The sequence below is a fragment of the Agrobacterium sp. 719_389 genome (assembly GCF_900188475.1).
GTDB classification, from domain to species: domain Bacteria; phylum Pseudomonadota; class Alphaproteobacteria; order Rhizobiales; family Rhizobiaceae; genus Agrobacterium; species Agrobacterium radiobacter.
Genome location: NZ_FYEM01000002.1, coordinates 1 through 57671 on the forward strand (window position 1 = coordinate 1; position 57671 = coordinate 57671).

The window sequence follows — 57671 nt, forward strand, 5'->3', positions numbered from 1 at the left end:
GATATCGCGTTCCTCAGTGACGCGAGCCAGTTCCTTCTTCAGCCGCCTGATCTCCTCGGCCTCGTCGTTACCCTTGGAGTCCGACCCAGCAAACTTCTTCTTCCATTCATACAGCGAATGCTGGCTGACGCCGAGACGCTGCGAAACCTCAGCAACCGGATAGCCCCGCTCCGTGATCTGCCGCACCGCGTCACGCTTAAACTCTTCGCTGAAATTCGATTTGCTCATGATGCTCTTCTTGCCTCAAAATTAGGAAAGAAGGTGTCTACAAATCTAGGGGCTATTCAATTCGATAAGCATACTCAGACGGGCAAGGCGGCCATTCGCCAATTGCTACGTGAAAATCCCGAGGTGCGAGACTGCATTTCGGATTTCGTCCCGGAATTTAGAGCGTTGGCGGTCGCCGAAATGGCAGCCTTCTATGTGGATGCGATCTCGGTGAAGCATCGATTATCTTGGAAGCAGTCCAAATCGCTCCATGCGCTCGGGCTTCGAACCGATATGATGAAAATCGGCACTCCGGAGAAGGGTATAGTTGCAATCGTCGGTGCCGTCAGTAGTTCCATTGACCACCTAAACGACATTCGGTGCCGACTTCGACAACCGTCGCGTCAGCGGCAACTCCACTCTGAAACAACCGCCCGGGGATCCCGATGATCTGGTCAATCTCCGATAACTCTCATTATCGCGGGTCACAGCAAATGAATTTAGATGCCGGCGTGCCAGATTTGCAATCAATTGCACGCGACAAACCCACCATGTTCTCAAGCCAAGTTCGAGAGTTTATAGCCCTTAGCTACGCAGATAATACTCGTCGTGCCTACAGTGGTGATCTTCGAAAGTTCGTGAATTGGGGCGGCGGCTTGCCATGTCGCCCCGAAATCCTTGCTTCGTATATCGCTGCGCACGCAGCCACCCACAAACCTACAACGCTCTGCAGATGGGCATCCTCTATTTCGCGGGCTCATATAGCTGCTGGATATTCTGACCCGACGAAAGTGGAGCCAGTGGTGTCGACGTTAAAAGGGATTTGTCGCACGCTATCCTCCAAAGCTAATCAAGCGCATCCACTGCTACGCGAGGATTTGTTCGCAGCATTGAACGAGATGGGTGACAGCGTCCGGGATCGTCGTGACCGAGCGATCTTACTTATAGGTTTTGCTGGCGGCTTCCGTCGCAGTGAGCTAGTCGCTCTCGATTTTGAAGATCTGCAATCTGCGAAGCGAGGTCTGCTGATCGCCATTCGTAGGAGCAAAACAGATCAATTGGGCAGGGGTCGACAGATAGCTATTCCGTTTGGCAGGACCCGACATTGTCCGGTCGGAGCGCTTGAAGACTGGTTGAAGCTAATCTCGGAAACGACAGGACCTATTTTCCGAGCGATCAACCGCTATGGGCACATCGCAAGATCACGGCTGTCGGCCGAGACAGTGTCGGTCATAGTAAAAGAACGAGTGGCGGCAATTGGGCATGATCCAAGTAATTTCTCTGGCCACAGCTTAAGGGCTGGATTTGCGACGAGTGCGGCTGAGGCGGGCGTGTCTAGCTGGAAAATACGCCAACAAACTGGGCATGCGAGCGACGCCATGCTTGCCCGCTATATACGTTCGGTCGAACTATTCGAGGGGAACGCGAGCGGGGCTATAATCTGAGAACCAGTAGAAATGACAATCTTGCGTCACGGCCTGTACGTTTGGCGCATTGCAATATCTTTTCCAGAATGCAGGCCTCAATGGAACGCTGTATCCCTCCGGTTCCACGTTAGCCGAGGTGGACGGGCTTCAATGAGATCGGCCGAGTGTCAGTATATAGTCAACAACTATCGGTTACTCCTCTTGCGTTCTTGGTAAATGCTGAAATGGTACGATAGGAGATGCCGAGACGTTTGGCCACTTGGGCGCAGTGGTTGGTTTATGTAATCGGATTGCACTAAATGGGGGATGATCCTATCGTCCTTCACATTGGTTTTTATAGCCAGCATCATATAGGCACTTTGTGGTTTCGATGAAAAATACAACAAAAATTCCATTCACAGTTTCAGCTCGAGCGGCTCGCCTTATTGGGCGAGAGAACGTTGCTACGTCGCAGGGCGCGATTACAGAGCTGGTGAAAAACGCTTATGATGCGGATGCCAAGGTTTGCTCTATCCTTTTGGTCCCCTCCAATAGCGCGGTCAAAGAAGAGCTCAGTGCAAAACAATTTGATGCGCTAGTGGCCGTCGCGCCGTGGGTGAGAGAGTATTACAAGATAAAAGATGACATATACACTCTTGCGACGGAAATCGATCCCGAGGTGATTTCGAAGCTGACGGACGCATTCAAAAATATTCCTAGTATATGGATCATTGACAACGGTCATGGGATGTCAGCGACAACGATCCAAGATCAATGGATGGTCATCGGAACCGACACAAAAGAGCAAATCGGTCTTTCTGAGGGCGGAAGAGTTATGACCGGTGCGAAGGGTATCGGGCGGTTTGCCCTAGATCGGCTAGGCCAAGAGTGCGAGCTTTTCTCATCCAAATCTGGTTCTGGCCAGACTGCTCACTGGATCGTCGACTGGGGCGATTTTGAAGGCACTGGAAAGGTGATAAGTGACGTTGAGGCAGTTTTAGAGGTTGAAGATACCTCATTGAAAGAAGTTTACGAAGGCCAGAATATTTCAAATATTCTTCCTGCGGAACTGCCCAGCTATGGTGAAGGACCAAGTGTTCCAATTGCATACGATCGAGGTACAGCAATATGCATTTCGTGGCTACATGACCAATGGGACGAGCGCGATACTCGAAAGCTACGTGACACGCTAGAGGCGTTGCTGCCTCCACGTGACCAAAGTGAATTTAGTATTTTTATTCACGACTTTCGGTCCCCTGAAGCCTCGGGCTTCATTGACAATCTACCACCAGATCAATTCGACTATAGGCTCAAAGCTGTTGTACGGGCGGATGGCACTGTATCTATCAGACTGGATCGACAGGAAATCGATGTTGATGCAATTAGCGATACGGTTTTTGGATTGCCTGCGATGCAGCAAGTCGGTTTCCGAAAAGAGGACTTCGAGAAAGGAAGCCATTCATATGAAACGACACTCCGCTCATTACTAAAGAACGATGCGGATGAAGAGGAAAGCTATCTAGCGATTGGTCCACTCGACTTCACTCTCTACTTTTTCAAGCTGTCCAATCCGACACGTGATACCCTAACTAGGTTCCCCCAAAAGAGTTTTGATGTGACAAAGCGGAGGCGTTGGCTAGCAACGTCCGGGGGCGTCCGCCTCTATCGTGATGATTTTCGTGTCCGTCCTTATGGTGAGCCCAATACTCAGGGGTCAGATTGGCTGCTTCTCGGGCAACGTGTGGCAAGCAATCCCGCCCCAGCAAGCCGAATTGGTTGGCGTGTTCCGCCACAGCAACTTGCTGGAACTATCCATATTTCCAAAGAGGGAAATCCTTTGCTCGCGGATCAGTCAAACCGCGAGGGGATTATGAACGAACGTGCATTCTCATATTTTCGCCGAATAATCCTCGCTCTTATCAACGAGTTTGAACGCGATCGTGCTTATATCTACAGCCAGTTTGACAAGGCTTACGACTTAGACAACCCAGAAGAAAAAGATGTTGAAGAGGGCCGCGAGATTGCCAAAGATTTCTTGCGTGACAAGCCCGCATCTGGGTCATCTGCTCATTTAGGAACTGATAGCCAGACGATCAGCGATCGCGGACGAAAAGTAGCTAAAGCCTATCAATTTGAGCAGCGAAAAAATCTCGCACTGAAGGAGGATATGCAAGTTCTTAGAGGGATGGCTACTCTTGGAACGGTGCTAGTGTCGTTCACCCACGAGCTAAAGCAAATCAAAGCCAACATGGATGCGCGGCAACAGCGAATGGAGGCGTCTCTCAAACGAGTGGTGGATCAAAGTCTTCTATCCGCAGTACCTGATCCGGTAAATCCATACAACATGATCGCAAGGTGGGCGCGAGAAGACGCAAAGGTTAGCCGGTGGGTTGATTTCGCGCTTTCGGCAGCTTCGCCCGCAAAACGTAGACGCCGCGTGATACGAATGGAGGATTACCTAAAGGGCCTCTCGGAATACTGGCACGAATTCCTTTTATCCAAGGCCAGTACACTCCATCTAGACTGCCGTACCTCTGCAGCCATCCTCGCCCATGAGATCGATCTCGATAGTGTTTTTTACAATCTAATTATAAACTCGATGGAAGCGTTCATAAGACCGTCATCGCAAACATCTCGCGAGATTTTTATCACGGTGATTTCCACAGAGAAGGAGGTGGAAATCAACTACAAAGATAGTGGACCAGGATTGTCGGTAGCTCTAAATCTTCCTGAAGATATCTTCACTTTCGGGGTTTCCTCGAAGTCCGCCGATGACGTCGGTGCTCCGATGGGAACTGGTATTGGTATGTGGCTCCTTCAGAATATTATCCACGACTACGGCGGAAGGGTTCTTCTCGATAGCGAACTAGGAAAAGCGGGTTTTTCCTTGTCAATGACTTTGCCGTTGCATCGTGTTGGCTCGGTGGGTCTAAGTTCGTAAAGGGGGATTTTGAGTTGGATTTACCAGTTATAGCCTACGTGGATGAAAGTGCTGACGAACGCGATAATTTTTTTGGGGATGCATATGACAGTGGCTTATTCTCAGAAATCCACTTGTTACATCCAGACGACGAGCTAAATACCTTGATCAGTAGGCTGGTGGATTTGCGCATCGATGCGCTTATCTCCGATTTTAATCTCGGAGATGCGGGGCAGAATGCCTACACTGGTGCCCAAGTAGTGGAGGCGTTTCTTGAGATCCGGGACGATTTTCCTTGCTTCATAAGGACGTCTTGGGACGCAGCAGCGCTTAAGTCGTCCAACGATGTGAACAGAGTTTACTCGAAAAACATCAAGAAAGAGAATGACGTAGGACGCAATCTTTTCGAGCGAATTGCTCTTCAAGTCGAGCATCACCGCGATAGGATCGATGCTTGGCAGAATGAATTTGATGAACTTATAGCAATTGAAGGTAGCGAGAGGAGCGCCTCCCAAGTTGAACGCATTCTTGAACTCGATGGTCTGCTGGAAAGACACGTGGAAAAGAGCGGATCACTCCCTATGTCCACAAAACGTGCAGTTCTGAACAAAGAGGGCCTATTTGCTCGTGAAGACGAGTTAATCCGTCAGGCGGAGCAGCTTATTGCGGCGATGAAAAGTAAAGCTGGAGATTGAGTTGGTTCCTGTTCATGCCAAAAAACCAGTTCGCCGTGCCGTAGTCACAAAAAAAGATAAATATAAGGATTATAGATCTGAGCTACGGCAGGATTTTAATGGTTGTTGTGGCTATTGTGATGACAGCGACGACCGCTTAGATCCGATCCTTTTCCACATCGACCACTTTGCACCTAAAAGCAAATTCGCGGCTTTAGAAACCACGTACTCCAACTTGGTTTACGCGTGCCGGTTTTGTAATATCCGCAAGTCTAATCATTGGGTGGGTGTAGAGGCGAGCATTCACAACGATGGAGAAAAAGGTTTCGTGGATCCCTGCGATCCGGTCTACGATATCCACTTGTCTCGCAATGAAAACGGTCGTATTTCGGGCGAAACTCCGCTGGGTAAATATGTCGCAAAGCGACTGAACCTTGGATTGTTGCGTCACGAGATGCTATGGCGAGCCCGGAGAACTCGAGCCATAAGGGAAAAGATATCTCAATTAATCGATGCTCATAAAGCGTCTGGGAGCCCTGATGATCCCAATATAGAACTGCTGAAGCAGTTTTATGACTTGACGACTTTAATTGAAGGCTACGAGTATAGCGCGCTAAATGCATGACGATAGGACGGGGGTTCGTTTTACTGGTGCTGTCTACACACCTGAAGGTGTTGCGGCTTCGCTAGTTAAACATTTGAGCTCCTCACTGAAGAGACAGCCAGCAAACATCCTCGAACCTAGCGTGGGCGACGGGGAATTCTTGCGTGCCTTGCGCAAGCAGAAGTTTAATGGCCGCGTGACGTTGGTTGATATCGATGATCAAGTGATTGAACGACTACAACAAGACGAACCTGTCGATGGAGGTGAGGCCGATTTTGTCATAAGTGATTTCCTGGCTTACGCCTCGGAATTACTACGATCACAGGCCCAATCTTTTGATCTGATTATCGGAAATCCGCCGTTTATCCGCGCTCACAATTTCTCGTCATCTCTTAAGGCTGCATTGTTAGACCTCGCCGATGTAACAGGTTATGAGCGAGCAGAATTCAAAAACAGCTGGGCGGCTTTTCTCGCGGCATCGTCGCATCTAGTGTCTGGAAGTGGCGTTTTAGCTTTCATTCTTCCATACGAACTCATTACGGTAGCCTATGGCCAGAAGGCGCTGAAGCGGCTGCTTGCCCAGTTTGCGCGAATTGACATTTACATCTCAGACGCCAAAGCTTTTCCTGAGATTGACCAAGATGCGTTGATTGTCATCGCTCAGAAAGATCCTGCCGAAAAGTCAGGCCTGTACATCAACAAAGTGGCTTCATTGCATGCCCTTGGCGAGCAAAATTGTGTACCTGTGGACATCAGTACGGACGGTGATCCATCTCTTGCCTTCAACTCGTTTCTCTTATCACCAGACAGTCTTGACCTGCTGCGAAAGCTTCGCGCCCTGTGCCCAAGGCTCGATAAATATGCAGGTAGCGCTCCAGGTATCGTTTCGGCGGCCAATAACTTTTTTATCCTCACAAAAAATGAGGTTGAGCGCCGGGGATTTGAGGAATTTGTTGTTCCGATCCTAAAAAAGGGAAGCTTCGCGAGCAGCCGGCCAGTGTTTACAGCTGCCGATTTTGACCAACTGCAGGCACGCGAACCCACTTTTCTTCTCAACATCAGCGGCCCAAGAGACGCCCTTCCCGTCAGACTACAGAGCTATATCAAGGAGGGCGAAGCTGCGCTATTTCACGAACGCTACAAGTGTCGGAATAGGCAGAACTGGTACGAAGTACCCATGGTCAAGCGGGAGCTTGGCTTCGTGTTCAAGCGGGCCCATAGTTACGCCCGACTTTGCGTAAACGAAGCAAACGTTTATCTGACTGACACTGCCTACGGCTTGCGAATGAATGAAGGGTTCTCCATTCGCGGGCTGACTTATTCTTTCTACAATAGCATGACAATGCTTTTTGCAGAGATCGACGGTCGCTTTTATGGTGGCGGGGTTTTGGAGCTGTCACCTACCGAATTTCGAGGCCTCCCCATCGTTTATCATGAGCCCTCGGATGAGGAATTCGCGACATTTCTCGCTGTTCATGAGAGAGCGGGCGGCGAGGTCGAGCCCATTTTAGACTTTGGCGATGAGTGGCTGTCTAGGAAGTTACGTTTAAGTTCCAGCGAAGTTAAACTTTTACGACAAAGCTGGTCCGACGTTCGCAAACACCGACTTCGACACAGCGGAAGAAGCAAGAATTAACGGATGGGTGATAGGCGATCCAAAGCTGGCGCTCTCCTATCCGAGCCCTAATGCAGTTTTTGACTAGGTTAGGGCAATTTACGTCGTGGCTTGAGCGCAGCGTCCAGCAGCGTATTGACCCAAACTAAATCGTCATCGGACAGGGCAGCTAATCGGGTGACTATATCGGTTAGCTGCACCCCGAACCGCTCACTAGAATGATCAATGCGAAATAGTTCATAGGCGTCGACAGATAGCGCATGGGCCAACTGTTCAATGGTTCCGAAGCTTGCGCCACTCGAGCCGCCCTCGATCTTGGCAACCATATCCAAGGAGATATTTGCCGCGTCAGCGAGGTTCTCCTGAGTTAGTCCCAGTCTCCTACGATGCGCCTTCACGCATAAGCCAAATGTTCGTCGCAGATCGTCCATGCTGCCTCCGACAGGAGTTAGCCTGAAGTCAAACGCCGTGGTTATGGAGCCAAATTACATTTTTGCAATTAATTGCAATCTGCAGGCAATTTGATAGACGTCTTAGAAGTAATCACATCGCTTGGAGGATTTTCGCGTGGATGGAAAAAAAGCCTTACGAAGCACGCAGCCCGTTGCGGCGAGAACGGGATGCAGATCGTACTTCTGGCTGGGATCTGTTTTTGTGGCGTTGATTGCGATCCTATCATTCTGCACTCAGCCGTCATCGGAGGAACAGAGTGCAAAAAGGAAAGCTGGTTTCCATTGTTTGGATTATTATTATGGTGCGCTTCCTGCGTTAGAGGAGGCCGTGAAGTCGCAGCTACGTGATCCCGATAGCTATGAGCACATTTCCACGCGAGTTACCGCTCTCCGAAGCGATGGGTCGCACGGTATTGTCATGCAATACAGAGCAAGAAATGGCTTTGGAGGGAAAAATATCGAACAAGCGAGGGGGCAATACGCAAACGCCACATGCGAATTGTTGGGTTGGCAGTCACAATAACCATCGAGATAATCTCGTGAAAATGAGCCAAAATAGCATTTTTCGTCCTTCATTGCCATGTTTGGGACTACAAATTTCGCGAGTGCTTCTGGTCAAAATATTGGTACAGAAGTATTGAATTGCATGGGAACAATTTGCCCATTTACGCATGCTTCATTGGTGGAGTGATGGTGGGAACTTCTCCCACCCTCTCCGCCATTATCGCTTCATCAGTACTTTTTGCTAATTTGACACCATTTCGGCATCGTGGTTGCGGCGCCTTATGGTCGTCATGAGTGCCTGTGCCCATGTCAGACCTTGGGTTGCTCGTGGGTGGCGCAATGGATGCCGCCGCCTACTTCACCCAATGGATCTATATTCAACGTGATTATCTCCCGATTCGGATAGAGCTTGCCAAGACCGGTCGCGGCTCGTTCATCGGCTTGCTGGTCGCCGAATTCGGCGGCGATTACGGCGCCGTTGCAGACATAATAATTGACATAGGAAGAGACAAAATCTGCGCTATCCGCGCGGATGTCGTAGGGCTCCGGCAAAATGATCATCTCAAGCTTGCGGTCCTCGGCATCGGTGGCGGCGGCCAGGACATTATGGGTCTCGAAGGCGGCGATCGACCAGGGGTCTTCGGGATCGATTTTTCCCCCCATCTGAATCAGCAATTGCCCCGGTTTGACGAAGCGGGCCAGCGCATCGATGTGATAATCGGTGATGTCCGCACCGATAATTCCCGGCGCCCAGATCATCTTGCGTGCGCCCATCGTGTCCAGCAGCATCTGCTCGACCCGGGCTTTGCTGTCCTGATTGCGGTTGGCGTTGATGAAGCTGCTTTCATGGGCGATCAGCGTGCCGTGACCGTCGGTTTCAACGCCTCCGGCCTCTCCCACCAGTCCTGCATCGAAAATCTGAAGGCCCATGCGTTCGGCTATCCGCGCGGCAATGCGGCCATCGGCGTTATGGGTCTGTTTGTTACCCCAGCCGTTAAAGTTGAACTGCGTGATGGCCAGCCCGCCCTTGCCATCGACAACGAAGGACGGCCCGGAATCGCGGCACCACAAATCATCGGTTGGAATATCCCACAACTCTACGCTGCGCGATACTTTGCGGCGGATCGCGCCATGGTGCTGCGCTGCGGCCAGCATCACCACCGGTTCGAATTCCGCAATGGTGTTGGCGATTTTTGCGATGGTTTTCTGAAGATCATCGAGGAAATCAGGGTCATCATGCACGGCCGTGTTCACCGGCCATTGCATGAAAGTGCGCTCATGCGGTTCGGTTTCTTCAGGATACCAGAAACCGGCGGCACGCGCCGATGAGCCTGTTGCATGGCTCCGGTGTGGCAAGGTTGAAAGACCGGTGGCGGCAGCGGCAAACAGCAGGGTCTGGCGACGGGTCATCATCGTATCACCATGAAAATAAAAAGAAAAATTTCGATCATCTCGCGGTGATACAGGCTAGGTTTACCGACAGGTGCTGTCAACAGGGACGAAATCGCCTGCAATCATTGCCATTTTCAATGTTGTCCTTACGCGGTTCTCGGCCGCTATTGCCTCTGCGAAAGGTTCAACGGATTTGCCCCGTTTTCTCAGAACCCACATTCAGCGAGAAACGCCCTGCTGGCCGCCAGATCATCCAGAATGCCGCCGGCATTGCGTGGATCGCGCTCCTGTTCGATGGTGATATAGCCGCCATAGCCGAGTTCCGTCAAAAGGCTGCGGATGGCCGGATAATCGATTGAGCCGCGACCGATCGGGCACATGACGCCTTTGGCGCAGGCGTCGAAGAAGCGGATACGTTCTCCCATAACCGCATCAAAAACCGTGGCGTCGATATCCTTGAAATGAATATAATCGACACGATCCCAATAGCGGCGAAGCGTGGCGACGGGATCCATGCCGGAATAGGCCATATGGCCGGTATCGAGGCAGAGGCCGGCCATATCTGCGGGAATGTCCTCAACGATCTGCTGCAACTCATCGGCAAATTCGATGTAGCCGCCGGCATGGGGATGGATGGTGGCGCGCACGCCGTATTTTTCACGGGCGAGCGTTGCGATGGCGCGGATGTTTTCCACCATGCCGTTCCAGGCGTTTCCATCGAGGCGCGGCGCGCGGTCGGAATGGCCGGCGGCATAGTCCCGCTCGTCATGTCCCCAGTCCATCACCGTCAGATAGGGGGCGGGAAAACGCTGGCCGGCATGGGTTTCGGGTTTTGGCAGGCGGGTGATCAACGCACAGATCTCGTCGGTCTGGCGCAACAGGTTGTGGCGGTTTTCCGGTGAGACCAGATCGTCGAAGATCGTACCGGCGACGATCTTCAGGTCGCGCTCATTGAGCGCCTGTGAAACCCGCTTGAGATCGAGCGGCAGATACCCGTAGGGGCCGAGTTCCAGACCGCCGAAACCGGCGGCCTTCGCCTCGCCCAGAACCTTTTCCCAATGGGGTAGATGGGGATTTTTGACGTCGTCGACGCCCCAGCAGCAGGGAGCGGTGGTGATGGTGATCTGGTTGGTCATGGCATCCTCGTGGCGCAATTGACGCCGGGCCGCCTTCTGCGGCCCGGAGCAGGTTTCAGCGGCTGATGGTGGCTTGCAGGGCTTCGATGGAGGACTGGATGCCTGCCTCGGTGGACATGGTGAAATCTTCCATTTCGAGGCTCACCCAGCCATTGTAACCGGCCATGCGCACGACGGAGAAGAACTCCTTCCACCATTGCAGGTCGCGGCCGGCGCCTACCGCCACATAGTTCCAGCTGCGATTGGCGACGTCAGTCACCTCCTTCAGCTCCAGCAGACCGTTCACATCCGCCAGGCCGCGTTCGATGCGGGTGTCCTTGCCATGGCAATGGTGGATTGCGCCGCCCAGCGCACGGGCCGATGCGATGGGATCAGCCCCCATCCACATCAGATGCGACGGATCGAGATTCATGCCCACCGTCGGGCCGACTTCGTTGCGCAGGCGGAACAGGGTTTCCGGGTTCCAGACAAGCATGGCCGAAAAATTCTCGAGCGCATATTTTTCGACGCCAGCTTCTTTCGCGAGCTTCACGAGCCCATGCCAGAGGGGGAAAGCGCGATCTTCCCACTGGTAACGGTCGCGCTCTGGCATCTCGTTCGGCCAGCTCTTGGTGTAGACGAGCCAGTTCGGTACGGTATCGCCGGGCGCCGCCTCCGGCAGGCCGGACATGGTGACGATCTTCGTCACGCCGATTTCACCGGCGAGCCGAACGGTGTCCTGCATTTCCTTCAGGTGGCGCTTGCCCATATCGCCGGGATCGAGCGGGTTGGCGGAGCAATTGAGGGCGGCAATTTCGAGGCCGCGGGCCTCGATTTCCTTGAGCTTGGATTTGAGAAGTCCCTTGTTCGCCAGAAGTTCGTCCGCCCGGAAATGCGGGCCACTGGACCAGCCGCCGCCGGTCATCTCGATGCCTTCGACGCCAAGCGCGACGCATTTGTCGAGCATATCGGTGAAGGACAGGTTCACCATGACATCAGTACAAATCGCGAGTTTCATCGTGTTGTCTTTCCGAAAAAATATGGGGACGCGCGTGAGGAGGAGGACGGGAGAGTGGTCCGGCGCGCCCCCGAACTGGTTATGCGAAGTCGACCCAGGCGGCGCCGGCATCGGCCGAGCGGACGCAGTTTTCCAGCCAGCGAACGCCTTCGGTGCCGGCCGTGATGCCGGGATAATGGTGGGCTTTCAGAAAGGCCCTGTCACCGCGATTTGCTGCGTCGATCGCCTGGGCGATCCAGAGGTAGATGTTCGACCAGCTGTCACCGAGGCCTTCGGTATGCAGCGCGCCCATACGATCGATGGCGAGGCTTTCCTGTTCCAGATAAGGCATGCCGTGGTGCAGGACGCGGCCGGGTTCGCCCTGAACCTCGTAGATCAATTGGTCGGGGTGGGAATCGGACCATTCAAGCGAGGCCTTGGAGCCAACGAAGCGGTAACGCTGCGATCCCATATTGCCGGCATTGACGGAGGAGACCCAGAGACGGCCGCGTGCGCCATTGTCATAGTGCATCAGAACGGTGGCGTGGTCTTCCAGCGGCGCGCGGGTGGGGATGAAGGCCTTGCGGTCGCAGAGCAGCCGTTCCACCTTCATATGCGGCAGCACGACTTCTGAGAGATAATAAAGATGCGTGCCGATATCGCCCAGCACGAAGGTCGGGCCGGCGGTACGGGGATTGGTGCGCCATTTGACGGCCTCGCCCGCGCCCACATCGTCACCGGCATTGAAGCCGTGGGTATATTGCAGGTCAACGATACGGATGTCGCCCAGCATTCCCTTTTTGACCATGGCCGCCATCTGGTGGACCAGCGGATGCCCGGTAAAGCCATAGGTGACGCCGACGATCAGCCCCTTCTGTTCGGCCAGCCGCGCGACCTCGTCGCATTCGGCCACGGTGAAGAATAGCGGCTTTTCGCAGATGACATGCAGCCCGGCTTCAAGGCAGGCCTTGGTGATCTCGTAATGGGTGAAATTGGGGGTGGCGATGGAGACGACGTCAACACCGTCTTCGCGCGCCGTCTCGCCGGCAATCAGCGCCTTGTAATCCGCATAGCAGCGTTCCGCCGCCAGGCCGAGATTGACGCCGAAGTCTCTGCCCCTTTCGGCATCGAGGTCGAAGGCGCCCGCGACGAGCTGGTAGTTGCCGTCGCGCAGGGCGCCGGTGCGGTGCTTGTAACCCACCTGTCCCGTGCGTCCGCCGCCCACCATGGCCCAGCGCAGCGGCCTTGAAATCAGTCTTTCTCCGTTGATCATGTCAATCGCCTTTCAAATTGATGTTCCGAATGGTCTGTCGCCGCAGGCAAGGTCTGCCTCGTCATCAGCGCCGGTTTGCCGCGTTATTTCTTGAAATAGAGGTCGATATAGTCCTGCATCTTGGCTCGCATGAACTTGCTCGATTCATCGGCCCTGTCCTCCCAGGCGAAGACGCAGGAGGTCATGATGCCGTCGAAACCGATTTCGGCGAGCGTGCCGAAGAAGTCGTCCCATGGCACTTCGCCCTGGCCGATATTCAAGTGCTGATGCACCCGCGCCTGTGTGCCCGGTGGATTGAGAATGTAGCGCAGCCCGGAACTGGCCTTGTGGTTGAAGGTATCCCCCACATGCACATGCGCCAGCACATCCTTCGCCTCGCGCAGCATCGCTTTGGTGTCGTCGCCGAAATAAAAGGTATGCGGCGCGCAATAGAGGAATTTCACATTCTTCGAATTGACGGTGCGGATGATGTCCAGCGCCGGCTGCAGCGTCTCGCACCAGTCTTCCGGATGCGGCTCGACATGCAGGCTGATGCCTTCGCGCTCGAAGATCGGCACCAGCTCTTCCATCGAGCGCCACCAGGCATCCTCGCAAGCCTCGATCATCGAGCCGGTATGGCAGCAATAACATGACCCCTTGTCGGGATGCGGACCGCGGCCGAATTCGGAGTTCATCGTGTCGACCTCCAGTTCGATGGCGATCTCGATGGCGCGTTTCCAGTGTTTGACCGCCGCCTGCCGTTCGGCCTCGTCATTGGAGGCCCAGCGATACATCGGCAGCAGCGAGGCGATACCGACATCGGCCTCCTTCAAAGCCGTCTTGAAGGACCGGATGCGCTCGGGAAACACACGCGGCGCCTTGAACCATTCGAGGAAATCGGCGCGTGGGCTGAGTTCGATCCAGTCAAAACCAAGTTCCTTTACCTTGGCGGGCAGTTCATCGAGGCTGGTGAAACGGTGCATGTGGGGGTCTAGGGCGATCTTCATCGGTCTTGATCCTTCTCTATGTCCTGCTTGGATGGTTGCTGCGGCGGATGGCCGTCATGGCTCGCCATGTAATTTTCCACCTCCGCGCCGAGATCGGCGAGCGCCTCACCGCCGGCCATCAGATCGGTGATTTCCTCGCGGGATTTTTCGCCCTTGCGGAAGTTGGCGGCGACCGCGCCACGGATGAGTACGGCGAAATGGTCGCCGACGGCGATGGCATGGGTGACCTGATGGGTGATGAAGATCACCGCGATCCCCCGCTTGCGCGCTTCCAGCACGATGCGCAGGACGTGGGATGCCTGTTTCACGCCAAGTGCTGCCGTCGGCTCGTCGAGGATGAGAACGCGCGCGCCAAAATGTACCGCGCGGGCGATGGCGAGCGATTGCCGCTCGCCGCCGGAAAGCCCGCCGATCAGGCGGTCGCCGTCATCGATGCGGGTGATACCGAATTCCTGCACGGCCTTGACGGCGATTTCATTGGCTTTCTTGTGGTCGTAGATCCGGAATGGCCAGAAACCTTTGGTCGGTTCGGCGCCAACGAAGAAGGAGCGGCCGATGCTCATCAACGGAAAGGTTCCGCCGAATTGATGAACGGTGGAAATGCCCATGCGCTGTGCGTCGCGCGGCCCGTCGAAATTGACCGGCTTTCCATCCATCAACAATTCGCCGGAACTGGGCTGGTAAACACCGGCCAGCGTCTTGATCAGCGTAGATTTTCCAGCGCCATTGTCTCCCAGCAGGCAAAGCACCTCACCCGCCCGCACTTTCAGCGAGATATCGTGAAGGACATCGATTGGGCCGAAGGATTTATTGACATTCTTAAGTTCGAGAATGGGTGTCGTCATCGTCCGCCCTCACTTCTTCTTCGGCGAATAGGTCAGCGCCATGACGCGGAAAGTGTTGTTCATGAGCACGGCCAGGAGTAGCATGACGCCGATGATGAGGCTCGACCAGTTGCGGTCGAAGGCGGTGAAATAAATGCCCTGATTGACGATGGCGAAGGTGATGGTGCCGAGAAAAATGCCGATCACCGAACCGAAGCCGCCGGTCAGCAACACCCCGCCCACGACGACCGCGATGATGGAGTTGAAGATGAAGGTCATGCCTGCCGAGACTTGGGCGACATTGAACAATATGGCCTGACAGACGCCGACGAAGGAGGCGCTGACAGAGGAAAGGACGAAAAGCGTCACCGTCAACTTGTCGGTGGGAATACCGGCGTTGCGAGCGCTCACGCGGTCGCCGCCCATGGCGAAGATCCAGTTTCCGAAGGGCGAATAATGGACATAGAAGATATAGATCGCCGTCAGCAGCAGCCACCAGACGATGCTGACCTGAAAACTGCCGCCGATGAACTGCCCGAACAGGAATTTGGCGATGGGGCCGGATTGCGCCGGACTTAGCGCCACACTGGTCGTTCCGGTCAGCAGCACCGAAAAACCGAGGATCAGACCCTGCACGGCAAAGAGCGTACCGAGCGTCACGATCAGGGATGGCACCACGGTTCTTATGACCAGAAAGCCATTGATCAGCCCGACTAGTACACCAAGGCAAAGCGCGCCGATGATACCGAGCCAGATCGGCATGCCGTAATAACCGGAGATAATGGCGACCGTCAGCGCGCCGGCCGGGATCATTGCGCCGATGGAAATATCCAGCTCGCCGGAAATCATCAGCAACCCGACGGGAATGGCGACGATACCGAGATTGGCGGCGACGTTCAGCCAACTTGCGGCGCCGGCGGGTTTCAGAAATTCGATGCTGCCGAAGACAACAAAGAAGGCAAGAACAAAAACAAGGCCGAGAAAGGCGCCCGATTCCGGACGGCGCAAAAGGTCGCCCAACGAGAGATTTTTCACGTCGTTCACTCCACTATTAGTCAAGGGTTTCGAGGCGGTGTCCTTTACCCGTCAGGTCCCGATCCCCGGTACGGCGGGGGTCGGGGCAGGGCGTGTCTCACCGCTCAGCGCGCACCCTTGGCGACGCCGGCAAGCGTGGCTTCGATGTTGGATTTGTCGACGATGCTCGGTCCAGTCAGCAGCGGGGCGGTTGGCAGATCGGTGCCGAAATCGATGGCCGAGGCCAGAAGCGTCACCGCCAGCAGCGATTGCAGATAGGGCTGCTGGTCGATTGCGAAACCCTGCGTTCCGCCCTTGATCCGGTCGAGGCCGGACTGGTTGAGATCGAAAGTGCCGAGCAGGGCGGTTTCGGTTTTGCCGGCCTGCATGACGCCGATGGCGGCCGAATCCGCGTCACCTGCCGAAATGGTAAGGACGCCGTCGATCTTGCCGTCCTGAAGCAGCGTGGCCTTGATCGCTTCGGCGACGGCGGTGGCATCGCCGAAGCTGGTGGCGGGAAGCGGCAGCTGCTTGCCGGTGCCGCCAGCCTTGGTGATGCCGTCGAGGACCCCCTTGCATCGTGCTTCGAGATTGGCGGCGCCAGGAACGGTGTTGACACAGATGACGTTCTTTTTGCCCTGCCTGGCGAAATATTCGCCGCCGGCCACACCCGCCAGATATTCATCGGAGCCGACATAATTGATCGCGCCGAGTTCCTTGGCTTTCTCGTGCCCCCCGGCATTCATGAGAATGACCTTGATGCCGGCATTGATGGCTTCCCGGATCGTCGGGTCCTCGCCTTCCGGAACCCAGTTCGGAATGACGAGGCCGTCGACCTTCTGGCTGATGGCGGTCTGGATCAGCTGCACCACATCGGGTGCAAAATTGTCGTAGGTCTGCAGGCGGAGATAGTTGACCTTGCCGCCATTCACCTCGACCACGAGGCGTGCGTCGTCGACACCTTTTTTGATGAGGTTCCAGAACGCATCGTCATTCTTGCCGCCGACAACGGCGATATTGGCTGCAAACGCACCGGATGCCATCACAAGCGACGCAGCGCCCACGATCAGAAATTTCCTGAAAAATGTCATTGCTTTCTCCCTGCCCATTCTCCCAACGGGCTCTCATGACGGGATGATTTATATCTTTCATTTTCATAAGAATGGAATTTATATTTCATTTAATGTTGCATTTAGTATCATTCTATGTCATTCACGAATGATAGGATTGTGAGGCGCCATGAACCGACCGACCATCACCGATCTTGCGAAGGCCGCCGGCGTCAGCATCTCCACGGTGAACCGGCTGCTGCACGGTTCGACCGCCGTGCGACAGGATACGATCGAGCAGATTCTCAAGGCGGCGGAGGAAATCGGTTTTTATGGTCTCGGCACCATCAAGGACCGTCGCCGCGAGGCCATGCCTCACCACAGGCTCGGCTTTCTGATGCAGCAATCCCACCGCCCGCTCTATCGGCTTTGGGCGGAAGGGATCATTGCCGCCGCACGCCAGCGGCCGGATAGCATTATCGAGCCGGATGTCGTTTTTGAGGATGATCTTTCGCCGGAGGCCGTGTCCGCCAATCTCCTGAAGATGGGGCAATCCTGCAGCGCAATCGCGGTGGTGACGGCCGATCACCCGCTTGTCAGCCAGGCGATCGATGAACTGCGGGGCAGGGGCGTTCCCGTGGTGACTTATGTGTCCGATCTGTCGGCGGCGAGCCGGGCGGGCTTTGTCGGAACCGATAGCTGGAAACGCGGCCGAACGGCGGCATGGTTCCTTAGCCAGACGGTGAAGGGCGAGGGAACGGTCGTGCCGCTGATTGGCAGCAATCGTTACCAGTGTCAGGATGTTTCTGATGCGAGTTTTCGCTCCTATATGCGGGAAAATACCCCCGAACTTCAGGTCGCAGAAACGCTGCTGACCCACGAGGAGCCGGAAAATGCCTATGTCATCGTTCGGGACATGATTGCCGCCGAACACGGGCTCAGGGGGATTTATGTCAATGGCGGCGGCATATCTGGTGTTCTGCGCGCGCTTCGAGAACTGCCTGTCGAGCGGCAGCGCGGCATAAAAATCATCTGTAACGATATCGGCCCGGAAACGCGCAAGGGCCTCAACCAAGGGCTGATCACCGCTTCGCTGCCGCTTCCCCTCGACAGGATGCCGCAGCAGTTGATCGACGTGATGTTACGGCGCATCGAAAACGGCGGTTCGTCCTCCGTCGAACAGCGGATCGTGCCCTTTGAAATCCTGACACCCGAAAGCATCTGGACCTAGCTCGGCATGCTCACCGGAATTTGAGGCTCATCCGGGCAAGATCGTCCACGCGGCTCCGCACCACGTCGCCAGCGCGATTGCGGAAACCGTTCTCATCGCTCACAAGACCGGCAGAGAGTAACCTCTTCCACATCCTGTTCAGCCAGATTTCCGGAGCAGCAGTCAACCCGCGTCGGCGCGTATTCCTGCATGCGTGGTTTGCAGTATTTCCCGCACAGCAGCCAGCAAATTGTTGAGCGGCCGGTCGTCGCGGTAAAAGGGCACCGTCGTCCGGATCTGACGGTAGAGCGTATCGGTGCCGGGTGCACGGCCGGCTTCGTCTGGCTGCATGTCGTAAGCCTGCACCGCGATCATGATCTCGATCGCCAGAATGGTTTCCAGATTGCCGATAATCGAAAGTGCCTTGTCGGCAGCGGCGGTGGCATGTGTCAGTATATCCTCCTGCAGAGCGGAGGTGATGCCGCCATCGAGGCTGGCGGGAGCGGCAAGGCGGCGGTTTTCTGCGGCAAGCGCTGCGGCCGTGTACTGGATGATCATGAAACCGGAACAGACACCATCGCTTTCCGCCAGAAAGGCAGGCAGCCCGCTGACAAGCGGGTTGACGAGCCGGTCGATACGGCGCTCGGAAATCGCGGCAAGTTCGGCTGCGGCCGTCGCCAGCCCATCCATGGCGAGCCCGAGTGCTGCGCCAACTGCATGGGCTTGGGAATGGACCTCGGGCGCCTGCGGCGTGCCAGTGACGACAGGGTTATCCGTGACGCTCGCAAGCTCGCGGTTCACGACGTCGGCGATCTGCGCGACGCTGTCGCGCACGGCGCCATGCACCTGCGGCACGGCGCGCAGGCTAAGCGGATCCTGCGTGCGCGATCCGGCCGACCGGGCAAGAAGCGGGCTTCCGGCCAGGAGTTGGCGCAGGTTTGCGCCGACGGTCTGGATGCCGGGCGAGGTGCGTAGCGCAAGCGGCTCTGCGGCGAAGGGATCCGCCTGTGCGCCGAGGTTTTCGTAGCTCATTGCCGCTGCCGCATCGGCCCAGTCGATAAGAGAAATCGTGCGGGCGAGTGCGAGGCTGGCGAGGCCGGTGGCGCAGGGTGTGCCGTTGACGAGGCTCAGCCCTTCCTTTGCCTGCAGGACCATGGGTTCGAGGCCGAGCTTTTCCAGCCCCTGCCTGCCGCTAATCAATTCGCTCCCGTGGCGGGCCTGACCCTCGCCGATCAGCACGAGGCCTATGGCCGCAGCATGGGTGAGGTAACCCACCGAACCCTTCGAGGGAATGACGGGAAGAATGTCACCATTCAGCAGAGCCAGCAGCGCTTCGACCGTTTTGACCTGTACGCCGGAGTAACCATGCGCGAAGTTGTTGATCTGGGCAGCCATGATGGCGCGTGTTTCTTCGCGTCCGAGCGGTTTTCCGACGCCGCAGGAATGGCTGAGCAGAATGTTGCGGGAGAGGGCCTGTTGCCGGGGAATATCCACGATCACATCGCAGAGCGCGCCGACACCCGTATTGATGCCATAACCGCGCACGCGTTTTTCAACGAGCGCATCGACGATGGCGCGGGCCTTGGCGATGCGCCGCCACGCCGTATCCGACAGGGAAAGCGACGCACCCTTTGCGACGGCGGCGATCTCTTGCCAGGTAAGGGGACGATCAATGGTGACCGTATCAGCCATGCTGAGCTTCCCCCGCACCTGCGCGGCGCTCCACGAAACGGGCGACATAGTCGTTTGCGGGGCTGTTGAGGATCTGGTCCGGTGTTCCCACCTGCACCAGTTTTCCGTCCTTCAGGATCGCGATCTGCGCCCCGATGCGGAGCGCCTCGTCAAGATCGTGGGTGATGAAGACGATGGTCTTGTGCAGGTTCTTTTCGAGCTGCAGCAACTGGTCCTGCATGTCGGCGCGGATCAGCGGATCGAGCGCCGAAAAGGCCTCGTCCATCAGGATGACGTCGGTATCGGCCGCCAGCGCGCGGGCGAGACCCACGCGCTGTTTCATGCCGCCGGAAAGCTGGTGGGGAAACTTGTCCTCGTAGCCTGAAAGGCCGACAGTCTCGATCCACTTCATGCCGATGGGTCGTGCGTCGGCCTTGGTCAGCCCGCGCACGCGCTGGCCATAAACGACGTTCTGCAAGACGGTGCGGTGCGGCATCAGGCCGAAATTCTGGAACACCATGCTGACGCGCCGGTTGCGGAAATCCCGAAGCTCCTTCGCCTTGAGGGCGAGAACATTGTCGTCTCCGACGAGAATCTCGCCGCTCGTCGGCTCGATAAGACGGTTGATGTGGCGCACCAGCGTCGACTTGCCGGAGCCGGAGAGGCCCATGATCACGAAAATGCGGCCGCCCGCTATATCGAGGCTGACATTGTCGAGGCCGACGCTGCATCCCGTCTTCGCCAGGATTTCGCTCTTTTCCGCGCCCTGCTGCGCCATGGCGAGCGCAGCCTTCCAGTTGCCGCCGAAAATCTTGGACACGTTGCGGATATGGATATCAGTCATTGCCCATTTCCTTCCGGCTGGATCGGCCAAAACCCTGGGTGATACGATCGAGCACGATTGCGAGAATAACGATGCCGAGACCCGCTTCGAGGCCCTTGCCGACATCAAGCGTCTGGATGCCGTTCAACACCTGTTCGCCAAGACCGCGCGCACCGATCATCGAGGCGACGACGACCATGGAAAGCGCCATCATGATCGTCTGGTTAAGACCGGCCATGATCGTGGGTGTGGCAAGCGGCAATTCGACGCCGAAAAGGATCTGTCTCGGGCTGCCGCCAAAGGCGGTCGCCGCCTCCACCACTTCCCGGTCCACCTGCCGGATGCCGAGATCGGTCAGGCGGATCAACGGCGGCACGGCATAAACGATGGTGGCAAGTACGGCCGGGACTTTGCCGAGACCGAACAGCATGATGGCGGGGATGAGATACACGAAGCTCGGCATGGTCTGCATGACATCGAGGATCGGCAGGGTGATACGCCGGGCCCATTCGCTTTTGGCAAGCAGGATACCCATTGGCACCCCGATGACGATGGAGATGAGGCTGGCAATCAGCATCAGCGCCAGCGTCTGCATCGTCAGGTCCCAGAGACCGAGCGCACCGACGATGAAAAGCATCACCGCCACCATGATGACGAGCGAAATCTTCTTCGCCGCGAACCAGGCGAGCACCAGGAAGACCAGAAAAATGACCCACCACGGCAGACCGCGCAGCACCCATTCCACGAAGAGGATCGCCTGCAGGATCGTCTGCGAGATCGCCTTGAAAAGGTAGCCGTAGTTCACCACCAGCGAGCGCACGATCTCATTGATCGGGCCTCGGATGGAAATATGGAAAACTTCAGGAAACATTGGTGTCGTCCTCGCGCCTGCCGACCCCATGTCCGGGAGCCGGCCCCTGTCCTGACGGGAAAATGCGCGCCGGAAGCCCGGCGCGCCTGCGATGTTTACTTGACGGCGGCTTCGATACGCGCCTTGGCGTCCGCAGAAACCCAGCTGCCCCAGATATCGGCCTTGGTCTGAAGGAAGGTCTTGGCGGCGGCTGTCGCATCGACCTGCTTGTCCGTCATGTAAGCGAGGCTGGCGTTGATCTCCGTCAGCGGGAAGGTCGCTTTTTCAAGAATCGTGATGATTTCAGGCGCTTCCTTGGCAAAGGTGCTGTTCACGCCATAGGCCACCTCAACGGAGGGGAAGGCGCAACCGGCGTCGCGCTTTCCATCCGCGCTTGTCAGCTCCTTCCAGCAGGCATCGCTATAGGCCGGCTCCTGCAGCTGGACGAGCTTGTATTTGCCCATGATTGCCGTGGGACTCCAGTAGTAGAACAGCATCGGCTCGCCCTGGAGATAAGCGGCGGCAATTGCGGCATCGAGCGCGGTGCCGGTGCCGGGGCGGAAGTTCACATAGTTTGCTTCGAGCTTGTAGGCCTGCAGCTTGGCGGTGTTGACGCCTTCGCAGGTCCAGCCCGACGGGCAATTGAGGAAGCGGCCCTTGGTGGGCTCTTCGGGATCCTTGAACAATTCGACGATCTTCGGATCGGAAAGCTGGTCGACGCTCTTCAGGTCCGGAGCCTTGGCGTCGATGCCTTTTGCAGGGTCGCCCTTGATCAGATATTCCGGCACGAACCAGCCTTCGGCGGCGCCGACGAAGGTCTTGCCAACCGACGTAACCTGGCCTGCTTCCGCAGCCTTGTTCCAGACGTCGGAGCGGCCGATCCATTCTTCAGCGAAGATCTGCACGTCATTATTGGCGGTTGCCTGTTCCAGCGTCACGGAGTTGCCGGGAATGGAATCGACCTTGCAATCATAGCCCTTGGAAAGGATTTCCTTCATGACTTCGGTTATGAAAGCGCCGCTTTCCCAGTCGATGCCGGCGAAGGTGATGGTCTTTCCAGCGCCGCAATAGCCTTCCGCCCTGGCGGCGCCTGCGGAGGCTCCCATGATAAGCGCGGTGGTGGCCAGCGCGATTTTCAGCTTTGAATTCAGCATTGCATTCCCCTTTTGGTTTGATGATTGGCAAGTTGCTGGCATGCGTTTTATGGTTTCCATCGGACGCTCTGGGCAGGTGTTGGCCCTGAGCCCGGTGGTCATTGATGCATTTCATATCCCGTCGAAATCGGCGGCCGGGCGCTCGTCGAATCAATATGGAATTCGATGTTCACCTTGACGCGGTATGCTGGAAGTTCACTATACAACTTTGAAAAATTCGTATGGGACGCGCGTATCGGCGATGTTGGGTCGAACGCGCCTGCGGCTGGCCGGTTCTGAAAAGGGTGAGCTTTCAGCGCATATTGCCCAGGCGAGCCATCAAATGCAGCTTTGGCAGCGGCATGGCAGCCGCTACCCTTGCGCTGGGCGGGCATTTGAATATCGCCCCGAACATCGGCGGGAGACCTGCTGCTGCCAGAAATCGAGTCTTTGCTCGCCATTATTTTTCTCTCAAGTTGTATATGTAACTTCACACATTTGCAAAAGACAAGCAAGACAGGATGTGATAATTTTGTGCTTGCGCGGATTCTGGCTGCGTTTTGTGCAGTCGCCCGATTTTTAGGAGTTTTAATGCTGCCCGTCATCGAAAGCGAGTTTTCTGTCTCGGGCGATCGCTCCTCCCTGCCGCTGTATGAGCGGGTGAAGGAACAGATCAAGGAAAAGATCGCCAGCGGAGAGTGGTTGACGAACCACAGGATACCCTCAGAAAACGAGATGGTCGACATGCTGGGTGTCAGCCGCATGACGGCAAACCGCGCCTTGCGGGAGCTGGCAACCGAGGGGGTGATTGTTCGCGTGCAGGGACGCGGGTCTTTCGTCGCTCCGAAAAAGCGAAGCGCCGGCATGATGGGCGTGCGCAACATCGCCGACGAGATCAAGGAGCGCGGTTCAACCCATCGGCCAAGCCTGATCCTCGCCCAGACGGAAGTTTGCGGTCCGGATCTCGCAACGGCGCTGGAGATCGCCGTGGGAGCGAAAGTTTTTCACTCCATCATCGTGCACCATGAAGATGACGTGCCGATCCAGCTCGAAGATCGCTTCGTCAATGCGGAGATCGCTCCGGATTATCTGATGCAGGATTTCAATACGCTCACGCCGAATGCCTATCTGACGGCGGCGGCACCCATTTCCCGGACCGAGCAGTTCATCGAGGCGGCGTCGCCCCAGCCGTGGGAATGCAAGCTGATGGCCATCAGCCGAAACGAGCCCTGCCTTCTCGTGCGCCGCAGAACCTGGTCGTCGAGCCGTGCCGTCACCTCCGTGCGGCTGCTCTATCCCGGTTCCCGATACCGGCTTGAAAGTCAGGAATAGAGGTCCGCGGCCGCGTGCAGTGATGCTATGCCAGCAGTCCGCGCATGATCAGTTCGAGATGAATCTTCAGAACGGCCTGCCTGTCCAGAATGCGCCGGTCGTTGAAAATCAACCGAAACACCAATGTTCCGACCATGGGCGACATCACGACCTTGGCGAGTTCGGGGGGGTTGGCCCTGAACCTTTTTTTTGCCACGCCTTCCTCGAGGATCGTATTGATGCGCTCGAAGACCGGCGCCATCAACGTGTCATGATGCCGGTCGATGAGGTCCGGGAATTTTGCGCCTTCCGCGAGGATCAGGCGGAACAGTTCCCGCATTTTCTTGTTGTCGACGAGTGCGTCGAACATGAATTCCAGTAACAGGCGCAGCTCCTCGACAGGGTCGTCGGATGTATGCGCATAGGCCTTGAGCGCTTCCTGGAATGGCTGGGAGGCGTGCCTGACCATTGCCTCGAAGAGCGCCTCCTTGGTTTCGAAATAGACGTAGACCGTCCCCTTGGTCACACCCACCCGTTCTGCGATGTCCTCTACCCGTGTCGCGGTAAATCCCGTTCTGGTGAATTCCTCGAATGCGGCATCGAGAATTTGCAACGGACGTTGTATCTTCTGTTCAGCACGTGTCAGTTTTGCTTTCGCCATGGCCCCGGATCCCTTTGTTTTTTCGGCGCGTGCCCTTCTGTCCGTCGCGATAGGCGGAAATGAGAGATGGTTTGCCTATAGCACCCGCGCAAAAACCGGAACGGATTTTTGTGAAGGCGCGCGCATGCTTCAATATGCCGGAACATTGCCGATGCGCCCGCAAGGATGTGCCGGACGAATAGGAATGATCATTCGGGAGGCTGGCCCGATGTTCCGGACAGGTCCCCGATCGGCGGCATAAGAATTTCATTGACTATTCAGTCAGTCAAATATTATAGGATGAGGCGAAGATCAAGAGGTCACCATGAAAACCATCCTTATCGCGGCGGCGCTTGGCGGCATTTTCGCCCTGTCGTCCTGCAGCAATGAAGAGCCACCTGCCGAAAAGCCGCTGCGCACCGTCGATGTGGTCGCGGCTGAGAAGAAGCCCGTCGATCGCGGCAGCGTCATAACGGGTGAAGTGAGGGCGAGGGTCCAGACGGACCTGTCTTTCCGGGTCAGCGGCAAGATTACCGAGCGGCTGGTGGATGTGGGTACACGGGTCAAGACCGGGCAATTGCTTGCCCGTATGGATCCTGAAGAACAAAAGGCTGATCTCGATGTCGCGCTCGCCAACCTGCAATCCGCAGAAGCGCAGCAGACGCAGGCGCAATTGACGTTCGACCGTCAGCAAAGCCTCTTCAAGACGCAGGTGACCTCGCGTTCGGCGGTCGACAAGGCCCAGGAAACCCTGCTGACGACGCAGGGCGCAGTGAGATCGGCGCAGGCGCAGCTCGACACGGCACGGGATGCCCTGTCCTATACCGAACTCAAGGCCGATGCGGACGGCGTGATCACGGCGCGCAATGTCGAAGTCGGCCAGGTGGCGCAGGCCGCCCAGCTTGTCTTCACGCTGGCGCATGACGGGCCGCGCGATGCGGTCTTCGATGTCTATGAATCCCTGTTTCTCGAGCGTGATATCGACAATCTCGTCAATGTCAGCCTCCTGTCGGATCCGACCCGCAGCGTTGCGGCGCCGGTGCGGGAGATTTCTCCGACGATCGATCCGGACAATGGGACGATCAGGGTCAAGGTGGGTCTGAACGGTGATCTGACCATGCCGCTCGGGGCCCCGGTATCCGGCCATTTCCGCTTCAGACAGGTCGATGCGATTGAGCTTCCGTGGTCGGCGATGACGTCGCAGGACGGCTTTCCCGCCGTCTGGGTGGTCGATCCGCAATCCTCGGAAATCGCCATGCGGCGCGTCGAGGTCGCTGACTACGAGACCGGTCAATTCGTCATCGCGCAAGGACTTAATCCCGGCGATCTCGTCGTCACCGTCGGGACCAAATTTCTCCGCACCGGTGAAAAAGTCGCCTATGAAAAGGGGCAGGCACAATAATGTCCAGTATATACAGAAGCTTGTTTTTGGTGGCTGTGGCGATTGCGGTCTCCTCCTGCGAGGAGAAGCAGGAAGTCGCCGCCGAGGCGCCGCGTCCGGTACTTTCCGTCGTCGTGGAAGAGAAGCCCGCCGGTGCGCTGCGACTGACCGGCACGGTGGAATCGCGTATTCAGACCGATCTCGGTTTTCGTGTTCTCGGTCGGATCATCGCCCGCAATGTCGATGTGGCCGATCTGGTCAAGAAAGGCGATGTGGTCGCGTCGATCGATCCGCTGGCGCTCGAGCTTGCGGTGAAAAGCGCACAATCCGATCTTTCCAATGCGGAAGCGCAGCTGGCCAATGCGGTCACGACAGAACAGCGCCAGCGCGTGCTGGCTGAAGCCCGCAGCGGCACCGAAGCCGCACTGGAAGAAGCCGAACAGGCGACACGCACCGCCAATGCCGCCGTCGCCAAGGCCCGCGCCAATCTGGACAAGGCCGAGGAGCAGCTGGGTTATGCGCAGCTGCATGCGGAATTTGACGGTGTGGTGACGGCAACCTCAGGCGAAATCGGTCAGGTCGTCTCGGCTGGCCAAACGGTCGTGACGATTGCCCGGCCGGAAGTGCGTGATGTGGTGGTCGATGTTCCGCAATTTGCGGCGCAGCGGCTGGAGATCGGTTCCGCCTTCGAGATCGCCCTGCAGCTTGATCCGAAAATCCGCACCACCGGCGTGGTGCGCGAGATCGCTCCGGAAGCCGAAACGGCGACGCGCACGCGCCGCACGAAGATCAGCCTGCAGGATGCACCGCCGGCATTCCGGCTGGGTTCCGTTGTCACGGCCTCGGTGCTTGCCGCCTCCGAACCGCAGATCATGCTTCCCGCCTCAGCCCTGCTGAAAACCGACAATGGGTGGGGCGTCTGGATCGTCAATGCCGACAAGGCAACGGTGACGTTGCGCCCTGTCACGATAGAGGGCGAACCGACTGAGGGCGGCAGCGTGCGCATTACAGGTGGCGTCAAGCCCGGTGAGCGCGTCGCCAGCGCCGGCGTTCACAAGCTTAGGGATGGACAGGCCATCAGGATCGATCAGGAGGTCCGTCAGTGAAGAAATTCAATCTCTCCGACTGGGCGCTCGAACACCGTTCGCTCGTCTGGTACTTCATGCTGGTTTTCGTTCTTGCCGGCGTTTTCTCCTATCTTAACCTCGGCCGCGAGGAAGATCCGAACTTCACCATCAAGACCATGGTGATCAGCGCGCAATGGCCGGGCGCTTCCGCCGAGGAAGTGGCCCGGCAGGTGACCGACAGGATCGAGAAGAAACTCGAGGAACTCGACAATCTCGACCATTTGCGCAGCCAGACGGTCGCCGGTCGCACGACGATCTTCGTGGAACTGGTGCCGGAAACCAAGGCGCGCAACGTCGAGCCGACCTGGGTGCGGGTGCGCAACATGATCGGCGACATCAAGGGTGATTTTCCCTCGGGCGTCGTCGGCCCGTTCTTCAATGACCGTTTCGGCGATGTCTACGGCAATATCTACGCCTTCACCAGCGACGGTCTCAGCCAGCGGCAATTGCGCGATCTGGTGGAGGATGCGCGGGCGAAGGTGCTGACCGTCGACAATATCGGCAAGGTCGATGTCATCGGCGCGCAGGACGAGACGATCTATCTGGAGTTCTCCACACGGCAGATCGCGGCGCTCGGCATCGACCAGCAGTCGATCATCAAGACACTGCAGGCCCAGAACGCCGTCACGCAATCCGGCTTCGTTAATGCCGGGCCTGAGCGCGTGGCACTGCGCGTCAGCGGCCAGTTCACCTCGGAAGACAGCCTGCGGTCCATCAATCTGCGGGTCAACAACCGGTTCTTCCCGCTGACGGAAGTGGCGACGATCCGGCGCGGTTATGTCGATCCGCCGTCATCGCTGTTCCGTTTTAACGGCCAGCCGGCAATCGGCCTTGCGATCGGCATGAAAACGGGTGCGAACCTGCTGCATTTCGGCGAGGCGCTGGATGCGCAGATGAAGCGTGTGGTGGCGGATTTGCCAGTTGGTGTCGATGTGCATCGTGTGTCCGATCAGCCAGCCGTGGTCGATGAGGCGGTCTCCGGTTTCACTTCGGCGCTGTTCGAGGCCATTGCCATCGTTCTTGTCATCAGCTTCATCAGTCTTGGCCTCAGGGCCGGCATGGTGGTTGCCGTTTCCATTCCGCTCGTGCTGGCGATCACCTTCGTCTACATGGAATACACGGGCATTTCGCTGCAACGTATATCGCTCGGCGCCCTCATCATCGCACTCGGGCTTCTTGTCGACGATGCGATGATTGCCGTCGAGATGATGGTCGCGCGGCTTGAGGTCGGAGACGATCTCAGGAAAGCGGCGACTTATGTTTACACCTCCACCGCTTTCCCGATGCTGACCGGTACGCTGGTCACCGTTGCCGGCTTCATTCCGGTCGGTCTCAACAACAGCGCGGCGGGTGAATTCACCTTCACGCTTTTTGTGGTGATCGCTGTTTCGCTCATCGTATCGTGGATCGTCGCGGTCTTGTTCACGCCGCTTCTCGGCGTCACCATCCTGCCGAAGACGATGAAATCGCACCATGAAAAGAAGGGCCGGTTCGCCTCCGCCTTTTCCTGGCTCCTCGGGCGGGCGCTGCGTTGGCGCTGGGTGACGATCATCCTCACCATTGCGCTGTTCGGCCTTTCCGTCGGCGGCATGAGCCTCGTGCAGCAGCAGTTCTTTCCGTCATCCGACCGCGTGGAACTAATCGTCGACTGGAACCTGCCGCAGAACAGTTCGATTGCCGAGACCAACCGGCAGATGGCGCAGTTTGAGCAGGAAATGCTGGCCAAGAATCCGGATATCGACCATTGGACGACCTATGTCGGCGAAGGCGCGCCGCGCTTCATCCTGTCCTTCGACGTGCAGACGCCTGACGTCACCTTCGGCCAGACGGTCATCGTCACCAAGGGGCTGGATGTCCGCGACAAGGTGCGTGCCGAGTTGCAGGACTATCTGAACAAGACTTTTATCGGCACCGACGCCTTCGTGAAACTGCTCGATATCGGTCCGCCTGTCGGAAAACCGGTGCAATATCGCCTCAGCGGTCCTGATATCCAGAAGGTCCGCGAACTCGGGCAGCAATTATCGGGTATCGTCGGCGAACACCGGCTGCTGTCCAACATGGTGATGGACTGGAACGAGCCGACGCGCGTGGTCAAGGTCGATGTTATCCAGGACAAGGCCCGCCAGCTCGGCGTCTCCTCGGAAGATATCGCCAATGCCATGAACAGCATTGTCGAAGGGTCCACCGTCACGCAGGTGAGGGACGATATCTACCTCGTTAACGTGGTGGCGCGGGCGCAGCTTTCGGAGCGCGGGTCAATCGAGACGTTGCAGAACCTGCAATTGCCGGCGACCAACGGCAAGGCCGTGCCGCTCTCGGCAATCGCCAATTTCCGTTATGAGCTGGAGCAGCCGACCATCTGGCGTCGCGACCGGATCCCGACGGTCACCGTCAAGGCTGCCATTATCGGTCCAACGCAGCCGGCCACGATTGTGGAGCAGCTGAAGCCGAAGATCGAGGCGTTCCAGAAAACGCTTCCCGTCGGCTACACGCTGGAGACGGGCGGCTCGGTGGAATCCAGCGCGGATTCACAAGCGCCGATCGTCGCTGTCGTGCCCATGATGCTGTTTGCGATGGCGACGATCCTGATGATCCAGTTGCAGAGCTTCAGCCGGCTGTTCCTGGTCTTCGCCGTCGCGCCTACTGCCTTGATCGGCGTCGTGGTGGCGCTGCTCTTCTCAAATGCGCCGATGGGCTTCGTTGCCATTCTCGGCGTGCTGGCGCTGATCGGTATCCTGATCCGCAACTCGGTCATTCTGGTGGTGCAGATCGAGCATCTGAGAAGCGAGGGGGTCTCGGCATGGCACGCTGTCATCGAGGCGACCGAGCACCGCATGCGGCCGATCATGCTGACGGCTGCGGCGGCCACGCTTGCCCTCATTCCCATCTCCCGGGAAATTTTCTGGGGACCGATGGCCTATGCGATGATGGGCGGCATCGTGGTGGGTACGGCGCTCACGCTGCTTTTCCTCCCCGCGCTCTATGTCGCATGGTTCCGCATCCCGCGTGAGGATGACAAGCCGGAGGCAGCGGAAATCAAGGCGTAATATCTGACGCGGAGAGAGGGTGCGGCGGTGCCATACCCTCTCTCCAACAAAAATATCCGCCGTCGTTGTTCCAGCGGGCAGGATAATGTTAGGAAGGTCGGCTTGACTGCGAGAGCGGCGGCCGTCCTTTGCGTTTGGGCGGTTGTCTGGTTTTGCGTTGATATTGCGAACATATTGAGAGTGCGGAGGGTTTAAAGATGGGCGGCTTGTCGGATTGGCTTGCGGATGCGCAGCCGATCAATCGCAAGAATGCCGCAGAAGCGGTGTTCGATGATATCCGTTCCGCCATCACCTCGGGGCAGCTTGCGGTCGGCACCCGGCTGCCTTCGGAAGCCCATCTGGCGGCTCGATATGGTGTCAGCCGGCCGATCATTCGCGAGGCGCTGCGGTCGCTCCAGACTTTGGGGCTGACACAGACCCGCACCGGAAGCGGCACCTATGTGATGACGCCGACGCCGCCGTCCGAATTGAACTACGGCGCCTATTCCGCCCGAGATCTGATCGAGGCCCGCCCCTTCATCGAGGTTCCTGCTGCCGGTTGGGCGGCGTTGAGGCGCACGAACGCTCAGCTGGAGGTCTTGCTTGACCTCTGTGATCGGATGGAAGCCGAAGAAAGGCCGCATCCCTGGGTGCTGCTGGATGGGCAGTTTCATTGCGCCATTGCGGAAGCTTCGGCCAACAGGCTGTTCGCCAAGGTCGTCGCCGATGCCCGTGAGGCCCTATCCCAGCAATCCGAGATGGTGAACCTGATGGCCGGCCGCCGCGTCGCGTCGAATTTCGAGCACCGCCGGATCGTCGAGGCGATCCGGCGGGGTTCAGCGCCCGAGGCGCGGGAGGCGATGGAGCTTCACCTTGGGCAGGTGAAGCAGGTGGTGACGACGATCATTGGCGAAGATCGGCTTCGCCAGCCGTGAGGGCGGGCAGGTTGGCAAGGTGCCGCGGGCTCAGCGCCTGCTGCAATTGCGCATCGGTGAGATAACCGCGCTCCAGAACCACCTGTGGCACCGTGCGGCCGCTGGCAAGCGCTTCCTTGGCCACTTCCGTGGCAGCATAATAACCGATCAGCGGGTTGAGCGCGGTGGCGAGACCGATCGATTCTTCCACGCGCTGCGCCATGATGGCGGGATTGGCGACGATGCCGTCGACGCAGCGTTCCGCCAAGGTGCGGCAGGCGGCGCTGAGTTGGCTGATGCTCTGTGAAAGTGCGCGCACGATGATCGGTTCGAAGGCGTTCAGCTGCAGCTGCCCGGCTTCCGCGGCCATGGTGATGGTGATGTCGTTGCCGATCACCGCATAGGCCACCTGATTGACCACTTCGGGAATGACCGGATTGATCTTGCCCGGCATGATGCTGGAACCGGCCTGAACGGAGGGCAGGGTGATTTCGCCAATTCCGGCGCGCGGGCCGGAAGAGAGCAGCCGAAGATCGTTGCAGGTTTTCGACAGCTTGACGGCAACGCGTTTCAGCACGCCGGAGAGATGCACGAAGGCGCCGGGGTCCTGTGTGGCCTCGATCAGGTCGGCGGCCGTCACCAGCGGTCGCCCCGTCAGTTCCGCCAGATGCTGGCAGGCAAGCTCGGCATAACCGCGCGGCGCATTGAGCCCGGTGCCGATGGCGGTGGCGCCAAGGTTGATCTCGTGTAGTAGTGCCACGGATTCGATCAGGCGCGCCTGATCTTCGCCGAGCATCACCACGAAAGTGCGGAACTCCTGGCCGAGCGTCATCGGCACGGCGTCCTGCAATTGGGTGCGGCCGATCTTGATGAAGCCGGCAAATTCCTGCGCCTTGCGGTCGAAAGCGTCCTTCAGAACGCCCATGGAGGCCGCCAGATCGTCGATCGCCTCGATCAGCCCGACATTGATTGCGGTCGGATAGGCGTCGTTGGTGGACTGGCTGAGATTGACATGGTCGTTCGGGTGAAGGCGGGCATAATCGCCTTTTTCGTGACCAAGCAGCTCAAGCGCGCGGTTGGCGATGACCTCATTGGCATTCATGTTGGTGGAGGTGCCGGCTCCGCCCTGGATTTCATCCACCACGAATTGCTCATGCAGCGCGCCGGCGCGGATTTCTCGGCAGGCCTCGGCGATGGCTTCCATGCGTTCGGTGTCGAGCAGACCGAGCTCGTGATTTGCGCGTGCCGCCGCCTCCTTCACATAGGCCAGTCCCCGCACGAGATAGGGGTTGTGGCCAATGGTCACCCCGGTGATCTTGAAGTTTTCCACAGCGCGCGCCGTGTGCACGCCCCAATAGACATCCGCCGGAATTTCCTTTGTCCCGAGCAAATCATGCTCCTTGCGCGTCACGCTCACTTTTTCCTCCACTGGCTTTTTAAGCGTTGCTATATCTGTAAAGCTGTCTTACAGATTTTTTGACCTTAATGGGGGTGGAGGAGAAGGTCAATCATATCGAATACGCTTGACGAACGGCATTATCTGCCATTATGACGGCAAAAATCTGTCATGCAGCTTTACAGCGCGCATGAGCATGCATGCTGGCCATATTCCAGCGCGGACTGTGCCAGTTTCATTGTCATTTCCGGCTTATCGCCGACTGCAAGCACTTTTATCGGGAGGATAAATATCCATGCATTCTGGGAAAACGGCGTCCGCCGATCGTGAGGTCTTCATCGAAGAAGACCTCGGTTACCACAAGGCCCTCAAACCGCGTCAGATCCAGATGATCGCCATCGGCGGCGCTATCGGCACCGGCCTGTTTCTCGGCGCGGGCGGACGGCTGGCGCAGGCAGGCCCGGCGCTGGTCTTCGTTTATGCACTCTGCGGTTTCTTTGCGTTTCTGGTGCTGCGCGCGCTCGGCGAGTTGATCATGCATCGCCCGAGCTCCGGTTCTTTCGTCTCCTACGCCCGGGAGTTCTACGGCGAGAAGATGGCCTTCGCGGCCGGCTGGATGTATTGGCTGAACTGGGCCATGACCTCGGTGGCCGATGTGACCGCCGTCGCGCTCTACATGAATTTCTTCAAGCAATACGTGCCGTGGCTGGCGGGTATCGATCAGTGGGTGTTTGCGATGACGGCACTGGTCGTCGTGCTGGCGATGAACATGCTGTCGGTGAAGGTCTTCGGAGAACTGGAATTCTGGTTCAGCCTGATCAAGGTGCTTGCGCTCGCCATTTTCCTCGTCGTTGGCGTCTATTTCGTTATTTTCGGCACGCCCATCGAAGGCCACGTTACCGGCTTCAGCCTCATTACGGATAATGGCGGCTTCTTTCCGAACGGCATTCTTCCAGCCTTCGTCATCATACAGGGCGTGGTGTTCGCCTATGCCTCGATTGAGCTGATCGGCACGGCGGCGGGCGAAACCGAAGACCCGCGCAAGGTCATGCCGCGCGCCATCCGCGCCGTGGTTCTGCGTCTCGTCGTGTTTTATGTCGGCTCTGTACTGCTGTTCACGCTGCTTCTGCCCTACACCGCTTACAAGGCCGGCGAGAGCCCGTTCGTCACCTTCTTCGGTTCCATCGGCGTTGAGGGCGCTGACGTGATCATGAACCTCGTCGTTCTGACCGCCGTGCTGTCCTCGCTCAATGCCGGTCTTTATTCCACCGGCCGCATCCTGCATTCCATGGCGGTTTCCGGCTCGGCTCCGGCGGCGCTGGCGAAGATGAACAAGAATGGCGTGCCTTATGGCGGCATTGCGGTCACGGCGGTCGTCACCGTTCTCGGAGTGGCCCTGAATGCGGTCGTTCCCTCCGCCGCTTTTGAAATCGCGCTCAACCTGTCGGCGCTCGGCATCATCTGCGCATGGGCGGTCATCGTGCTTTGCCAGCTGAAGCTCTGGCAGCTTTCCAAGCGTGGTGAACTTGTACGCCCGGATTTCCGCATGTTCGGCGCGCCCTACACCGGCATTCTCACGCTCGTCTTCCTGTTCGGCGTGCTGGTGCTGATGGCTTTCGACTATCCCGTTGGCTCCTGGACCATCGCTTCGCTGCTCGTCATCATCCCGGCGCTTGTCATCGGCTGGTATCTCTTGCGTGACCGCATCCATCGTCTGGCGGCCGAGCGTGCCGGCGCAGGAGCGTCGTATTGAGCGGGCAGGGCGCAACGCCTCTGGTGGCGGTCATCGCCACCGGCGGCACCATCGCCAGCCGGCGTAGCGCCGATGGCGTCAGCACGCCCAGCCTTTCGGGTGAGGACCTGCTGGCGCTGGTTCCGCAGATCAGCGCCCGGTTGAAGCCGGTAGATCTAATGGCGAAGGATTCCTCCAGCCTGACATTGGCGGACATGCAGCGCATCAGCGATGCGGTGGGTGTGGAGCTTGATGATCCCGCCGTTGCCGGCATCGTGGTTTTGCATGGCACCGACGCCATGGAAGAATCCTCGCTGCTCGTGCATTTGCAGCAGGCCGTCACAAAGCCGGTGGTCTTCACCGGCGCGCAGTTTACGGCAGACCATAAGGACGCCGACGGGCCGGCCAATCTGGCCCGGGCCATAGAAACAGCGCTCGATCAGGCGAATGCCGGGAAGGGCGTGCTTCTCTCCTTCGGCGGACGCTGTCTGCCGGCCTGGGGACTTTACAAGCTGAGCGCGGACGAGGCGGACGCCTTCCGCTCGGCCCGGCCGCTGACTTCTGTTGCAACGCTGCGGCTTTCCGCCCCGGTAACCGATCAGCGCGTCGATATCGTCGCCATTCATCCCGGCTGTGATGCCACCCATATCGATGCAAGCCTGCAGGCGGGGGCGAAAGGCATCGTTCTTGCCGCACTTGGTTCCGGCAACGCCAATCCGCGTATCGCTGAAGCCGTGAAGCGCTGCGCAGAACGCGGCGTTCCCGTCATCGTTTCCAGCCGCGTGCCGGAAGGGCGGCTCGTGGCAAGTTACGGCGGCGGCGGCGGCGGGCATGACCTTGTCGCAGCGGGCGCCGTGCATTCATCCACGCTTCGTCCCGGACAGGCCCGCATTTTGCTGGCCGCGCTGCTTGCCAGTAAAAGCCCGGCGGAAACCATCGTTTCCGCTTTCGGTGACAGCCCGCTCTCTTGAGTAGCGGTAGCGATGCCCGCGACCGGCGGGCATCGAAATTCCTATAGGATTCCTATTTTATTCCATCTGTGGCCGTCTCGAACCTTTATGCGGTTCGGGTGCATTCTTCTGTGCGGGAAGGGATGGTGTTCCCTTCTCAGCCAGAAAGATTGAAAAGCGACGTCCCACATGACGGCGCTTTTCTTCCTGTCCGGCTCCTCGATTAAAAAGGAGTCCCATCGATGATGGATGTTGTTCTGATCGGCGCAGCCACGGTGTTTTTCGCCATCTGCTTTGCCTATACGCGCGCCTGCGACCGGCTTTAGACGGGAGGCTGCTATGACATTCGACTATATCTTGAGCGGCGCCGTCACGGTCTTTATCGCCGCCTATCTCACCTACGCTCTCATTCGCCCCGAACGTTTCTGATCGGGAAACGACGGCTATTGAAAGTTCAATACCATGACCCTCAATGGATGGTTTCAGGTCCTGCTTTTCTGCGGGATCATTTTTGCGCTGGTGAAGCCGCTCGGCTTCTATATGGCGCGTGTCTTTAATGGCGAGCGCACCCTGTTGTCGCCGGTTCTCGCACCCGTCGAGCGCGGCCTTTATGCCCTTGCCGGGACAAGCGAGCGTGAGGAGCAGCACTGGACGACCTATGCCTTCTCCATGCTTCTCTTCAACCTCCTCGGTTTTGCCCTGCTCTATGCCCTGATGCGTTTTCAGGCCGTGCTGCCCTATAACCCACAGGGAATGGCGGCAGTGGGACCGGAGTTGTCCTTCAATACGGCGGTCAGCTTCGTCACCAATACCAACTGGCAGAATTATGGCGGCGAAAGCACCCTGTCCTATCTGACCCAGATGGCCGGTCTCACAGTGCAGAACTTCGTTTCCGCCGCCACGGGCATGGCAATCGCCATCGGTCTCATCCGCGCTTTTTCGCGTGCTTCCGGCAAGGCGATCGGTAATTTCTGGGTGGATATGGTCCGCTCCACGCTCTACGTGCTTTTGCCCCTCTGCATCGTGCTGACGCTCATCTATGTGTGGCTCGGCGTGCCGCAGACCCTCGGCGCCTATGTAAATGCGCAGACGCTCGAAGGCGCGCAGCAGACGATTGCCGTCGGTCCCGTGGCGTCGCAGCTGGCGATCAAGATGCTGGGCACAAATGGCGGTGGTTTTTTCAACGCCAATTCCGCGCATCCCTTCGAAAACCCCAACGCCATTTCCAACATGATCCAGATGGTGTCGATCTTCGCGATCGGCGCCGCCTTCACCAATGTTTTCGGCCGCATGGTTGGCAACCAGCGCCAGGGCTGGGCGATCCTCGCTGCCATGGGCATGCTGTTCATCGCCGGTGTCGCCGTCACCTATTGGGCGGAAGCGGCCGGAAACCCGCTGATGCATAGCTTCGGCCTTGCCGGCGGCAATATGGAAGGCAAGGAGGTCCGTTTCGGCGTGGCGCTCTCGTCGCTCTTCGCCGTCATCACCACGGCTGCCTCCTGCGGCGCGGTCAATGCCATGCATGGCAGCTTCACGGCGCTGGGCGGTCTTGTTCCGCTCATCAACATGCAACTGGGCGAGGTGATCGTCGGTGGGGTCGGCGCGGGCTTTTACGGCATCCTGCTCTTCATCGTCATCGCCATCTTCGTTGCGGGTCTGATGGTCGGACGCACGCCGGAATATCTCGGCAAGAAAATCGAGGCCAAGGAAATGAAAATGGCGGTTCTGGCCATTCTCTGCCTGCCGCTCGCCATGCTGGCTTTCACGGCAACGGCCACTGTCCTTCCCTCGGCCGTGGCGTCGATCGGTACGGCGGGACCGCACGGCTTCTCCGAAATCCTCTATGCCTATACCTCCGCGGCCGCCAATAACGGCTCCGCCTTCGGCGGGCTGACGGGCAATACGACCTGGTACAACATCACTCTTGGCCTTGGCATGCTGATGGGTCGTTTTCTGGTGATCATTCCGGCGCTCGCCATTGCCGGTTCGCTTGTCGCCAAGAAGACCGTTCCGGCCTCAGCCGGCACCTTCCCGACGGATGGTCCGCTCTTCGTCGGCCTGCTTGCCGGCACGATCCTGATTGTCGGTGGTCTCACCTTCCTGCCAGCGCTCGCACTCGGCCCCGTTGCCGAACATCTTGTCATGGCGGCGGGCCAGCTCTTCTGAGGTGATGCCATGAATGACGAAAAGTCTCGAAGTAACCGCATCGTCTCCGCCCGCAAGGGCGCTCCCGGCAAGGGGAGCGCCACGCCCGGCGGCTGGTGCGCCTCCAATCTCATTCTTGCGATGATGGCGGCTCTGTTCGCCGCCGTCGTCGCTCTCGAAGTTATCACGGGCTGATCGACCCTTATCGGTCGCCCTGTTTCAAACGCTGGAGCCTCTTCATGAGCCAGTCCAAACAAGCGAGCATCCTTGATTCTCGCATTCTCGTGCCGGCCATTGCCGCCGCATTCAAAAAGCTCAACCCGCGCACATTGGCGCGCAACCCGGTCATGTTCGTGGTGGCGACAGTGTCGGTGCTGACGACAGTGCTGTTCATCCGCGATCTCATCACCGGCGGCGCCAATCTCGGCTTTTCCTTCCAGATCAATCTCTGGCTCTGGTTCACCGTGTTGTTCGCCAATTTCGCGGAAGCCGTCGCCGAAGGGCGCGGCAAGGCGCAGGCGGATTCGTTGCGCCGGACCCGCACGGAGACCCAGGCGAAACTGCTGACCGGCGATGACCGCAGCCAGTATAAAATGGTGGCGGGCACCAGCCTGAAGGTGAACGATGTCGTTCTCGTCGAGGCGGGTGATATCATCCCCTCCGACGGTGAGGTCATCGAAGGTGTCGCCTCCGTCAACGAGGCTGCCATCACCGGCGAATCCGCCCCCGTCATCCGCGAATCCGGTGGCGACCGCTCGGCGGTCACCGGCGGCACGCAGGTGCTGTCGGATTGGATCAGGGTCCGTATCACCGCCTCTGCCGGCTCCACCTTTCTCGACCGGATGATTTCGCTCGTCGAAGGTGCTGAACGCCAGAAGACGCCGAACGAGATCGCGCTCAATATCCTGCTGGCCGGCATGACGCTGATCTTCGTTCTGGCCACCGCCACCATTCCGAGTTTCGCGGCCTATGCCGGCGGTTCGATCCCGATCATCGTGCTGGTGGCATTGTTCGTGACGCTCATCCCGACCACCATCGGTGCGCTTCTATCCGCCATCGGCATTGCCGGCATGGACAGGCTGGTGCGTTTCAATGTGCTGGCCATGTCCGGCCGCGCCGTCGAGGCGGCCGGCGATGTGGATACGCTGCTGCTCGACAAGACCGGCACCATCACCCTTGGCAACCGTCAGGCGACCGAGTTTCGTCCCGTTGCCGGCGTTTCCGAGCAGGAACTGGCCGATGCGGCGCAGCTTGCCTCCCTTGCCGACGAAACGCCGGAAGGCCGCTCGATCGTGGTTCTGGCCAAGGAAAAATACGGCATCCGCGCCCGTGACATGCAGAAACTCCATGCGAATTTCGTACCTTTCACCGCCCAGACCCGAATGAGCGGTGTCGATTTCGAAGGTTCCTCCATTCGCAAAGGCGCAGTCGACGCCGTTCTTGCCTATGTTGATGGCGGCGCTCCGCAACAGGGCAATGTGGCGCTTGCCGTCAAAACCGAAACGGACGCCACGCGCGGCATCCGGGCAATTGCGGAAGAGATCGCCAAGACCGGCGGCACGCCGCTCGCTGTCGTGCGCGATGGAAAATTGCTCGGCGTTGTGCAGCTGAAGGACATCGTCAAGGGCGGCATTCGCGAGCGTTTTGCGGAGCTTCGCCGCATGGGCATCCGCACTGTGATGATCACCGGCGACAATCCCATGACGGCTGCGGCAATAGCGGCGGAAGCAGGTGTCGATGATTTCCTCGCCCAGGCGACACCGGAAAACAAGCTGGAGCTTATCCGCGAGGAACAGGCCAAGGGCAAGCTCGTCGCCATGTGCGGCGACGGCACCAATGACGCTCCCGCGCTGGCCCAGGCCGATGTCGGCGTTGCCATGAACACCGGCACGGTGGCGGCCCGCGAGGCCGGCAATATGGTCGATCTCGACAGCGATCCGACCAAACTCATAGAGATCGTCGAAATCGGCAAGCAATTGCTGATGACGCGCGGTGCGCTGACGACGTTCTCCATTGCCAACGACATCGCCAAATATTTCGCCATCATCCCGGCAATGTTCCTGGCGCTCTATCCGCAGCTTGGCGTTCTGAACGTGATGGGGCTTTCGACACCCCAGAGCGCCATCCTGTCAGCCATCATCTTCAACGCGCTCATCATCATCGCGCTGATCCCCCTGTCGCTGAAGGGCGTTAAATATCGTCCGATTGGCGCCGGCGCGCTGCTGTCGCGCAATCTGGTCATCTATGGCCTCGGCGGCATCATCGTTCCCTTCATCGGCATCAAGGCCATTGACCTCGCTATTACGGCGCTCGGTCTCGCCTGAGGAGTAAAGACAATGTTTAAACAGCTTCGCCCCGCACTGGTGCTCATCCTCGCCACCACCGCCATCACCGGCCTTGCCTATCCCTTAGGCATGACAGGTCTCGCACAGGCGATCTTCCCCTTTCAGGCAAATGGCAGCCTGGTCGAAAACGGGGACGCCGTGGTGGGTTCGCAATTGATCGGGCAGGCCTTCACCGGTGAGAAATATTTCCACGGAAGGCCGTCCGCTGCCGGCGATGGTTATAATGCCGCGTCGTCGTCCGGCTCCAATCTCGGGCCGACGAGCGCCAAGCTTATCGACCGGGTGAAACAGGATTACCAGGCCGCAAAAGCCGAAAATCCGGCGGCCGAGGTTCCCGCCGATCTGGTGACGGCTTCGGGCAGTGGCCTTGATCCACATGTTTCGCCGGAAGCCGCCTATTTTCAGGTTCCTCGCGTCGCCAAGGCGAGGGGCATGGATGAGGCGTCCCTGCGTAGCATCGTCGAGCGCCATGTTGAAGGACCGGAACTCGGCTTCATGGGAGAGCCCGTCGTGAATGTGCTGGCGCTCAACATGGCCCTTGACGCAGCCGGCTCATGACCTGAAATGGCTATGGCTTGTTCGCAAGCCATAGCCATGACCATTGGTGGGTTAAATGCCTGACGACAATCGCGATATGCCGAGCCGACCATCGCCCGATGCGCTGCTGGAAAACGCCCGGCGCGAGGCGCGGGGCCGGCTGAAGATTTTTCTTGGTGCAGCGCCCGGCGTCGGCAAGACCTATGAAATGCTGATGTCCGGCCGGGCGAAGCTGGCGGATGGGGTGGATGCCGTCATCGGCGTCGTTGAAACCCATGGCCGCCGGGAAACCGAAACGCTGGTGCAGGGCTTCGAGATCATCCACCGCCGTCGCATCGATTATCGCGGTCAGGTGCTGGAAGAGATGGATATCGATGCCATTCTGGCCCGCCGTCCCGCGCTGGTTCTGGTCGACGAACTGGCTCACACCAATGCCGCCGGCAGCCGCCACCCCAAGCGTTACATGGATGTTCAGGAGATTCTGGCGCAGGGCATCGACGTTTATACGACGCTGAATATCCAGCATGTCGAAAGCCTGAACGACATCGTTGCACAGATCACCCGCATCCGTGTTCGTGAAACGGTGCCTGACAGCATCATCGACCGGGCCGATGATGTCGAAATCATCGATATTACCCCCGACGATCTGATCAAGCGTCTTCAGGATGGCAAGGTTTACCTGCCCCGCACCGCCCGGCGCGCCATCGAAAATTATTTTTCACGCGGCAATCTGACGGCGTTGCGGGAGCTTGCGCTCCGACGCACCGCCCAGCGGGTGGATGAGCAATTGCTCAATCACATGCAGTCCCATGCCATTTCCGGGCCCTGGGCGGCGGGAGACAGGGTTCTGGTCTGTCTCGATCATGGCGGCAACGGTCCTGGGCTGGTGCGTTACGCCCGCCGGCAGGCGGATCGCCTGCGCGCACCGTGGACGGCGCTGCATCTCGACACCCCGCGTTCGCAGCAATTATCTGAGGCGGAAAAAGACCGGCTGGCGGGCACCATGCGGCTCGCGCAGCAGCTTGGCGGCGAGACGGTGACCCTGCCGGCGCTGGACCTGACCCGTGAGATCATTTCCTACGCCAATGCCAATAATTTCACCCACATCATCATCGGCCGCCCGCGAAAATCCTGGTGGCAGCGAATTTTCCAGCGCTCGCTGACGCATGATCTGATCGACCATGCGGGCGATATCAGCGTGCATGTCATTTCCGGTGACAAGAGGGAAGAAAAGCCGGGTCAGGCCGTAAAGCTAGCATCGGCGCGGTCACGCCAGTCCTTCCGGTCCTATCTCAACAGCACCCTGTTTGTCGGGCTGGCGATTGTGGTTGGCATCGTGCTCGATCAGACGCTCGATGTGCAAAACCTCGCGCTTGTATTCCTGATGGCCGTTCTGGCGGCCGCCGTGCGCGGCGGTTTGGGGCCGGCGCTTTATGCTTCGCTGCTTGGCGCGGTCGCCTTCAACTTCTTCTTTCTGGAGCCCCGTTACACGCTGACGGTCAGTTCTCCCGATAGCCTTGTCGCCCTTTTGTTTTATTTCGGCGTGGCGCTCGTCGCCTCCAACCTCACCGTCGCGGTGCAGCGGCAGGCGGCCTCTGCGCGGGCAAGGGCGCGAACGACGGAAGATTTGTATCTGTTTTCCAAGAAGCTTTCGGTGACCGGAACGCTGGACGACGTATTGTGGGCCGCCGCTTTCCAGATGGCCTCGATGCTGAAGGTTCGCATCGTTCTGCTTCTGCCGGAAAACAATACGATAGCGGTCAAGGCGGGATATCCGCCTGATGATACGCTTGTTGATGCCGATATTGCCGCCGCGCAATGGGCCTGGGAACACAACAAGGCTGCCGGCAGGGGCGCAGATACGCTTCCCGGTGCCAAACGTCTTTATCTGCCCTTGCGCACCGGCAGCGGCGCCGTCGGCGTGGTGGGGCTGGACGATGACCGGCTCGGCCCGCTCCTGACGCCGGAGCAGCAGCGGCTGTTTGACGCATTGGCGGATCAGGCGGCACTTGCCATCGAGCGGATTCAACTCGTCTCTGACGTCGATCGGGCAAGGCTTGCTGCGGAAACCGACCGGCTGCGCACCGCGCTGCTGACATCCATTTCCCATGACCTCAAGACGCCGCTTGCGGCCATTCTCGGTTCGGCCGGAACACTGAAGGATTTCGCCGAGGATATCCCGCCGGATGCGCGCGCCGAACTGCTTTCGACGATTGTCGAGGAATCCGAGCGGCTGAACCGTTTCATCTCCAATCTTCTTGATATGACGCGGATTGGTTCGGGCGCAATGGAGCCGAATTATGGTCTGCATTTCGTGGGCGATATGGTCGGAACCGCGCTTTCGCGCGCAGCGAAAATTGTCGTCAGGCATGAGATCGTTCTGGATATTCCATCCGACCTGCCCATGCTGAAGGTCGATCCCGTGCTTTTCGAACAGGTCCTGTTCAATCTCATCGACAATGCCGCCAAATACGCTCCCGAACATACGGCCATCGAGATTCGCGGCTGGCGACAGGGCAAGAATATCTTCCTGTCCGTGGCCGATGCGGGGCCGGGTATTCCACCTGATGATACGGAGCGGGTGTTTGACAGTTTCTACCGGGTGCGCAAGGCGGACCATGTGCAGGCCGGAACGGGTCTCGGGCTGTCCATCTGCAAGGGGTTTATCGAGGCCATGGGCGGGTCGATCCGCGCGGAAAACAGGCCGGGTCGCGCCGGTGCGCAGTTTATCGTCAGTCTGCCGGTTCCCGCCGATGCGCCTGTGATAGATCATGATTAAGGCGCGATTGCCGGCGACAAGCGGCTATGCCGCTGAAGGAGATCGGGAATGACCAATTCCGCCGTTCGTATTCTGATCATCGATGACGAACCGCCGATCCGCAAGCTTTTGCGTGTGGGGCTGTCGACTCAGGGATATGCGGTGAGCGAGGCGATGAATGCGAAGGTCGCCATGGAGCTGGTCAGTGAAGACAAGCCCGATCTCGTTGTTCTCGATCTCGGCCTGCCGGATATGTCGGGGCATGATCTCTTGGCGAAATGGCGCGGCGAAGGGCTGGCGCTGCCGGTTATCATTCTCTCCAGCCGCACGGATGAGGCGGGTATCGTCAAGGCGCTGGAACTGGGGGCCGATGACTACATCACCAAGCCTTTCGGCATGAACGAACTCGTCGCCCGCATCCGCGTCGCCCTGCGCCATCGTCTGCAAAGCCAGGGAGAGAGGCCGGTGTTTCAGACCGGTGACCTCTCCGTCGATCTGGTCAGACGCATCGTCAGGGTGGAGGACCGGGAGGTGAAGCTCTCGCCGAAGGAATATGACATCCTGCGGGTTCTCGTGCAGCATGCCGGCAAGGTTCTGACCCACCGTTTCCTGCTGGAACATGTGTGGGACGAACTGACCGACGTGCAATATTTGCGGGTTTATGTGCGCCAGCTTCGCCAGAAGATCGAAAAAATTCCGGATCAACCGCGTTATATCCTGACGGAAACCGGGGTCGGTTACCGGCTGCAGGAGGTGTGAGGGCGCTCTTATGAGCGCCCTCGGATATTTGTCAGACGGCGGCGCAGATCGACAGGAACTCGTCCACATCGGCCTCGGTTGTCGCGAAGCTGGTGACCATGCGGATCAGCACTTCGTCCTTGCCTACCTTTTCAGGCATGTCGCGCGGCTCCAGCCAGTCATAGAACTTGGCACCTTTTGCCGTGGCGGCTTCGGCGGCGGCCTTTGGCAGGATGGCGAAAACCTCGTTCGCCGTGGTCGGCCATGCAAGGCGGGCGCTGTTTAGCGAAGCGAAACCGGCGCGCAGCCGGTTGGCCATGGCATTGGCATGGCCCGCGAGACCGAGCCACAGGTCGTCCTGCAGATAGGCCTCGAACTGCGCGGCGATGAAGCGTGATTTCGAAAAAAGCTGGGCGGTGCGTTTTCGCAGGAAAGAAAAGTCCCGGGCGAGCGAGGGATCAAAGAAGACGATCGCTTCCGCGCACCAGCAGCCGTTTTTCGTGCCGCCGAAAGACAGGACGTCGACGCCGCGTTTCCACGTCATTTCGGCGGGCGTGGTGCCGAGTGCGGAAAGCGCATTGGCAAAACGCGCGCCGTCCATATGCAGCGGCAGGCCGTTGTCCTTTGCGATTTTGGCGATGGCGTCGATTTCATCGAGCGTATAGACGGTGCCGGCTTCGGTTGCCTGCGTCATGGTGATGGCCGCGGCGCGGCCATGGTGCACGGCGTCCTGCGGATAACGGGCAATGCGCTCGATCAGGTTTTCCGGCAGCATCTTGCCGTTCGGTCCCTCAACGGCGACCATGCGCATGCCGGAAAAGAAATCCGGCGCGCCGCACTCGTCCTCGATCACATGCGCTTCGGAATGACAGAAGGTCAGGCCGCCGGCGCGGGCAATGCTGGCCAGCGAGAGCGAATTGGCCGCCGTGCCGGTCGCGACGAAAAACACCGCGACTTCGCGTTCGAAAATCTCGTTGAAGCGCTTTTCGATCGAGAGATCGAGTTCGCTGGTGCCATAAGCTGCGGCAAAGCGTGTGGATTCCCGCGAAAGCCGTTCGTTGACGGCCGGATGGGCGCCAGCCCAATTGTCTGAAGCAAAAAACATCTCTGAAGGCTTTCCGATAGCTGAGGTTCTGTTCGGGCTGTTCGAAGCGATAACGGGGAAAGTTCTAGGTCGGAACATTGAGATTGGCAAATCCGGTAATGAAAGCAACGGGTCGGCCTGCTTTGCGATAAGAAAGTTTCGCGCAATAGGTCAGTATCGAAACTTCGCTGCGAAATGGGGCTTTCACTAATTGGATTCGCACCCTTGCTAAATCCGCCCGTTTCTGCCAAAATCCTACTGAATTGAGACAGCTTTGCTGTCCTAAATTTGACCAAGCCGGGTTGAATGCGAGTTTTGCGGGAAGCGAAAATTCGTGTCGAGCCGGATCTTCGCATGAAACCATGCAAGTAATTTTGCAGGAGGGACAAAAATGACGAACAAGCCGCAGGCGGACATCGCCGCCGCAACCCTGACCACAGACTGTCCCACCGCGGCTGCGGCCGCACCCGTTTCTGCGAAAGCGCGTTTCGCGGGCGGCCTGCCGGAAAAGCATGGTCTTTACGATCCCTCCAATGAACATGACGCCTGCGGCGTCGGTTTTGTTGCGCATATGAAGGGCGTCAAGTCGCACCAGATCGTCAAGGACGGCTTGTTCATTCTCGAAAACCTGACGCATCGTGGTGCTGTCGGCGCCGATCCCCTGATGGGCGATGGTGCGGGTATTCTCGTGCAGATCCCTGATCGGTTCTTCCGCGAGGAAATGGCCGGACAGGGCGTGACGCTGCCGAAGGCTGGCGAATACGCCGTCGGGCACATTTTCATGCCGCGCGATCCTTCCCGCATCGAGCACTACAAGAAGGTGATCGTTGACGTCATCGGTGAGGAGGAGCAGCAGTTCCTTGGCTTCCGTGATGTGCCTGTCGATAATTCATCGCTCTCCAAGGCGCCGGATATCGCAGCGACCGAACCGCACCATGTTCAGGTCTTCATCGGTGCCGGGCGTGACGCTGCCACCAATGCCGATTTCGAGCGCAAGCTGTTCCTGATCCGCAAGGTTCTGTCCAACCGCATCTATGACGAGGGCGGCGGCAAGGAAACGCAGGATTTCTATCCTGTCTCGCTCTCCTCCTCGACCATCGTCTACAAGGGCATGTTCCTCGCCTATCAGGTTGGCGCCTATTACAAGGATCTTGCCGACCCACGGTTCGAGTCCGCCGTTGCACTCGTGCACCAGCGCTTTTCGACCAATACCTTCCCCTCGTGGAAGCTGGCGCACCCCTACCGCATGGTCGCCCATAACGGTGAAATCAACACGCTGCGCGGCAACGTCAACTGGATGGCGGCGCGTCAGGCCTCTGTTTCCTCCGTGCTGTTCGGCGATGACATCTCCAAGCTGTGGCCGATCTCCTATGAAGGTCAGTCGGACACCGCCTGCTTCGACAACGCGCTCGAATTCCTCGTGCGCGGCGGTTACTCCATGGCGCATGCCGTGATGATGCTGATCCCGGAAGCCTGGTCGGGCAACCTGTCCATGTCGGCTGAACGCAAGGCGTTTTACGAGTATCATGCCGCGCTGATGGAACCGTGGGACGGCCCCGCCGCCGTTGCTTTTACCGATGGCAAGCAGATCGGCGCGACGCTCGACCGTAACGGTCTGCGTCCTGCGCGTTATCTCGTCACTGATGACGACCGCGTCATCATGGCGTCGGAAGCCGGCACGCTGCCGGTGCCGGAAGAGCGCATCATCAAGAAGTGGCGTCTGCAGCCGGGCAAGATGCTGCTGATCGACATGGAAAAGGGCTCGATCATTTCCGACGAGGATGTGAAGCACGAGCTTGCCGCAAAGCATCCTTACCGCACCTGGCTCGACCGCACCCAGCTCATTCTCGAGGATCTGAAGCCTGTGGAGCCGCGCGCGCTGCGTCGCGACGTGTCGCTGCTCGACCGCCAGCAGGCCTTCGGCTACACCAGCGAAGATACCAAGCTCCTGATGTCGCCGATGGCGACGACGGGCCAGGAAGCCATCGGCTCGATGGGTACCGATACACCGATTTCGGCCATGTCGGACAAGTCGAAGCTGCTTTACACCTATTTCAAGCAGAACTTCGCGCAGGTCACCAATCCGCCGATCGATCCGATCCGCGAAGAGTTGGTGATGAGCCTCGTCTCGTTCATCGGCCCGCGCCCGAACCTTCTCGATCACGAAGGTGCGGCCCGCGCCAAGCGTCTGGAAGTTCGCCAGCCGATCCTGACCAATGGCGATCTGGAAAAGATCCGCTCCATCGGCCACACGGAAGACCGTTTCGACACCAAGACGCTCGACTTCACCTACGATGTGGAGCGTGGTGCGGAAGGCATGCCTGACATGCTCGACCGCCTCTGCGAGCGGGCTGAATCCGCCGTTCGCGGCGGCTACAACATCATCGTTCTCTCCGACCGCCAGCTCGGCCCGGACCGCATCGCGATCCCGGCGCTTCTGGCGACTGCCGCCGTGCACCATCACCTGATCCGCAAGGGTCTGCGCACCTCGGTCGGTCTCGTCGTTGAAACCGGTGAACCGCGCGAAATCCACCATTTCTGTCTGCTAGCCGGTTATGGCGCGGAGGCGATCAACCCCTATCTCGCCTTCGATACGCTGCTCGACATGCACAAGCACGGCGCCTTCCCGAAGGAAGTGTCCGACGACGAAGTCGTCTACCGCTACATCAAGGCGGTTGGTAAGGGCATCCTCAAGGTCATGTCCAAGATGGGCATTTCCACCTACCAGTCCTATTGCGGCGCGCAGATTTTCGACGCCATCGGCCTGTCGTCGGAATTCGTCGAGAAGTATTTCTTCGGCACCGCCACCTCCATCGAGGGCGTGGGTCTGACCGAGATCGCCGAAGAAACCGTAACGCGCCACACGGCGGCTTTCGGCAAGGATCCGATCCTTGCCAACACGCTCGATATCGGCGGCGAATATGCCTATCGCATGCGCGGCGAAAGCCACGCCTGGACGCCGGATGCCGTCGCCTCGCTGCAACACGCCGTGCGCGGCAACAGCCAGGATCGCTACCGCGAATTCGCCGGTATGGTGAATGAGACGGCGCTGCGCATGAACACCATCAGAGGTCTGTTCAAGGTCAAGTCTGCGGAAGCGCTCGGCCGCAAGCCGGTCTCCATCGACGACGTCGAACCGGCGGCTGACATCGTCAAGCGCTTCTCGACCGGCGCCATGTCCTTCGGCTCCATCAGCCGCGAGGCGCATACGACGCTTGCGATTGCGATGAACCGCATCGGCGGCAAGTCCAACACCGGCGAAGGCGGCGAAGAATCCGACCGTTACATGCCGCTTCTGAACGGCAAGCCGAACCCAGAGCGTTCCGCCATCAAGCAGATCGCATCCGGCCGTTTCGGTGTGACGACGGAATATCTCGTCAATGCCGATATGTTGCAGATCAAGGTCGCGCAGGGTGCCAAGCCCGGCGAGGGCGGCCAGCTGCCCGGCCACAAGGTGGATGCGACGGTTGCAAAGACCCGTCATTCCACGCCGGGCGTCGGCCTCATTTCGCCGCCGCCACACCACGATATCTACTCCATCGAAGATCTGGCGCAGCTGATCTACGACCTGAAGAACGTCAACCCGGAAGCAGATGTTTCTGTGAAGCTCGTGTCGGAAGTGGGCGTTGGCACAGTTGCGGCGGGTGTCGCCAAGGCGCGCGCCGACCATATCACTATCGCCGGTTTCGATGGCGGCACCGGTGCTTCGCCGCTGACGTCGCTGAAGCATGCCGGTTCGCCCTGGGAAATCGGCCTTGCCGAAACCCAGCAGACGCTGGTGCTGAACGGCCTTCGTTCGCGCATAGCGCTGCAGGTGGATGGTGGTCTGAAGACCGGCCGCGACGTCATCATCGGCGCGCTGCTTGGTGCGGATGAATTCGGCTTTGCCACCGCGCCGCTGATTGCTGCGGGCTGCATCATGATGCGCAAGTGCCATCTGAACACCTGCCCCGTCGGCGTCGCAACGCAGGACCCGGTTCTGCGCAAGCGCTTCAAGGGCACGCCGGAACACGTCATCAACTACTTCTTCTTCGTGGCTGAAGAAGTGCGCGAAATCCTCGCCTCGCTTGGCGTTACCAGGCTGGACGAGATTATCGGCGCTTCCGAACTGCTCGAAAAGGATGAGATGCTGGCGCACTGGAAGGCCAAAGGTCTGGATTTCAGCCGCATCTTCCACAAGGTCGAGGCTCCCAAGGAAGCGACCTTCTGGACAGAGCGTCAGAAGCACCCGATCGACGACATTCTCGATCGCAAGCTGATCGAGAAATCCCTGCCGTCGCTGGAAAACCGCGAACCCGTTGTGTTCGAAGTGCCGATCAAGAACGTCGACCGTTCCGCCGGCGCCATGCTGTCAGGTGCGCTTGCCAAGCGCTGGGGCCATAAGGGTCTGAAGGACGACACGATCCACGTGACGCTGCGCGGCACGGCCGGTCAGTCCTTCGGCGCGTTTCTCGCTCGCGGCATCACCTTCGATCTGGTGGGTGACGGCAACGACTATGTCGGCAAGGGTTTGTCAGGTGGCCGCATCATCGTGCGCCCGCCGGAAAACACCCGTATCGTCGCGGAAAACTCGATCATCGTCGGCAACACCGTTCTCTATGGTGCGATCACCGGCGAGTGCTATTTCCGCGGTGTGGCGGGTGAGCGCTTTGCGGTGCGCAACTCCGGCGCGGTCGCGGTTGTCGAAGGTGTCGGCGACCACGGCTGCGAATATATGACGGGCGGCATCGTGGTCGTTCTCGGCGAAACGGGCCGCAACTTCGCGGCCGGCATGTCCGGCGGCGTGGCTTATGTTCTCGACGAGAAGGGCGACTTCGCTACCCGCTGCAACATGGCCATGGTTGAGCTGGAGCCGGTTCCGGAAGAAGACGACATGCTGGAGAAGCTGCACCATCACGGCGGCGACCTCATGCACAAGGGACGTGTCGACGTTTCCGAGGACATGACGCGCCACGACGAGGAGCGTCTCTACCAGCTCATTTCCAACCACTTCCACTACACGAATTCGTCGCGCGCCAAGGATATACTCGACCGCTGGAGCGAGTTCCGTCCGAAGTTCCGCAAGGTCATGCCGGTCGAATACCGTCGTGCGCTTGAGGAAATGGAGCGCATGCGCATGGGCGTGGCGGCGGAGTAAATCCGCCGCGTGAGGACACTACACCAACTGGTCTCGCTGATGATCGCGGTCGCCGTTCCCACGGCGATCTACTGGACGAGCGGCGAGACCGGATTTGAGTTCATCGTATTGGGGGCGGTTATTGGTTTCGCCTACTGGTACTGGGGCCCGACAGGCGCTCCGCTTTGATGTGAGGACATAAACGTGGGCAAGGTTACAGGTTTTCTGGAGATCGACCGTCAGGTGGGCAAGTATCAGCCCGCATCGGATCGTATCCGCCATTTCCGCGAATTCACTATTCCGATGTCGGATGCCGAGGTACAGAAGCAGGCGGCGCGCTGCATGGACTGCGGCATTCCCTACTGTCACGGCCCGACGGGCTGTCCCGTGCACAACCAGATCCCCGACTGGAACGATCTGGTTTATAACAACAATTGGGAAGAGGCGATCCGCAACCTCCATTCCACCAACAACTTCCCGGAATTCACCGGCCGCGTCTGTCCGGCACCCTGCGAGGAAGCCTGCACGCTGAATCTCGAGGATGCGCCGGTCGCCATCAAGACCGTCGAGCAGGCGATTGCCGACAAGGCTTACGAACTGGGCTTTATCGTGCCGAAGCCGGCGACGATCCACACCGGCAAGAAGGTCGCCATCATCGGCTCCGGCCCGTCCGGCATGGCGGCAGCGCAGCAGCTTGGCCGCGCCGGCCATGAGGTTCACGTCTATGAGCGCGAAACGAAGCCCGGCGGATTGTTGCGTTACGGTATTCCGGATTTCAAGATGGAGAAGAACTTCATCGACCGCCGTGTCGAGCAGATCAAGGGTGAAGGTGTTACCTTCCATTGCGGCGTCAATGTCGGTGTGGATGTGACGGTCGAGGCGCTTCTGGCCGATCACGATGCGGTTCTTTATTGTGGCGGTTCGGAAACCCCGCGCCCGGCCGGTATCGGCGGTGCTGATTTCAACGGCGTTTACGACGCCATGCCTTACCTCGTGCAGCAGAACCGCCGCGTTGGCCGCGAGAACATCGACAGCATCGGCTGGCCGGCCGATCCGATCCTCGCCGGCGGCAAACATGTCGTCGTCGTTGGTGGCGGTGATACGGCCTCTGACTGCGTCGGCACGGCTTTCCGCCAGGGTGCAGTGAAAGTCACGCAGCTCGACATCCGCCCGATGCCGCCGGAAAAGGAAGACAAGCTCGCGGTCTGGCCTTTCTGGGCAACCAAGATGCGCACCTCGTCCTCGCAGGCCGAAGGCGCCGTTCGCGAGTTCCAGGTCGCCACGCTTGAATTCGTTGGCGAAGACGGCGTTCTGACCGGCGTAAAGTGCTGTCAGGTGGATGATCGGCGCAAGCCCATCGCCGGCACGGAATTCATCATCAAGGCCGATCTCGCCTTCATCGCTATTGGTTTCTCCGGTCCTTTCACGGACAGCGTGCTGAAGGAAATGGACGGTAAGCTGTCGCTCAATACCGACCGCCGCGGCTCCACCAACGTGGTTGCCAACGAGACGGATTACAGGACTTCGGTTGACAAGCTGTGGGCGGCGGGTGACGTGCGCCGTGGCCAGTCTCTGGTGGTCTGGGCGATCCGCGAGGGCCGTCAGGCCGCGCGCGCGATCGATGAGGCGCTGATGGGGGCGACCGTTCTTCCGCGCTAAGCAACGAAGATAATGCGAACGGAAAAGGCCTGTTGCGTCTGCAACAGGTCTTTTCTTTTTCTTCGAAAATGCGGGCTCCTTCGTCAGCAATAGGGAAGGGTGATACGGAAGCAGGCGCCACCGGTGGAAGCATCGTTGATGGTAATCTCTCCGCCATGATAACGGACGATTTCCTGCACGAGGTTGAGCCCGAGCCCGGTGCCGCGATCCTTAGGCCGCAGGCGGTGGAAGGCGTCGAAAATCAGCTCCCGTTCCTCTTCGGGAATGCCATTGCCTTCGTCAGCTATCTCGATCACCCGGTTCGCCGCGACCCTTATCGTGATCGTTCCGCGATTGCCGCCATGTTCGATGGCATTCTGCACGATGTTCATCAGGGCGCGCTGCAACGAGGCGTCGTCGGCAAGGGCGAGGATCGGCTCTTCCTCCGGCTCAAAGGAGAGCGCATATCCCTGTGATATGGCGAGCGGAGCCATATCGGCGACGACCGACCTGCAAAGGCCGACAAGATCAAGGGGCACCAGAGGCGCCTTCTGTCCGCCGAGACGCTGTAGATCCAGCAATTGTTCGGCCAGCACGGCAATGCGGCTGGCATCCGCCAAAATTCTGTTTCGGGCCGGGCCGTCCAGCAGCGTTTCAACGCGGGTCTGGAGAATGGCGACGGGGGTCCGCAATTCATGGGCGGCATCGAGAATGAAACGCTTGTGCCGTTCGTAGCCGTCATCCAGCCGTTTCAGCGCGCCGTTGACGGCATGCACGAGCGGCTGCACCTCTCGTGGAATATCGCCATCCGGCAGCCGATATCCACGTCTGTCGATATCTATGGTTTCCGCTGTGCGGGCAATGGCGGAAAGGGCGCGAAATTCCCTGCGGATGAGCCAGGGAATGGCGACAATCGTCACGATGGACATGAGAATGAGGACGGGCATGATCAGTATGTTTGAGAACAGCAGGACGGGGAAAGTCATGCTGAACGGGCCGCCCTTGCCGATCATCACGAATTCTCCCGCTGGCCCGGAGGCGCGACGAACGACGGCGATGCGCACCACGGCAAGATAGGAATAAGAAAGCGCCGCGTCGCGCACGTCCGATATCCTGACGTCGCTAAGCTGTTGATCCATATTGCTGAAGGCCTCAGGCACCTGCCCGCCCTGAACGATATCGCCTTTTTCGCTGACGGCGACAAACCAGAAATCAGAAGTGCCGTTGCGCAGGTTGATGAACTCAGGTGTTTCCTTCAGAACCAGCCGATTATCCTTATCGCGCACGATCGCATTGGCGGTTATCTGGGCCGCCTCGGGGCTGAGCAGCGCGCTGCCCGCACCGCCACTCGACATATAGGTGATGATGGCCGTGGTAACAATGAAAAGGCTGCCGATCTGGAATAGCAGCAATTGAATGGTGAGGCGGCGTTTGAGCGATTTTCTTTTGGCCGGTTTCATAAGGTGGCCCTCAGGAGATAACCGACGCCACGAATGCCGTGGACTTCGAGACCCGCATCTGCGGCCGCCAGTTTGCGGCGCAAGCGGGAAATGTGGGAATCGAGCGCATTGGACTGGATCTCATCGTCGAAATTATAGACGGCTTCCTCGAGCAATGAGCGCAGCACCGTTCTGCCCTGCCGTCGCAACAGAGCTTCGAGGATAAGTAGTTCCCGCCTCGTCAGGGGGAGAAATTCACCCATGATGCGCACTTCGCGGGTTTCGAAGCAGAATTCCAGCCTGCCGAGCTTTGCTGTCATCGTGACCGCCCCCGCCGGCCGGCGCATGAGGGCGCGGATGCGGGCAAGCAATTCCTCGACGGCGAATGGCTTGGCCAGATAATCGTCCGCGCCGAGATTGAGGCCATTGACCCGATCCGCAAGCGAACCCTGCGCCGTCAGCACGATGACGGGCGGGGTGACGGGCAGGAGGCGCAAATCTTCTATCAGCTGGATACCATCGCCATCAGGCAATTGCCGATCAAGCACAACGAGATCGTGAACACCGTCCATGATGGCGTGACGGGCAAGATCGAGCGTGCCGACAGTATCCACGATAATATCGAACCGGTGGAGCGCGGCGGACAGGGCTGCCGCCATTTCGCGTTCGTCTTCAACAAGCAGCAGGCGCATGAATTCATCTCGGCATTGTCCGGTGTACCTTCCGGGAGGAAGGGGTGCGGGCGAAAGGCAAAAAAAGACGGCGGCGCTGACGCTACGGACGAGCGAGGCGTCGCCGTCAAATAAATATCGCCATGCAAAAGGGGGACCGGGGGTGGTGGATGGCCAACCCCGCATTCCTGCAAAGCTGTACCTATCCTGTCATGCGCGTATTGCCTAAACATTACGCCCGCTGCGGGGCGGTCAGGCCGCTGCGAAAGCGCTTATTGTTTTGCCTGTGTGGTATCCGGCGCCACACGATAATCATCGATACGGCCTGCCGGCGCATCGGCCATCTCGCCGCGCTTGGTCAGCCTTTCGCGCGGCGATTCCACCACGGATACGCGTGTCGGCCCGGCGGACAAAGGGGCGTCGCCCAGCAGCTTGTCGCCGCCATCGAGATTGGGATCGGTCAGGCTGATCGGCTGGGTTCGCACCTGCCCCGCATCGATGCCAAGTGCGGGCAGGGAGGTGAGCGCCGGCAGATTGCTGCCGTCCAGTTTCACGAGGTCCGGCCCGGCGCTGTCAAGGTGCCGGCGCACGAATTTTTCGACGTAAAATGCAAGCTTGCGCTTGCCGGCCTGGGTCATGCCGATGCCATCAGCCTCGCGCAGGCGGGCCTGCTGGCCGTTCATATCGTAGCCGGTAATGACGAATTTTCCCGCCTCATCGACGAAACCGTCCCAGACATCGACGAATTCACCGCCATATTTTTCGACATGGCTGCGATAAAGCCGGTTGAAACCGACGAGATCGGCCGAAAGCGACGGCGACTGGAAGGCGGGAAGGCCAACCCAGAGCAGCGGCACCTTCTGGCGTCCGGCAAGGGTCAGAAGTTCGTCGATCCGCCGTTCATATTCCTTGAACCAGACCTCCGTGCCGAATTTTTCCCTGATATCGCCGATCTGCATCTGCTGGCGATCATTAGACCCCATCATGATGACGATGGTGGCCGGTTTGGTCTCGCTGATGAATTGCGGCAGGTTGGTGAACCAGTCGTAATAATCGGTGCGGACGAGGCCGGAAGAGCCGTTGGCACGCACATCGACGGCGATTGCCGGCGAACTTGCAAAGGCATTGACCAGTTCTTCCCCCATGCCGCCGGCGAGAAAATCGCCGATGACCAGAACCCGTCTTGCATTTTCAAGCTTGGCTGCCGGCTCCGGTTTTGCGGTCCGCATCTGCACCACCGAGGGCGCTTTTCTGGCGGGTTGCGGGCGGGTGACCGATCGTTCACGCGGAGCAGAGGGAAAATCCCGGCGGTTGCGGGGCTGGTATTCACGACCGGATCCGCCATCGCGGCCCACAGGTTTGCCAAAGAGCATTTCAAACAGGGTGCGCCGTTGCTCTTGTGCGAAGCTTTCGGAAGGAACGAGCGGCAGTGTAAGCACAGCGGAAAGAAGGACGGCGCAGAAACGCCAGCCGGTTCTTCCGTTTTTTTCCGCAGGTTTCCTACTCATGACATCAACCTTTCCGGATGCATCGACGGCGCCCACAACGCCGCCGAATTCGCCGGCACATTATCAATTGCGCAGGGCTCTCAGCAACCGCTGCGACGGCTGACCGTCGGTTTCCATGCCCATGCGCGACTGGATGGCGCTGATGGCGGCTTTCGAACCGGAGCCGAAGTTCCCGTCGACCTCGCCATCATAATAGCCGAGTTCCTTCATGCGGGTCTGGAGTTCGAATTTTTCACGAATATCCAGCGTTCCGTCGGGGCGCGGCCATTTCTGCTGCATGCCGCCATAACCGGCGATTTCATCCGCAAGCAGGCCGACAGCCAGCGCATAGCTGTCGGAAGCGTTGTATTTCTTGATGGTGAAGAAGTTCTTCATCATCAGGAAACCGGGGCCGCTTGCGCCGCCCTGCAATTTCAGCATGGCGCGATCGGAACCGCGGGTGAAATTCTTGCCGTTCGGACGGGTGAAGCCAAGCTTTGCCCATTCCGCAATGGTCTTTGTCTGCCCTTCATAACGGGCGCCGCCACGCGGAACGGCGGTTTCGTAACCCCAGGTCCGGCCGGTTTCCCAGCCGTTCTTGGAAAGAAGATTGGCAGCGGTTGCCAGCGCGTCCGGAACGGAATGCCAGATGTCGCGCTTGCCGTTGCCATCCGCATCCACCGCATAAAGCAGGTAGCTGGTGGGAATGAACTGGGTGTGACCCATCGCGCCCGCCCAGGAGCCCGTCAGCTGTTTCGGCGTCACGTCGCCCGCCTGAAGAATCTTCAGAGCGGCGATCAGTTGCGTGCGCGCGAATTTGGCGCGCTTGGGATCGGAATAGGCGAGTGTTGCCAGCGCCTGCGGAATATTGTGCAGTCGCTCCGGCTTTTCGAGAACCGCGCCGTAATTCGATTCCATCGACCAGATGGCGAGAATGATGTGCTTGTCGACATTGAAGTTACGCTCGATCCAGTTGAGGGTCGTCGCGTGCTTCATCTTCATTTCGCGGCCGATCCGCACCGTGTACGGATTGACGCGGGAATCGAGATAATCCCAGATCTGCGTGGTGAATTCCGGCTGGAAGGTGGCCTTGCGCAGCGCATCCGGGTCCGGCTCGCTGACACCGGAAAATGCCTTCTGATAGGTCGCCTTGCTAATGCCTTCTTTCGCGGCTGTTGCGTAGAACTGGTTGATCCACTGTCTGAACCCCGCATCTGCGTGAGCAGAAACGGGCACCAGCGAGATTGCCAAACCTGCAACCATCATGCAGCCGAATTTGCGGACACCTGAAAGGGTCATCTTTGTCATCGTCAGTCTTTCGTTCTCTCGAATGTCATTTCGATTGCGAAAACGCATCGGGCGTCGTCATGGATAACAAAAGAACGTCAACAAATTCTTTACCATTAATAGATGGTAGCGTCACCCTTTACAAAACGTTGTTATTTTTGAAATAACAACAGCGTGCGGGGATTGTGATCAAGTTTTATCTCTCAGGAGGGATATGTGGTAGAACAGAAGAAAATTCGGAAGGCTGTATTTCCGGTCGCAGGTCTCGGTACGCGTTTCCTGCCCGCCACAAAGGCGGTTCCGAAAGAAATGCTCACCGTCGTCGACAAGCCTGTCATTCAATACGTCGTCGATGAGGCGGCGGAAGCGGGCATTGAGCATTTTGTATTTGTCACCGGCCGTGGCAAGGCGGTGATTGAAGATTATTTTGATATTCAATTTGAACTCGAACAGATGCTGCGCGAGCGCAACAAGAATGCCGAGCTGACATTGCTGGCCGGCCTTCTGCCCAAGGCGGGCACGGCAAGCTTCACGCGCCAGCAGGTGCCGCTTGGTCTTGGCCATGCGGTCTGGTGCGCCCGTGATATCGTCGGCGACGAGCCTTTTGCCGTGCTCTTGCCCGACATGATCATGCATTCGCAGAAAAGCTGCCTTAAGGGCATGGTTGAACTTTACGACCAGACCCAGGGCAACGTCATCGCGGTGCAGGAATGCGCTCCTGATCAGACGCATAAATATGGCATCGTCGGCGTGGGCGACGCTGTCGGTGAAGGCTTCAAGATTACCGAAATGGTCGAAAAGCCTGCCAAGGGTACGGCGCCGTCGAATTTCTACATCAACGGCCGTTATATTCTCCAGCCCGAGATTTTCGACATCCTCGAAAATCAGGAGCGTGGCGCCGGTAATGAAATCCAGCTGACGGACGGCATGCTGTCGCTTGCCAAATCGCAGCAGTTCGCCGGCTATCATTTCCGTGGCCAGACCTTCGATTGCGGCGCCAAGGATGGTTTCATTCTTGCCAACGTCGCCTTCGCGCTTGAGCGTGGCGATATTCGCCCTGCAATCGAAGAGCCGATCAAGGCTCTGATTGATGGTCTGAAATAATCGACCGAGCACATAAGGAAATCCCGGCCTTCGCGCCGGGATTTTCGTTTGTGGCTGTTATCGCTTCAGGACAAGTCCCGCGCCGACGCGCAGTTCGCTGCTGTCATAAACCGGCGTCCACTGGTA

Annotated in this window: 47 protein-coding genes (1 of these 47 running past the window's edge); 24 read left to right on the forward strand and 23 right to left on the reverse strand. The window is 58.5% G+C overall.

From position 1 onward, the window contains the following. On the reverse strand, window positions 1–228 hold a 228-nt coding region (locus tag CFB10_RS03730; RefSeq protein WP_020008882.1), incomplete at its 3' end, for a transposase. A 425-nt stretch (window positions 229–653) separates the two neighbouring features. On the opposite strand from CFB10_RS03730, the gene CFB10_RS03740 reads away from it, so the two are divergent. From CFB10_RS03740 to CFB10_RS03760, 5 genes are all read left to right on the forward strand, one after another. Further along, window positions 654–1652: a site-specific integrase gene (locus CFB10_RS03740; RefSeq protein ID WP_196805561.1), complete on the forward strand. Its 999-nt coding sequence runs from the start codon at window positions 654–656 to the stop codon at window positions 1650–1652. Window positions 1653–2004: 352 nt separating this feature from the next. Beyond that, window positions 2005–4554, forward strand: a complete 2550-nt coding sequence (locus CFB10_RS03745) for an ATP-binding protein (protein ID WP_020008884.1) — start codon at window positions 2005–2007, stop codon at window positions 4552–4554. A gap of 14 nt (window positions 4555–4568) precedes the next feature. Continuing rightward, window positions 4569–5228, forward strand: coding sequence for a hypothetical protein (locus tag CFB10_RS03750; RefSeq protein ID WP_020008885.1), 660 nt, complete (start codon window positions 4569–4571; stop codon window positions 5226–5228). Between the two features lies 1 nt (window position 5229). Next, on the forward strand, window positions 5230–5832 hold the full coding sequence (locus tag CFB10_RS03755) for an HNH endonuclease (protein ID WP_170940894.1): 603 nt from the start codon (window positions 5230–5232) through the stop codon (window positions 5830–5832). Beyond that, the gene (locus CFB10_RS03760) at window positions 5825–7447 is read left to right on the forward strand and encodes an Eco57I restriction-modification methylase domain-containing protein (protein WP_020008886.1); all 1623 of its coding nucleotides are present in this window, start codon (window positions 5825–5827) and stop codon (window positions 7445–7447) included. Before CFB10_RS03755 ends, CFB10_RS03760 begins: the two co-directional genes overlap by 8 nt. Before the next feature lie 68 nt (window positions 7448–7515). Here CFB10_RS03760 and CFB10_RS03765 read toward each other — a convergent pair whose 3' ends face one another. The 9 genes from CFB10_RS03765 to CFB10_RS03805 form a co-directional block, all read right to left on the reverse strand. Further along, complete coding sequence (locus CFB10_RS03765; RefSeq protein ID WP_020008887.1) at window positions 7516–7857, reverse strand: helix-turn-helix domain-containing protein; 342 nt, start codon at window positions 7855–7857, stop codon at window positions 7516–7518. Window positions 7858–8691: 834 nt separating this feature from the next. Next, window positions 8692–9795 (reverse strand): agmatine/peptidylarginine deiminase, encoded by a 1104-nt coding sequence (locus tag CFB10_RS03770; RefSeq protein WP_020008888.1) that lies wholly within the window; start codon window positions 9793–9795, stop codon window positions 8692–8694. A gap of 185 nt (window positions 9796–9980) precedes the next feature. After that, a complete protein-coding gene (locus CFB10_RS03775) occupies window positions 9981–10910 on the reverse strand; it encodes a sugar phosphate isomerase/epimerase (RefSeq protein WP_020008889.1) in 930 nt (309 codons plus the stop codon). 55 nt (window positions 10911–10965) lie between these two features. Next, a complete protein-coding gene (locus CFB10_RS03780; protein WP_026363334.1) occupies window positions 10966–11907 on the reverse strand; it encodes a sugar phosphate isomerase/epimerase in 942 nt (313 codons plus the stop codon). Between the two features lie 79 nt (window positions 11908–11986). Continuing rightward, window positions 11987–13159, reverse strand: a complete 1173-nt coding sequence (locus CFB10_RS03785) for a Gfo/Idh/MocA family protein (RefSeq protein ID WP_020008891.1) — start codon at window positions 13157–13159, stop codon at window positions 11987–11989. Between the two features lie 83 nt (window positions 13160–13242). Next, on the reverse strand, window positions 13243–14145 hold the full coding sequence (locus tag CFB10_RS03790; RefSeq protein ID WP_026372498.1) for a sugar phosphate isomerase/epimerase family protein: 903 nt from the start codon (window positions 14143–14145) through the stop codon (window positions 13243–13245). Beyond that, window positions 14142–14990: an ATP-binding cassette domain-containing protein gene (locus tag CFB10_RS03795; protein WP_020012285.1), complete on the reverse strand. Its 849-nt coding sequence runs from the start codon at window positions 14988–14990 to the stop codon at window positions 14142–14144. Before CFB10_RS03795 ends, CFB10_RS03790 begins: the two co-directional genes overlap by 4 nt. 9 nt (window positions 14991–14999) lie before the next feature. After that, entirely contained in the window at window positions 15000–16004 is a 1005-nt protein-coding gene (locus tag CFB10_RS03800; RefSeq protein WP_026364054.1) for an ABC transporter permease, read from the reverse strand. Window positions 16005–16108: 104 nt separating this feature from the next. Beyond that, window positions 16109–17074: a substrate-binding domain-containing protein gene (locus tag CFB10_RS03805; protein WP_026364053.1), complete on the reverse strand. Its 966-nt coding sequence runs from the start codon at window positions 17072–17074 to the stop codon at window positions 16109–16111. 148 nt (window positions 17075–17222) lie between these two features. Here CFB10_RS03805 and CFB10_RS03810 point away from each other — a divergent pair, with 148 nt between their 5' ends. Then, window positions 17223–18263, forward strand: a complete 1041-nt coding sequence (locus tag CFB10_RS03810; RefSeq protein ID WP_020012282.1) for a LacI family DNA-binding transcriptional regulator — start codon at window positions 17223–17225, stop codon at window positions 18261–18263. Between the two features lie 162 nt (window positions 18264–18425). On the opposite strand, the gene hutH is transcribed toward CFB10_RS03810, so the two are convergent. From hutH to CFB10_RS03835, 5 genes are all read right to left on the reverse strand, one after another. Beyond that, complete coding sequence (gene hutH, locus CFB10_RS03815) at window positions 18426–19934, reverse strand: histidine ammonia-lyase (RefSeq protein WP_020012280.1); 1509 nt, start codon at window positions 19932–19934, stop codon at window positions 18426–18428. Further along, window positions 19927–20757 (reverse strand): glycine betaine/L-proline ABC transporter ATP-binding protein, encoded by an 831-nt coding sequence (locus CFB10_RS03820; protein ID WP_003506071.1) that lies wholly within the window; start codon window positions 20755–20757, stop codon window positions 19927–19929. Before CFB10_RS03820 ends, hutH begins: the two co-directional genes overlap by 8 nt. Continuing rightward, window positions 20750–21607 carry a proline/glycine betaine ABC transporter permease gene (locus CFB10_RS03825; protein ID WP_020012279.1) on the reverse strand — a complete coding sequence of 286 codons (858 nt, stop codon included), beginning with the start codon at window positions 21605–21607 and terminating at the stop codon, window positions 20750–20752. Before CFB10_RS03825 ends, CFB10_RS03820 begins: the two co-directional genes overlap by 8 nt. Before the next feature lie 95 nt (window positions 21608–21702). After that, the gene (locus CFB10_RS03830) at window positions 21703–22740 is read right to left on the reverse strand and encodes an ABC transporter substrate-binding protein (protein WP_020012278.1); all 1038 of its coding nucleotides are present in this window, start codon (window positions 22738–22740) and stop codon (window positions 21703–21705) included. Between the two features lie 98 nt (window positions 22741–22838). Then, window positions 22839–23324, reverse strand: a complete 486-nt coding sequence (locus CFB10_RS03835; protein ID WP_244559849.1) for a hypothetical protein — start codon at window positions 23322–23324, stop codon at window positions 22839–22841. Here CFB10_RS03835 and hutC point away from each other — a divergent pair. After that, the gene (hutC, locus tag CFB10_RS03840; protein WP_020012277.1) at window positions 23311–24051 is read left to right on the forward strand and encodes a histidine utilization repressor; all 741 of its coding nucleotides are present in this window, start codon (window positions 23311–23313) and stop codon (window positions 24049–24051) included. The genes CFB10_RS03835 and hutC overlap by 14 nt on opposite strands. Window positions 24052–24076: 25 nt before the next feature. Here hutC and CFB10_RS03845 read toward each other — a convergent pair whose 3' ends face one another. Then, a complete protein-coding gene (locus CFB10_RS03845) occupies window positions 24077–24691 on the reverse strand; it encodes a TetR/AcrR family transcriptional regulator (protein WP_020012276.1) in 615 nt (204 codons plus the stop codon). A gap of 304 nt (window positions 24692–24995) precedes the next feature. Between CFB10_RS03845 and CFB10_RS03850 the strand changes: the two genes are divergently transcribed. The 4 genes from CFB10_RS03850 (at window position 24996) to CFB10_RS03865 (ending at window position 31139) form a co-directional block, all read left to right on the forward strand. Beyond that, window positions 24996–26072 carry an efflux RND transporter periplasmic adaptor subunit gene (locus CFB10_RS03850; RefSeq protein ID WP_020012275.1) on the forward strand — a complete coding sequence of 359 codons (1077 nt, stop codon included), beginning with the start codon at window positions 24996–24998 and terminating at the stop codon, window positions 26070–26072. Further along, on the forward strand, window positions 26072–27157 hold the full coding sequence (locus CFB10_RS03855) for an efflux RND transporter periplasmic adaptor subunit (protein WP_026364052.1): 1086 nt from the start codon (window positions 26072–26074) through the stop codon (window positions 27155–27157). The genes CFB10_RS03850 and CFB10_RS03855 overlap by 1 nt, the downstream gene beginning before the upstream one ends. Next, window positions 27154–30225 carry an efflux RND transporter permease subunit gene (locus tag CFB10_RS03860; RefSeq protein ID WP_020012273.1) on the forward strand — a complete coding sequence of 1024 codons (3072 nt, stop codon included), beginning with the start codon at window positions 27154–27156 and terminating at the stop codon, window positions 30223–30225. Before CFB10_RS03855 ends, CFB10_RS03860 begins: the two co-directional genes overlap by 4 nt. A 197-nt stretch (window positions 30226–30422) precedes the next feature. Next, on the forward strand, window positions 30423–31139 hold the full coding sequence (locus CFB10_RS03865; RefSeq protein ID WP_020012272.1) for a FadR/GntR family transcriptional regulator: 717 nt from the start codon (window positions 30423–30425) through the stop codon (window positions 31137–31139). Here CFB10_RS03865 and CFB10_RS03870 read toward each other — a convergent pair. Then, on the reverse strand, window positions 31108–32535 hold the full coding sequence (locus CFB10_RS03870) for an aspartate ammonia-lyase (protein WP_244559850.1): 1428 nt from the start codon (window positions 32533–32535) through the stop codon (window positions 31108–31110). The genes CFB10_RS03865 and CFB10_RS03870 overlap by 32 nt on opposite strands. 274 nt (window positions 32536–32809) lie before the next feature. On the opposite strand from CFB10_RS03870, the gene CFB10_RS03875 reads away from it, so the two are divergent. The 9 genes from CFB10_RS03875 (at window position 32810) to CFB10_RS03910 (ending at window position 43740) form a co-directional block, all read left to right on the forward strand. Continuing rightward, a complete protein-coding gene (locus CFB10_RS03875) occupies window positions 32810–34267 on the forward strand; it encodes an amino acid permease (protein ID WP_020012270.1) in 1458 nt (485 codons plus the stop codon). Continuing rightward, window positions 34264–35217: an asparaginase gene (locus tag CFB10_RS03880; RefSeq protein WP_026364051.1), complete on the forward strand. Its 954-nt coding sequence runs from the start codon at window positions 34264–34266 to the stop codon at window positions 35215–35217. The genes CFB10_RS03875 and CFB10_RS03880 overlap by 4 nt, the downstream gene beginning before the upstream one ends. A 318-nt stretch (window positions 35218–35535) precedes the next feature. After that, window positions 35536–35625 carry a K(+)-transporting ATPase subunit F gene (kdpF, locus tag CFB10_RS03885; RefSeq protein WP_003506089.1) on the forward strand — a complete coding sequence of 30 codons (90 nt, stop codon included), beginning with the start codon at window positions 35536–35538 and terminating at the stop codon, window positions 35623–35625. Window positions 35626–35658: 33 nt separating this feature from the next. Next, window positions 35659–37362 (forward strand): potassium-transporting ATPase subunit KdpA, encoded by a 1704-nt coding sequence (kdpA, locus tag CFB10_RS03890; protein WP_020012267.1) that lies wholly within the window; start codon window positions 35659–35661, stop codon window positions 37360–37362. A gap of 9 nt (window positions 37363–37371) precedes the next feature. Further along, window positions 37372–37536: a hypothetical protein gene (locus tag CFB10_RS23965; RefSeq protein ID WP_020012266.1), complete on the forward strand. Its 165-nt coding sequence runs from the start codon at window positions 37372–37374 to the stop codon at window positions 37534–37536. Window positions 37537–37580: 44 nt separating this feature from the next. Then, on the forward strand, window positions 37581–39665 hold the full coding sequence (kdpB, locus tag CFB10_RS03895) for a potassium-transporting ATPase subunit KdpB (protein WP_020012265.1): 2085 nt from the start codon (window positions 37581–37583) through the stop codon (window positions 39663–39665). Window positions 39666–39677: 12 nt separating this feature from the next. After that, complete coding sequence (kdpC, locus tag CFB10_RS03900; RefSeq protein WP_020012264.1) at window positions 39678–40244, forward strand: potassium-transporting ATPase subunit KdpC; 567 nt, start codon at window positions 39678–39680, stop codon at window positions 40242–40244. A 55-nt stretch (window positions 40245–40299) separates the two neighbouring features. Beyond that, on the forward strand, window positions 40300–43002 hold the full coding sequence (locus CFB10_RS03905) for a sensor histidine kinase KdpD (protein WP_020012263.1): 2703 nt from the start codon (window positions 40300–40302) through the stop codon (window positions 43000–43002). A 48-nt stretch (window positions 43003–43050) separates the two neighbouring features. Further along, the gene (locus tag CFB10_RS03910; RefSeq protein WP_020012262.1) at window positions 43051–43740 is read left to right on the forward strand and encodes a response regulator transcription factor; all 690 of its coding nucleotides are present in this window, start codon (window positions 43051–43053) and stop codon (window positions 43738–43740) included. Between the two features lie 31 nt (window positions 43741–43771). Here CFB10_RS03910 and CFB10_RS03915 read toward each other — a convergent pair whose 3' ends face one another. Beyond that, complete coding sequence (locus tag CFB10_RS03915) at window positions 43772–44824, reverse strand: low specificity L-threonine aldolase (protein ID WP_020012261.1); 1053 nt, start codon at window positions 44822–44824, stop codon at window positions 43772–43774. 370 nt (window positions 44825–45194) lie between these two features. Here CFB10_RS03915 and gltB point away from each other — a divergent pair, with 370 nt between their 5' ends. From gltB to CFB10_RS03925, 3 genes are read left to right on the forward strand one after another with little or no spacing between them, the layout of a single operon-like run. After that, complete coding sequence (gene gltB / locus CFB10_RS03920; RefSeq protein ID WP_020012260.1) at window positions 45195–49940, forward strand: glutamate synthase large subunit; 4746 nt, start codon at window positions 45195–45197, stop codon at window positions 49938–49940. 9 nt (window positions 49941–49949) lie between these two features. Further along, window positions 49950–50108, forward strand: coding sequence for a hypothetical protein (locus CFB10_RS23970; RefSeq protein WP_155844714.1), 159 nt, complete (start codon window positions 49950–49952; stop codon window positions 50106–50108). A gap of 15 nt (window positions 50109–50123) precedes the next feature. Beyond that, window positions 50124–51578: a glutamate synthase subunit beta gene (locus CFB10_RS03925; protein ID WP_020012259.1), complete on the forward strand. Its 1455-nt coding sequence runs from the start codon at window positions 50124–50126 to the stop codon at window positions 51576–51578. 83 nt (window positions 51579–51661) lie between these two features. On the opposite strand, the gene CFB10_RS03930 is transcribed toward CFB10_RS03925, so the two are convergent. The 4 genes from CFB10_RS03930 to CFB10_RS03945 form a co-directional block, all read right to left on the reverse strand. Then, complete coding sequence (locus CFB10_RS03930; RefSeq protein WP_020012258.1) at window positions 51662–53017, reverse strand: HAMP domain-containing sensor histidine kinase; 1356 nt, start codon at window positions 53015–53017, stop codon at window positions 51662–51664. After that, on the reverse strand, window positions 53014–53688 hold the full coding sequence (locus tag CFB10_RS03935; protein ID WP_020012257.1) for a response regulator transcription factor: 675 nt from the start codon (window positions 53686–53688) through the stop codon (window positions 53014–53016). Before CFB10_RS03935 ends, CFB10_RS03930 begins: the two co-directional genes overlap by 4 nt. Window positions 53689–53939: 251 nt before the next feature. After that, on the reverse strand, window positions 53940–55175 hold the full coding sequence (locus CFB10_RS03940) for an SGNH family hydrolase (protein ID WP_026364050.1): 1236 nt from the start codon (window positions 55173–55175) through the stop codon (window positions 53940–53942). A 63-nt stretch (window positions 55176–55238) separates the two neighbouring features. Next, complete coding sequence (locus CFB10_RS03945; RefSeq protein ID WP_244559855.1) at window positions 55239–56453, reverse strand: lytic murein transglycosylase; 1215 nt, start codon at window positions 56451–56453, stop codon at window positions 55239–55241. 204 nt (window positions 56454–56657) lie between these two features. On the opposite strand from CFB10_RS03945, the gene galU reads away from it, so the two are divergent. After that, window positions 56658–57545 carry a UTP--glucose-1-phosphate uridylyltransferase GalU gene (gene galU / locus CFB10_RS03950; protein WP_003506117.1) on the forward strand — a complete coding sequence of 296 codons (888 nt, stop codon included), beginning with the start codon at window positions 56658–56660 and terminating at the stop codon, window positions 57543–57545. 57 nt (window positions 57546–57602) lie between these two features. Here galU and uppP read toward each other — a convergent pair whose 3' ends face one another. Continuing rightward, on the reverse strand, window positions 57603–57671 hold the 3' end of the coding sequence (gene uppP / locus CFB10_RS03955; protein WP_020012254.1) for a polysaccharide biosynthesis protein UppP. 1431 nt of this gene lie beyond the right edge of the window; only the last 69 of its 1500 coding nucleotides appear in the window; the start codon falls outside the window, past its right edge; it ends in the stop codon at window positions 57603–57605.

Coding starts and splice junctions, on each gene's coding strand:
- CFB10_RS03740 (WP_196805561.1), top strand. CDS start 654: ATGATCTGGTCAATCTCCGATAACTCTCATTATCGCGGGTCACAGCAA.
- CFB10_RS03745 (WP_020008884.1), top strand. CDS start 2,005: ATGAAAAATACAACAAAAATTCCATTCACAGTTTCAGCTCGAGCGGCT.
- CFB10_RS03760 (WP_020008886.1), top strand. CDS start 5,825: ATGCATGACGATAGGACGGGGGTTCGTTTTACTGGTGCTGTCTACACA.
- CFB10_RS03765 (WP_020008887.1), bottom strand. CDS start 7,857: ATGGACGATCTGCGACGAACATTTGGCTTATGCGTGAAGGCGCATCGT.
- CFB10_RS03770 (WP_020008888.1), bottom strand. CDS start 9,795: ATGATGACCCGTCGCCAGACCCTGCTGTTTGCCGCTGCCGCCACCGGT.
- CFB10_RS03775 (WP_020008889.1), bottom strand. CDS start 10,910: ATGACCAACCAGATCACCATCACCACCGCTCCCTGCTGCTGGGGCGTC.
- CFB10_RS03780 (WP_026363334.1), bottom strand. CDS start 11,907: ATGAAACTCGCGATTTGTACTGATGTCATGGTGAACCTGTCCTTCACC.
- CFB10_RS03785 (WP_020008891.1), bottom strand. CDS start 13,159: ATGATCAACGGAGAAAGACTGATTTCAAGGCCGCTGCGCTGGGCCATG.
- CFB10_RS03790 (WP_026372498.1), bottom strand. CDS start 14,145: ATGAAGATCGCCCTAGACCCCCACATGCACCGTTTCACCAGCCTCGAT.
- CFB10_RS03795 (WP_020012285.1), bottom strand. CDS start 14,990: ATGACGACACCCATTCTCGAACTTAAGAATGTCAATAAATCCTTCGGC.
- CFB10_RS03805 (WP_026364053.1), bottom strand. CDS start 17,074: ATGACATTTTTCAGGAAATTTCTGATCGTGGGCGCTGCGTCGCTTGTG.
- CFB10_RS03810 (WP_020012282.1), top strand. CDS start 17,223: ATGAACCGACCGACCATCACCGATCTTGCGAAGGCCGCCGGCGTCAGC.
- hutH (WP_020012280.1), bottom strand. CDS start 19,934: ATGGCTGATACGGTCACCATTGATCGTCCCCTTACCTGGCAAGAGATC.
- CFB10_RS03820 (WP_003506071.1), bottom strand. CDS start 20,757: ATGACTGATATCCATATCCGCAACGTGTCCAAGATTTTCGGCGGCAAC.
- CFB10_RS03825 (WP_020012279.1), bottom strand. CDS start 21,607: ATGTTTCCTGAAGTTTTCCATATTTCCATCCGAGGCCCGATCAATGAG.
- CFB10_RS03830 (WP_020012278.1), bottom strand. CDS start 22,740: ATGCTGAATTCAAAGCTGAAAATCGCGCTGGCCACCACCGCGCTTATC.
- hutC (WP_020012277.1), top strand. CDS start 23,311: ATGCTGCCCGTCATCGAAAGCGAGTTTTCTGTCTCGGGCGATCGCTCC.
- CFB10_RS03835 (WP_244559849.1), bottom strand. CDS start 23,324: ATGACGGGCAGCATTAAAACTCCTAAAAATCGGGCGACTGCACAAAAC.
- CFB10_RS03845 (WP_020012276.1), bottom strand. CDS start 24,691: ATGGCGAAAGCAAAACTGACACGTGCTGAACAGAAGATACAACGTCCG.
- CFB10_RS03850 (WP_020012275.1), top strand. CDS start 24,996: ATGAAAACCATCCTTATCGCGGCGGCGCTTGGCGGCATTTTCGCCCTG.
- CFB10_RS03855 (WP_026364052.1), top strand. CDS start 26,072: ATGTCCAGTATATACAGAAGCTTGTTTTTGGTGGCTGTGGCGATTGCG.
- CFB10_RS03865 (WP_020012272.1), top strand. CDS start 30,423: ATGGGCGGCTTGTCGGATTGGCTTGCGGATGCGCAGCCGATCAATCGC.
- CFB10_RS03875 (WP_020012270.1), top strand. CDS start 32,810: ATGCATTCTGGGAAAACGGCGTCCGCCGATCGTGAGGTCTTCATCGAA.
- kdpF (WP_003506089.1), top strand. CDS start 35,536: ATGACATTCGACTATATCTTGAGCGGCGCCGTCACGGTCTTTATCGCC.
- kdpA (WP_020012267.1), top strand. CDS start 35,659: ATGACCCTCAATGGATGGTTTCAGGTCCTGCTTTTCTGCGGGATCATT.
- CFB10_RS23965 (WP_020012266.1), top strand. CDS start 37,372: ATGAATGACGAAAAGTCTCGAAGTAACCGCATCGTCTCCGCCCGCAAG.
- kdpB (WP_020012265.1), top strand. CDS start 37,581: ATGAGCCAGTCCAAACAAGCGAGCATCCTTGATTCTCGCATTCTCGTG.
- kdpC (WP_020012264.1), top strand. CDS start 39,678: ATGTTTAAACAGCTTCGCCCCGCACTGGTGCTCATCCTCGCCACCACC.
- CFB10_RS03905 (WP_020012263.1), top strand. CDS start 40,300: ATGCCTGACGACAATCGCGATATGCCGAGCCGACCATCGCCCGATGCG.
- CFB10_RS03910 (WP_020012262.1), top strand. CDS start 43,051: ATGACCAATTCCGCCGTTCGTATTCTGATCATCGATGACGAACCGCCG.
- CFB10_RS03915 (WP_020012261.1), bottom strand. CDS start 44,824: ATGTTTTTTGCTTCAGACAATTGGGCTGGCGCCCATCCGGCCGTCAAC.
- gltB (WP_020012260.1), top strand. CDS start 45,195: ATGACGAACAAGCCGCAGGCGGACATCGCCGCCGCAACCCTGACCACA.
- CFB10_RS03930 (WP_020012258.1), bottom strand. CDS start 53,017: ATGAAACCGGCCAAAAGAAAATCGCTCAAACGCCGCCTCACCATTCAA.
- CFB10_RS03935 (WP_020012257.1), bottom strand. CDS start 53,688: ATGCGCCTGCTGCTTGTTGAAGACGAACGCGAAATGGCGGCAGCCCTG.
- CFB10_RS03940 (WP_026364050.1), bottom strand. CDS start 55,175: ATGAGTAGGAAACCTGCGGAAAAAAACGGAAGAACCGGCTGGCGTTTC.
- CFB10_RS03945 (WP_244559855.1), bottom strand. CDS start 56,453: ATGACCCTTTCAGGTGTCCGCAAATTCGGCTGCATGATGGTTGCAGGT.